Source organism: Thermostichus sp. MS-CIW-40, from assembly GCF_054058315.1.
In genome coordinates this window covers 1-57671 of the sequence record NZ_JBSSAC010000009.1, presented here as the reverse complement: position 1 = coordinate 57671, position 57671 = coordinate 1, and the positions used below count along the sequence as shown (strand labels likewise).

Genomic DNA, 57671 nt, shown 5'->3' with positions numbered 1-57671 from the left:
AGCCATCGGCGCCACCACTGAGAAGGGTCTGCCCATATCGCTGCGCGACGCTTCCGCGACCGGGGCCAAACAGCAAGACGCTCACCATCCAAGTCTGGCCGCCCAGGGTGCGCAACTGTTCTCCGCTGCGCAGATCCCAGAGCTTGATCTGGTGAGCGCGGTAATCGGTGCCGCTGGCGAGCAAGCGGCCATCAGGGCTGAGGGCAAGGGCGGCCAAGCCGGACAAAGTCTGGGGCAAGGTGCGCTCCAAGGATCCCGTGCCCAAGTTCCAGACCAAGATGCCACCGGTACTGCCAGCGAGCAAATAGCGGCCATCTGGGCTCAGAAGCACCTGCTCGATGGGGTAGTCGGCCTTTAGGGTTTCCAGCAAGGCCCCGCTGCCAGGATCCCAAAGGTGAACGGTGGGATCTCCATTGGCGGCCACCAAGATCCAAGGGGGGATCCCTTCAGATTGGTGGGAAGTATTCATACGGGTAGGTCTTGGGCCAAGGGCCACTGCTGTAATGCCAGCCCTCTGAGGGGTCTCCTGGGCGGCAGCAGTGGGAGGCGCCAGGGTGCGGATCAACTGGCCGTTGTCGGCCTGCCAAAGGCGGATGGTGCGGTCGGCGCTGCCACTGGCAATCCAACGACCATCGGGGCTAATGGCGACACTGTTGATCAACCCGGTGTGCCCTTGCAACTGCAGCCGCGCCAGCACATCCCCAGGCGAGAGAGCCGGATCCCCCAGGGTCGCCAGATCCCAGACCCGTACCGTCTTGTCTGCCCCCCCACTCACCAAAAAGGTACCATCTGGGCTGATGGCCAGTGCCTCAACGGATCCCTCGTGGCCTGCCCAGCTCTGGAGCAGTTGGCCAGCCTGGGGATCCCAAAGCCGGATCACGCCGTCGTCTCCCCCGGCAGCAAGGAGATTTCCATCCGGGCTGATGGCCAGAGCAGTGACGGCGACAGGGCCTTCCAGCGTAGCCTTGAGCTGCAAAGACTTGGCCCAGTCTGCCGGGTCGTTATCGCTACGCGACGCTTCCGCGACCGTGACGGCGGTGGGGACGGAGGCATGAGAACCGTTCTCGCGAGTAGGACGGAGTCCCAGGCCGTTGCGCTTTGCCGGGCCAGAGGATCCCGTTCTCGTGAGGGGGACAGAATCCTTGGGCTCCCCCCGCAGGCCAAGGTTCGCCCTCATCTGCCATACCCCTGCCACCGTCAACGCCAGCAAAGCCGCCAAGCTGCCTCCTGCCCAAACCGGTGGGATCCGGGGACGCGCCCGCAGCGATACCGGAGAACGCGGTGGGGTGGTTGGCTCCTGTAAGGGCTCGGCGGCGACAGGGCTGGGCTGGGACAGGAGTTCGGCGGCAGGGGGGCTCTCGGCGGGGGGCAAAGCCTGCAAAGCGGCCAGAGCTGCTGTTGCTGAAGGAAAGCACTGTTGTGGGTTGCAGCTCACCAAACGATCCAGAAAAGCAGCAAAAGGAGCGCTAGTAGAGGCCAGATCGTGCCAGCGCAACTCCCCCGTCAACGGGTCGCGAAACAGCTTCTGGGGCGGGATCCCGCAGAGGGCCTGCAGGGCAATCAGCCCAAGAGCATAGAGGTCGCTGCAATGCCTGGGGCCATAGGGGTTCCCGAAGCCAGAGCCGGAAAAAGCCAGACCCTGTTCCTCACCCCCCCACTTCAACAACACCCATCGGCCATCCGGCTGACGGTAGATCAAGCGAGAGGGCTGCAGGTTGCAGCAGCTCACCCCTTCCCCATTCAGGAAGGCCAAGGTTTGCAGCACATCCTGCAACAAGGCTCGTACCTCAGCCTCTGTCCAGTCGTGCCCCCAATGGCAGTGCATTTGGCGGGACGGAGTCGTTAGCTGGCCCCTCTCGGTTGCGTTACCTAGCAATAGAGCTTGTTCCAGGGTGGGCCCTTCAACCCATTCTTCCACCCAATAAAACTCCCCCTCTTGCTCAAAGCAGGCCAACAGGCGGGGGATACCCTCGTGGGATCCCAGGTGCTCCCGCAGCGCCACTTCTTGTTGAAAGAGATGCCGCAGCGAGGCGGAGTCCTCACCCCGTTCGCGGTGCGGAGCATTTTGGCCGGCCTGCCAGCGTTTGAGCACCACCCGAAGCCGCTCAGGATGATGGCTATCCTGTGCCAAGTAGGTTTGTCCGCTGGATCCCAGTGCTTCCAAGATCTGATAGCGGCCACCCAGGGTCTGCCCTACCATGGGGAGAGTGCGAACCTTTTCCTTCCGACCCATCATGCCATAGCGACGTGAGACTCAGGCTAACCGTTCACCCTTGCGTTCACGGTGCGGAGCGCCTGGGTGGGATAGAGTCCTCGCCGCATCAGTCCTCCACCGCCATGGCTGAGGTGAGCAGAGCAAAAAGCGAAAGGGGATCCCGACAGCCGCTTTCGGTCAACTTTCTCCCTGGAGCAGGCTGAGTTGCTCAGCGACCTGGGGGATGTTGTTGCAAAACCTGCTTCAAATATCGCCCTGTATGGGATCCGGGGTGCTCAGCCACCTGTTCTGGAGTGCCAACGGCGATGATCTGGCCGCCGCGGTCGCCGCCCTCTGGCCCCAAGTCAATAATCCAATCAGCACAGCGGAGAATGTCCAGGTTATGCTCGATCACCAGCACGGTGTTGCCTGTATCCACCAGCCGTTGCAGGACGTTCAAGAGCTTGTGGACATCGTAAAAGGACAAGCCGGTGGAGGGCTCATCCAGCAGATAGAGGGTTTTGCCGGTGGAGCGGCGGGCCAGTTCTGCGGCCAGCTTGACCCGTTGCGCTTCCCCACCGGAGAGGGTAGGAGCTGGCTGGCCCAGCTTGATGTAATCGAGGCCCACATCGGCCAAGGTCTGCAGGATCTTGGCGGCAGGAGGCAGGGCAGCGAAAAACTCCAGCGCCTCCCCCACCGTCATATCCAGGACTTCGGCGATGTTCTTGCCCTTGTACCTGACCTGCAGGGTTTCGCGGCTGTAACGGCTGCCCCCGCAGACTTCGCAGGTGACGTACACATCGGGCAGGAAGTTCATTTCAATCACGTTCACCCCCTGCCCTTTGCAGGCTTCACAGCGCCCCCCCTTGACATTGAAGGAAAAGTGGCCGGATGGGTAGCCTCTGGCCTTGGCATCCAAGGTTTGGGCAAAGGTTTGGCGGATGGGATCAAACAAACCCGTGTAGGTGGCAGGGTTGGAGCGGGGGGTACGGCCAATGGGAGATTGGTCGATGACGATCACCTTGTCGATGTGTTCGATGCCCTCAAGTTCTCCCATCTCCGCGGGTTGGGGCACCTTGTGTCCAAGATGGTGCTGCAGGGCAGGGTAGAGCAATTCGTTGACCAAGGTGGATTTGCCGGAGCCGGAGACGCCTGTAACACAGACCAACTTGCCCAGAGGGATCTCCACATCGATGTGCTTGAGGTTGTTTTTGTGGGCATTGGTGAGCTTGAGGGCAACCGCTTTCCCAGCCCGCCGCTGCGCAGGGGTAGGGATCCGCAGCCGCCCCGAAAGATAAGCTCCGGTGATGGAGCGCTCGCAGGCCATGATGTCCGCCAGGGATCCCTGGGCCACCACTTCCCCCCCGTGGATGCCGGCCCCAGGGCCGATATCGACGATGTGGTCGGCGGCACGGATGGTTTCTTCGTCGTGTTCCACCACGATCAGGGTGTTGCCCAGATCTCGCAGGCGAAACAGGGTTTGCAACAGGCGCTCGTTGTCCCGCTGGTGGAGGCCAATCGAGGGTTCGTCCAACACGTAGAGCACCCCCGTCAAGCCGGAGCCCATCTGGCTGGCCAGCCGGATCCGCTGCGCCTCGCCCCCGGAGAGGGTCATGGCCGGGCGGGCCAGCGTTAGGTAGTCCAGGCCCACATCCACCAGAAACTGCAGCCGGGTTTTGATCTCCCGCAGCACCAGCTCGCCGATCTGCACTTGTCGCGGGGTAAGTTTCAACTGCTCCAGGCGGTGCAGGCAGTCGCGGATGGAGATCTCGGTGAGATCGGTAATGCGGTAGCCGCCGATGCGCACGGCCAGAGCTTCCGGCTTGAGACGGGATCCCCCACAGGCGGAACAGGGACGGTAGGTGAGGTAGGCTTCCAGCTTTTGCCGATAGATTTCGGAAGTGGTTTCCTGGTAGTGCCGCTGCAATTGGGGAATCACCCCCTCATAGCGGCGATAGTACCCCCGGCCTCGGTACTGAGATTCCGCCTCGGCGATGTAGACCTCCTGGTCGGCGCCGTAGAGGATGATCTGCTGTTGTTGGGGGGTGAGATCACACCAGCGGCTGCTGAGGTCGAAGCCAAAAGCCTTGGCGGCTCCCGCCAACAAAGCCAGATAGTAGGGGTTCTCCCGCTCTGCCCAAGGGGCGATGGCCGCGTACAAGGGGAGCTTGGGATCGGGCACGATCCGCTCGGGGTCGAAGATGGGCTCAAAACCCAGCCCGTGGCAGACAGGACAGGCCCCAATCGGCGAGTTGAAGGAAAACAGGCGCGGCGACAGCTCGCCCATCACCGAACCGTGCTCCGGGCAGGCAAATTGCTCAGAAAAAATCAGCTCCGTTGGCTTGCCGTTCAGGTATTGCCCCGCCGACTCGGCCACCTTTTGCAGCAGCTGTTCTCGCTCCTCTTCCCGCGGCAGCAGCTCCACCACCGCAATTCCTCCCGACTGGCGCAGGCAGGTTGCCAGAGAATCGGCCAGTCGCTCCGCTATGTCGGGGCTCTTGACCAGCCGATCCACCACAACCTCAAGGGTGTGGGTTTTGTTTTTGGCTAACTCGATCTCCTCGCTCAGATCCCGCACCTGGCCGTCGATGCGCACGCGCACAAACCCTTGCTGGCGCAAGCTTTGCAACAGGTTGGCATGGGTGCCCTTTTTTCCTTTCACCACCGGCGAGAGCAACTGAAACCGCGTCCGATCCGGCAGAGCCATGATCTGATCCACAATTTGATCCACCGTCTGCGGGGCGATCACCCGGTTGCAATGGGGGCAGTGCGGGATCCCAGCTCGCCCATACAGAAGCCGCAGGTAGTCGTAGATTTCGGTAACGGTGCCAACCGTCGAGCGGGGGTTGTGGCTGGTGGACTTTTGATCGATGGAGATGGCCGGACTCAGCCCTTCGATGCGATCCACATCCGGTTTGTCCAGTTGCCCCAAAAACTGTCGCGCATAGGCACTGAGGGATTCCACATAGCGCCGCTGCCCTTCGGCAAAAATGGTGTCAAAGGCCAAAGAAGATTTGCCCGATCCGGAGACGCCGGTGAACACCACCAGGCGATCCCGCGGGATCCGCAGCTCGACATTCTTGAGGTTGTGCTGCCGCGCCCCCACCACGTGAATTTCGTTTTGGCTGGACATCTCACCACCTTTTCGCGCAGCGTGTCACAGGTATCCCGTCGAGACCGGCGAGTAACAAAATCTTAACGATTCTTAGTTAACGATTCTAATGCTCTTCGCTTTGTCCAAAAGGGGATCCCAGGGAGGGCAAACCGGTAGCAAAAAAGACTTGGCTATGCAGGAAAAGATCGACCCCCAAGGGCCATGACCTGGACACTGCCATCCGTTCAAAAGGTGTTTGTTTACCTGTTGGTGGGGATCGCCTTCACGGCCCTTTGTCTGGGGGATCAGGCTCTGTCGCCACCGGTCATTGCCGTTTGCTTGGCCGCAGGGGCCTGCAGTTGGTTTTGGGAGCCGCCAAGGATTGCTTTTGCCCGCTATGCCCCCCTGTGGATGCCCCTGACGGTGGCGGTGTTGCTTAGCCTGCTGGCTTTGGTTATCTTTGGGATCCTTCCCTTTTCCGATGGGGCCATTGGCTTGGTGCTTTACCTAACGGGGGCCAAGCTGTTTCAGCGGGAACGGGCAGCCGATCACATCCAGTTGGCGGTGCTGTCTCTGCTGCTGATGGCCATTGCCACCCTGTTCAACGAAGACATCAGCTTTGGGCTGCTGTTTTTGCTGTACGTGGGGGTAGGGCTAATCAACCTCACCCTTTACCACCTGCGCCTGCAAGCAGAGCAGCACCCGCAGGCAGCCAGCCAAACCCGTGGCATCAACCTCAACTTTTTGGGCTTTCTCGGATCCCTGGCTTTGCTGGCGGTGATCCTGTCCGTGGCTTTGTTTTTCTTGTTCCCGCGGGTCAGTTTAGGAATTCTGGGTCGCCAGGCCCGCTCGCCGGTGATGACCACTGGCTTTGCCGAGGAAGTCAGCCTGGGAGCATTCGGCACCCTCAAAACCGATAACACCGTTGTCATGCGGGTGGAATTTCCGGCAGGGGTGCCGCCCCGTGTGGAGTCCCTCTACTGGCGCGGGATCAGCTTCGATCGCTACGATGGACGGGCCTGGTCGCGAACGCTAGACCGCTTCATCCCCATTTTCCCCAACGCAGCAGGGGTATTTGATCTCTCTGCCTCCAGCTTGATCCCCACTGCTCCCGACCTGCTGCTTCTCCCCTTGGAGCAGCTTATCTATCTGGAGCCGCTGGTCACCAACACCGTTTTTGGGGTGGCCCCGCTGGTGGAGATGGAATGGCTGGAGCGGGGCGGAGCAGCGACGGTGCAACAAGCTTGGCAACGGCAGAATCGCCGCCTCATCCTGAGCGAGACCGGAGATGTTGGCCATTCTCTGCCTCGGCAGGTGCCCCATCTTTACCGCGCCCGGAGCCGGATCTCAAGGGAGTTAAGCCCGCGCTTGCGCCGGCTAGGCCACGCGGAGCTGTTCAGTGCTCTCGACCCAGTCCAACAGGCAGCCTATCTGCAGTTGCCAGCAGACCTGGATCCGCGCATTCCCGCCTTGGCTGAAGACGTTACCGCTGGGATCCCCGATGTCTTTGGCAAGGTGACGGCTTTGCAGAACTACCTGCTGGAGAACTACGCCTATACCACCGATCTGCCGGATCCCGGCCCTGAACCGCCTTTGGAAGCCTTTCTGTTCACCCATCGGCGGGGCCACTGCGAATATTTCGCCACAGCCCTGACGATACTGGCCCGCAGCATTGGCATCCCGGCCCGGATGGTGAATGGCTTTTTGGGCGGGCGCTGGGTGGCGCAGGAAAATTATCTGGCAGTACGCAATGCCGACGCCCATTCCTGGACGGAGATCCCCTTTGGCCCCTACGGCTGGGTCATCTTTGACGCTACGCCGGCAGAGGCCAATGTTAGTCAGCGGCAGAGCTGGTGGGATCCCCTTCAAGATTTCTACGACAGCTTGCGCTTCCGCTGGTTTAAGTACGTCATCCAGTACGACCTATCCACCCAGCGGCAGATCTGGCGGCAGATCCAGGAGCTGGCCAGCCGCGTAACTGCTCCCCAGGAGCTGGAGGATGCCGGTGCTGGCTTCCGTCGCAGCCTGGTTGCCTTGGGGCAAACGCTGCAGCGGAATGGACTACCGCTACTGGGGGTGGTGGTGATCACCGGCTCTACGGCCTATTGGGGCCGCCGCCGCCGCTATCAGGCCGTGCGCTGGCAGGATGGGGGGTGGATTCTCCTAGCCACTGCCGCCAATGGGGTGGTGATGGGATCCCTGTGGCAGCCTCCGCCCCCCTGGCCCACCTGGATGGTTGGCCTCTTGCTACCGAGTCTGGCCTTTGCTGGGATGCGCTGGATCCCGGCGGCTCTACCCAAGTCGCAGCAGCGCCGCCAGCTTATCTCAAGGCTTTATCTGCAACTGCGGGATCTGGCGACGGCGGTGGGGATCCCAGCCCACCTAGGCCCTGAGGCCTGCCTGGAACACTTGCGCCACTCCGACTTACCACAAGCCCAGGTGGCCATCCAGTTCTTGGAGCGCTACCTGGAGGTGCGCTTCGGTGGGATCCCGCTGGAAGCCGGGGAACTGCAGCGTTGGCAACACCACCTTAGACAGCTTAGGCGGTCCTGGCAGGCCAAGAGTTCGACGCCTGCTCCCAAAAGAACAGCTTGACTGGAAGACGGCTATAAAGCTCTACGAGAAGCCTTGACGTTATGAGGCAGTTAAGAGATAGTTAAATCTAGGTATAGACCTCGCAACCTGCCCCGGCCAAGTAGTAGACCTGAGAGGCGGATTGTCGCTGCAGGTAAGTTCTGCAGGAGCATTTGTGCGCGCTCTTGCTAACTGTTCAAGGCTGTGTTACTTTCCTTAACGTTCAGCTTTGAACGAGCAGGAGCGTGCTAGCTATGCGTAGCTATTCTTTGAGGGCGGCTTTGGCTGCAACTTTGTGTCTGCTGTCCTCGTCAGTTTTTTCCTCTAGTGTGGCTCAAGCGGCGCCTAAGCCAACCGGCAACGGTGCAATCTTCTTTCACCCAGATGGAACCTCAGCTTCCCACTGGGACATCACACGCATTCTCTACTACGGCCCCGATGGCTTTCTGAACTGGGATCGTCTCCCCGTGATTACCACCTATCGCGGGCACCATTTCGACCAGCTTGGGGGAACTTCCAACGGCGGAGCGGTGACCCATGCCACAGGAACTCGTGTCCACGCCAAGAGCTTTGGGTTGGATCCGGACGGCAAAGAGTACCCCTCTGCCAACGGCACCCTGAACACGATCATGGAAGAGGCTGTGGCGGCAGGCTTGGGTACGGCTCTGGTGCAAACGGGATCCATCATTGAGCCGGGGACGGCTGCCTTCGTTGCCAAAGCTGCCAAGCGCAGCGACTATGAGGAGATTGCCCTGCAGGTGGTGGAGTCAGGGGTAGACATCATCCTCGGCGCTGGCGAGGAATGGCTGCTGCCGGAAGGTGTCCAGGGCCGCTTTGGCAAAGGGAAGCGCAAGGATGGCCGCAACCTGATTGAGGAGGCCAAGAAAAAGGGGTACGCCGTTGTCTACACCCGCGACGAGCTGCTCAAGCTGCCGGCAGATGTCTCCAAAGTTTTGGGGGTGTTCAACGTCGAGGACACCTTCTACGACAAGCCTGAAGAAGAGTTGCGGAAAGAAAACTTGCCCAACTACATCGCCAGCGCCCCCACCATTGCCGAGATGACCGAATTTGCCCTGGCGCGGATCTCCCGCAATCCTAAGGGCTTCTTCGCCGTCATCGAAGAAGAGGGCACTGATAACATGTGCAACAACCTCAATGCCTCTGGCTGCCTGGAGGCCATGAAGCGGGCCGACGATGCCATCGGGGTGATTCTCAACTTTATCGAGAAGAATCCCAAGACCTTCATGATTACCACCAGCGACAGCAACGCCGGCGGGATGCAGTTGGTGGATGTCGAATCCGCCGAGGAGCCGTTGCCCCCTACTGACCCCGAAGGCAGTGGTGCCCCCATTGACGGAGTTGACGGCACGGGCACAAAGCCGTTTATTTCTGCTCCTGACAAGAATGGCAAGCGCTTTCCCTTTGCCGTGGCTTGGGCTAGCGGAGATGACGTCGGCAGTGGAGTCATTGCTCGCGCTGCGGGCTTGAACGCCCAAGAGTTAGTGCCGACCACCGGGATCCTGAACACGGACATTTATCGGATTCTCTACTTCGTACTCTTCGGGGAGCGCATCCCCAGCGAGCTGAAGCCCTAGTGTCTGCTGTGGTCACCTGCCTTGGGCGGGTGTTTGCCCCACAAGCTCTGTCCGTCACGGGGGATCCATCCAGTGGATCCCCTTTTTTTATGAGAACCACATAACGGCGAAGGGGCTAGCTCAGCAAAGCAGATAGACGTAGTTCATTTTGCGTTAGAACTGTACTACAGTGGGCTATCATAGAGCCGAGACTGTCCTTTGGGTTTGAGTTTGTTCCACCAACGCGAACTGCGATCTTCAACCATGCCCACTCCCGCTGACTCCTCTCCATCCCCCCTTCTCCAAAGCGACGAGGTTCTCAAGCCTGAGGACTCTGTTCCGCTGAGGGGGACGGTATTGGCGGCCCGTGAGCCTTTTTTGGGGCTGTTGCGGGATCTGGCGCGGGCCTACCAAGCTTTTGAAAATTACGCCGGGGTTCACATTCGGCAAATGGGGCTGACGGCCCCCCAATTCGATGTGTTGGTTACCCTTGGCAATACCCCTGGGATGACCATGAATGTCTTGGCCCAAAAAACGCTGGTGACCAAAGGGACACTGACCGGCATTGTGGATCGCCTGGAACAAAAAGGGCTGGTGCGCCGGGAAGTGCCCCCGGAAAACCGACGCTGCTTTAAGGTCGTGCTGACAGAAGCGGGGGAAAAACTGTTTGAGGAAATTTTCCCGGCCCACGTCGCCTACTTGAAAGAGCGCTTCCAAAAGCTGGATCCCTCGGAGATGGCGCAGATCCAGGCTTGCCTCAAAAAGCTGCACGCTATTTTCCAGCCCTTTCAGATCCCCCCTTGCTGAGGAGGGATCCCCTCTAGCCCGGTTCAAACGGCTGCCCCAGAGCTGCCGGCGGAGTGGCCTTCACCGCCTGCTGGATCCAGCGCCGCAGCCGAGGTGGGATCCCGCGCAAGCCGTACTCCCGCCATTCCCCAGAGGTGAGCATCAGCGCCAAAATCATCAACACGAAGGGAGCCACCGTAAAAACTTGGGTGGGCACGGCGCGGATGGTAGTCTGGGCAACCCCAGCGAAGGACTGCAAAATGCCGAACAGGTAGGCCCCCAGAGCTACCCGCAAGGGGTTCCAGCCACCGAAGATGACGATGGCCAAGGCAATCCAGCCATACCCTGCTGTATGTCGGTGGCTCCAGCCGGCCTTGAAATCCAGAGAAAAAGCAGCCCCCGCCAAGCCCAATAGGGATCCCCCCACAAGGGTGTAAACATAGCGCCAGAAAATGACATTGGTGCCGCGGGCAAAAGCCGCCGCCGGCTGTTCTCCCATAGCCCGCAACATCAGGCCAAGCTGAGTGCGATACAAAAAGAACCAAGTTCCCCCGATGAGCGCGTAGCTGGCGTACAGCAACAGATCCCCTTGGAACAGGAGTGGCCCCAGCAGCGGCACCTCTCTCAGGAAGGGGATGGGCAGGCTGGGCACCGTTGGCCCTGGGATCCGCACGAACGGATTGCCCAAAAAGGAAGACAAATCCGCCCCCAATAGGGTCAAGACGAAACCAATGGCAATTTGGGATCCCTTCAGGGTCAGCGAGCCAAAGGCCACGATCCCAGCAAACAGCGCTCCCACCGCGGCGGCAGCCAAAAAGCCCAATACCAAGCTTCCCGTCAGCTTGGCCACGGCGAACCCAACCATGGCCGCCAGCATGATCGTCCCCTCTGCGGAGAGGTTGATCACCCCTGCCCGCTCGGTAATGGTTTCCCCCACACAGGCGAAGACCACCGGTGTGGCGGTGGCAATGGCAGTGGAGAGAATAGCAACCAGTTGGGCAGCGGTCATTATGAGCCTGTCGAGAACTCGGGTTGGGTTAACGCATTTGCAGTTGCTGCGGGAATGCGCCTGTCGATCTGGTCATCGCCTCACCCCAACACCCAGAGCATGAAAGCCACCCCTAGGGTGACGGCACCAAACAGAGCATAGCTGATCCGGCGCAGCGGCCTCAGTTGCAGGGCATGCAGATCCTTAAGCCAGCCCAGCCCCAAGGATTCGACAAAGCGATCCAGCACCGCCTGCATAGGGTAGGCGTAAACCGATCCTTGCTCCTTAAAGTTCACCAGCACAACCAGCAGTGTAGCGTAGCCCCAGAGGAGGCCCCAGAGCACAGCGCTCAACCCGATTAAAATTGGCTCAAACATCGACTTTCCCTTGCCTTCTATAGGCATGTCCACTGCTTGCGTGAGCGGGAGACGGAGTTCTTTGAGCCTGGGGGACTTGGATCTCATTATTCCGGTTGTTTTCCCGTTGAGGCTGCCCTCCCTCAGACAAGAGCGTAGAAGGGATCCCAGCTTGCTTGCAGAGATCACGCCGGTTCTCTCCTGCCCGTCCAGGCCAGAAGATGACAGACTTAGACTTGGAGTACCCGCTCAAAGTTATCTCGTCAAATCCCCATGAGTTCTCGCTACCTGCTGCCCCCCGCCGAACCCAAATCCGTCGGTACCGCCTACATCCTCTGGGCGTTGGGCATCTTCGGGATCTGTGGCGTCCATCGCTTCTACCTGGGCAAGACTGGAACAGGCATCCTCTGGCTGTTCACCTTTGGCCTGCTGGGCTTTGGCCAGTTAATTGACCTGTTTTTGATCCCAGGCATGGTAGAGAACTACAACTTCAAGCTGGCCGTCCTACAGGGATCCCGACCCTCCCCATCCCCAGCTTCCTCAAAAACCACCTCAGCACCTCCTCAGCCCCTCAAAGGTCAAGCTCTGATGCGGGAGATCCTGCGGCTAGCCCAACAGCGGCAAGGGATCCTCACCCTTGCGGAGATAGCTATCGACTTACCTGCCGACTTTGACGAAATTGAAAAGGCGCTGCAAGAGCTGAGCCGGCGGAGCATGGCTTTCCCCGAAAACAACCCGGTCACTGGAGCGGTAGAATACCACTTCCCTCACCTGCTGCACCGCTCCCCCAACCAACGTTCGCTCTAGATGCCCTCCTGCAGACCTCTACTGGGATCCCAGGATCCCTCGGCGCTTGGCTGCCCGAACCGCCCGGCGAAAGGTCAGCAAGCCCAGGCCGAAGTAGAAAATGCCGCTGGCTAGAGCCATGGCCAAGCGCAGGGGATCCAGCCCTACCTCGCGCACCATTACGTCTCGCAGCAGCCCCGCCCCCGCTGTCATGGGCAGACTTTGCCCTAGCCACCTCAGGGATCCCGGCCATTCTTCCGTGGGAGCAGCCAACAGAAAAAGCAAGCCGAATTGGCTGATGATCAAAAGCTGCTGAATTCGCTTCCAAATCAGAGCGGCGGATCCCAGCAAAAACGAAAAACCGTAGGCCCCCAGCACCACGCTCACCAAAGGCAACACCAGAGCAGGGGGAAACCGCAACCGGCTGCCCGTCAGCAATAAGATGACGCCCAAAATGACGACAACAACAGAAAAGCGCAACACCAAGCTGGCACAAGCCCGCGCCAGAAACAGGGTGGCCGCGGAAAAGGGCGAAAGCAGCACCTGCTCTAGCGTCCCCGTCTGGGCTTCCACCTGCAGGTTGAGGGCGATGTCGTTCACCACAAAAATGACCAGCGTCCAGAGCACATAGCCGATCACCACCGCATCCAACCGTTCGCCAAATTGGGAGGCAGGCCCTGCCACATATTGGGCGCCGGCAAAGAGGGCATAGAAGAAGAACGTGGTGATCAGGATCCCGCCCAGGGCCTCCGCCGGATAGCGAATGTACTGGATCCAGGCCCGCTTCAGTTCAGCCCAAAACAGGTGTATCACCGGCATCATCCTTGCCCCTCTCCCCTTTTCAACAACTCGAGGAAAATATGGGTGAGATCGGCTTCCTCTCGTTTGAGGCCCAGCAAGGGCAAAGGCTTCAAGATCTCCAGCACCTGATAGAGCATCTCTGGCGGGCCGCTGAACCGCACCCGATGGGATCCGAGAATCTCCACCCCTTGGCGGGCCAGTTGTTCAAACCTCCAGGGATCCAGCCCCTGTTCCAGCTCGATCCGATAAGTGCTGACGGCGCCGGCAAAGTGCCGGATCAACTCTCCCGTGGGGGCTTGGGCGATGATCACCCCTTGTCGAATAACGGCTACCTGATCCGAGAGCGCTTCCGCAATATCCAGTTGATGGGTGGTGAGCAAGATGGCTCGACCCGAAGCGGCAATTTGGCGGATGAGGGATTTCACCGCTTGGGCGGCTTCCACGTCCAGCCCTAGGGTGGGCTCATCCAGCAACAACAGGGCCGGCTGGTGCAGGAGGGCAACGGCAATGGCCACCTTCTGCTGCATACCCCGCGAAAGGGTTTGCACGGCAACATCCCGCTTTTCCCACAGGCCAAAGGTCTCCAGGAGCTCTAGCCCCCGTTGCCGGGCGGTTCTGGGGGGTAGCCCCCGCAGCACGCCAAAGTACTCCAAGTTCTGGAGGGGGGTCAGCCGCCAGTAGAGGTTGCGATTGCCTTCCAGCACTGCCCCCACCTGGGCCAGGGCCCCCGGATCGGTATGGGGATCCCGTCCGAGAACGCACACTGTGCCCGCGTCGGGTTGGATCAGGCCGGCAATCATCTTAATGGTGGTGGTCTTGCCGGCCCCGTTGGGCCCCAAAAAAGCCAGGATCTCCCCTGCTGCCAGCGTCAGGGAGACATCCACCACCGCCCGCACCTCCCTGCCTCCTTGCCGGTAGGTTTTTTGGAGGTGGTGAGCTTCTAGAACTTTCATGACGCGAACCCGATGCAAACGCGAAGCCGATGCAAAAAGGAGCGCTGAAGAGAGGAGGGCCGGCCATTCCACTCTCTCACACCAGAGCATGGGCCCGCCTCGAGAGGGATCCGGCAAGATCTAGGGGGTCATTCGGATCCCAGCCTCCATCCGGCTCAGGGCCAGGCTCATCTTGTCCAGCCACTGCAAAAGGCTCTCCAGTTGCTGCGCTGCCGGTACCATCCCCAGACCCCGCACCGTCACCTTGCCCGGTTGGTAGACAAAGCGAGGCTGCAGGTGAGTGGGCAGAGCCTCTTTCAGGCGATTCCAAGCCGGCTCCTCCATGGGGGTTTCCAAAAGGACATGCTCCTTGGCTGGCCTAATGCGGGAAAAGCCCAGCGTGCGAGCCAGGATCTTCAGCTCCATTACCCGCAGCAGCTCCTGAGTGGGCTTGGGCAGGGGGCCAAAGCGGTCTTGCCATTCTTGGGCAATTTGCAACAGCTCGACCCGAGAGCCAGCAGCGGCCAGTTGTCGATAAGCCTGCATCTTTTGATCTTCGTCGGGAATATAGCTTTGCGGGATCATGGCGGTTACATTGAGGTCAATTTGTGTGTCCTCCACCTGTGGGATCTCCTGGCCGCGAATTTCTCGAATGGTTTCTTGCAGCATTTCCAGGTAAAGATCGAAGCCCACCGCATTGACTTGCCCGGATTGTTCCGTTCCCAGCAGGTTGCCAATGCCACGAATTTCCATATCCCGCATTGCCAACTGATAGCCGGATCCCAGTTGGGTAAATTCCTGAATGGCCTGTAGGCGTTTGCAGGCCTCCTCGGTGAGGATCCCGTCTTCTCGGTAAAACAGCCAAGCATGGGCTTGGATCCCAGCCCGGCCCACCCGCCCCCGCAGCTGGTATAGCTGAGCCAATCCAAACTCCTGAGCATTTTCAATCAAAATGGTGTTGACGCGGGGAATATCCAAACCGGATTCGATAATCGTCGTGCAGACCAGGATATCGATTTCCCCATTGTTAAAAGCCAGCATCGTTGCCTCTAGCTCCCCTTCCGGCATCTGCCCGTGGGCAATGGCAATGCGAGCACCGGGCACCCACTCCCGCAATTTGGCACTGGTTTCTTCGATGCCTTCAATGCGGTTGACGACATAGAAGACTTGACCGCCGCGATCCAACTCTTGGCGGATAGCCGTGCGGATGACTTCGGGGTTGTAGGGAGAAAGGTGAGTTTTGATAGGCCGGCGGGAAGGAGGCGGAGTTTGGATCAAGCTCATTTCCCGCAAACCCGACAAGGCCATATACAGAGTGCGGGGAATAGGGGTGGCGGTGAGGGTGAGTACATCCACCTGGGTTTTGAGAAGTTTGATTTTCTCTTTTTGGTTGACGCCAAAGCGCTGCTCTTCGTCAATAACCAAAAGGCCTAAATCCCGAAATTGCACATCCTTGCCCAAAAGCTGGTGGGTGCCCACCACAACATCCAGTTCGCCACTCTTGAGACGGGATAGGATTTCTTTTTTCTCCTCCGAGGTGCGGAAGCGGTTGAGCAAGCCCACTTGAATAGGATAGGGAGCAAAGCGCTCTTTGAGGGTGTGGTAGTGCTGCTGGGTAAGAATGGTGGTTGGCGCCAAAAGAGCCACTTGCTTGCCGGCGGTTACGGCCTTGAAAATGGCACGGATTGCCACCTCTGTTTTGCCAAAGCCCACGTCCCCACACAGCAGCCGATCCATAGGGCGTGGAGATTCCATATCCCGCTTGATCTCCTGGACAGCTCGGAGTTGATCCGGCGTCAGGGGATAGGGGAAAGAATCTTCCAGCTCCTGTTGCCAAGGAGAATCGGGCGGGAAGGCATAGCCCTCCTGTTCGGCGCGTTTGGCATAGAGCTGCAGCAGGTCAAAGGCCACTTTTCGCAGGCTCTTTTTCACCTTCTGTTTGGTCTTTTCCCAGGTGCTGCCGGACATCTTGTGCAGGGCAGGTGGTCCATCCCCGCTGGCGCGGTAGCGGGAGAGGGAGTTGACCTGGTCGGCAGCCACCCGCAACAGGCCATCGCTGTATTGAATAACCAGGTACTCGCGGGTTTCGCCCCCGATGGTGAGGCTTTCTAAGCGCAGAAACTGGCCAATGCCATGGGCCTTGTGAACGACAAAATCCCCTGGCTTGAGCAGGTTGGGATCCACCTGGCGAGAGCTGGCCTGGCGGCGCTTGCGCACATAAGTAGGGGTGGCCAGGCTGTGCTGGCCGAAAAACTCGCGGTCGGTGAGCACCACCCATCCCAGCGTGGGCAGGAGAAACCCCTCCAGATCGGCCAAGCCGGAGTACTTCAGGGCCACCGGGGTGTAAGACTGTAGCTGCCGCTCGATGGCCGGGAAGTCTTTGGGGTTGGGCACATACTGGGCGGGGCAGTCGTGTTCTTGCAGCAGAGCCACGGTGCGGGAGGGCTGAGCAGAGAGGATCCACACCTGCAACTGCTGCTTGCGGTACTCGCGCAGGGCTTTGGCCAGGGATCCAAACTGGTGGGGAGCAGTAGGCACAGGCCGGCTTTTTAGGTCAAGGGCAGCTTCGGCTTCGCCAGCAGGGGCAAAGGTGCGGGCCAACAGGCAGGGGAAGGGATCCCAGTCGGGAGCCTTGAGATCAAAGGGGCGGTGGAAAGGCACCAGAGCTGGCTCGCTGGCCCGGGCCAGCTGCCACTGCTCCTGGGCGTGGCTTAGCCACTGCCGGCTGTGGGCTTGGCACTGCTCCGGCTCGTCGATCAGGATCAAAGCCTCGGGATCCAGATAGCTCAGCAGGTTGGCTGGCGGATCGTAGAGTAGGCCAAGAAAACGGCGCAAGCCTTCCGGAGGAGTCGGCGACTGCTCCAACTGCTGCCGCAGGGTTGGGGAGAGCCAATCCGCCTTTTCCTGCAGCGCTGGCCAGAGGATGGGTCCGTAGCCAGTGGGGGTCAGCCAGACGTGGGGGATCCCATCTTGAGAGCGCTGGCTGACTGGGTCAAACTCCCGCAGCCGCTCCAGCTCGTTGCCAAACCACTCTAGGCGCACCGGCCACTCGCAGGCCACTGGGAAAACGTCGAGAATGTCGCCCCTTTGGCTCCACTGCCCCTCACTTTCCACCAAATTCACCCGCCGGTAGCCCAGACGGGTCAACTGCTGCCCCAGTTGCTGGGGAGACATCTCCAGGCCAGGTTCCAGCTTGAGACAAAAGGCCCGAAACACCTCTGGGGGGGGAAGGTGGGGCTGTAGGGCCCGCTCCGTAGCCACGATGGCAAGCCCGGTTTTGCCCTGGAGACAATCGGCCAGCACCTGAAACTGGCCCCACACCAGCTCCGGTTCCAGGTCAAAAGGTTCGTAGGGGGAAGCCTCTGAAGTGGGGTAAAGCTGCACGCTCTCCCAGCCCATGCCCTCCAATTGCGCTGTCCACCGGCCCGCTTCTTCCAGCGTGGCAGTGACCACCAGCAGGGATCTTCCCTCCTGCTGGGCCAAAGCCGAGGCGATCAACCCCTTGGCAATCCGCCCTGCCCCCTGCAGATTTGCCCGTCGCTGCGATCTCAAGCAGGCGGCCAGCTCTTGAATCAAGCCGGACTGGCCTAGAAAGCGCACCAGCGGAATAAACGACATCTTCCACCCCACCCTGCAAACTGGGATCCCAACAAGCAGGGATCCCAATTCTGGCAGGCTCCGGGGACGATCAGCAGCCGTCTGCTGGCGCTGTAGACGGGAAGTCGCCCCTTGCTGGGAATTGCTCCTCGATCTATTGGGACAACAGTTTTGTTGTTTAAAGACGAAGAAAACCAGAACCCTATGTCAATGGCCTGCCAGTTTTTGGCCGCTAGGTTCACAGAGGGCTTTTTGCTTTGTAGTCCAAATTACAAAAAAAGGTCTATATCTCACAGAATCCTAAAATTAACCTTTAGAGTCGGACGGCTTGTCGATTGTCTTAGCCAAGATTCGATGTTAGAAGGAACCACAAAGCGCGGCTTTCCCGACCTCATCTGATGTCTGCCAGTCAGCAAGATGTTTTTCATGCAAGAGATGTAGCTGTATCAATTGCAGCAGATGTTGTCGGAAAAAGCTGCATGAATCAATCCACCTAAACTTGGTACAAATTATGTTTCTAGACACCGTCGCGCTTTCTCGGCTACAATTTGCCCTCACGGCTATTTTTCACATGTTGTGGCCGGTCTTAACAACAGGAATGGCCATTTATCTTGTTGTGATTGAGGGGCTTTGGCTAAAAACCCGCAACCTAGATTACTATCGTCACGCTCGTTTCTGGTCAAAACTCTATGTGTTGAACTTTGGCATTGGCGTGGCCTCAGGCTTGCCGATGGCTTTTCAGTTTGGCATGAACTGGGCACCCTTTTCCGAAGCGGTGGGAGATTTTTTTGGAACCATCCTGGGCTTTGAGGGCACGATGGCCTTTATGCTGGAGGCCAGCTTTCTGGGGATCATGCTGTTCGGCTGGGATCGCGTGCCGCCGGTGATTCACTGGATCTCGACGATCCTGGTAGCTTTTGGTGCCAACCTATCCACCTTTTGGATCCTGACGGCCAACTCTTGGCTGCAGACACCGGCAGGTGGCGTGTTCGTGGATGGGAAATTCGTGGTGCGGGACTACCTGCAAGCTATTGTCAACCCCTTCATGGTCAACAGCTTTCTGCACATGTTTTTTGCCACCTTGGAAACCTCTTTGTTTGTTATCGGTGGCATCAGTGCCTGGTACATTCTCAAGCGGCGGCACAGCGAGTTCTTCTCCCGCTCCCTCAAAGTGGTCTTGGCAATGACCCTGGTGGTCGCCCCTTTGCAGGTGTTCGTCGGCCATCTGAGCGCGGAGCAAGTCTATCGCTATCAGCCGGCCAAGCTGGCGGCCATGGAGGCCCAGTGGGAGACGATCCCTGCCGGCGAGCGGGCAGACTGGAGCCTGTTGGCTGTGCCCAACGACCGCGAAGAGCGCAACGAGTGGGAGGTGAAGATCCCTGGCGCGCTGGGCTATCTGCTGGAGTTCAAACCCAGGCTGGATCGACCCATTCAAGGGCTCAAAAGCTGGGATCCCCAAAATCGTCCCCACATGGTCGGCCTGATCTACTACTCCTTCAGAACGATGGTGGCCATTGGTCTTTTTCTGGCCGGGCTTGTCGGAGTTACCCTTGTCCAATGGCTGAGGGGCAAGCTCTCAGTGGAGGCCCTTTCTCAGCAGAAATGGCTGATGAGAGCTTGGATCTTCGCAGCACCCCTGGGATACATCGCCGTTGAAACTGGTTGGATCGTCCGCTGTGTGGGTCGGCAGCCCTGGATTGTGTATGGACAACTGCGCACGGTGGAATCGGTTTCACCGCTGCCGGCAGGAGAAGTGTTGTTCTCCTTGATCGGCTTGACCATCTTGTACACCGTGTTTTTCGTGGCCGCCCTTTACTTTGGCAGCCGCATCATCCGCGAAGGGCCAAACCTGGAGTTGCCCGCCCCTGTCCCGGCAACGCAGCCGGTGATCGTGGTCGAGCCTGCCCGCCACGAACCGGATCGCCGTCCTGCAGAAGCTCGGTAGCAGCAGTTTGGTAGCCATCTAACTGGTGACTCCAAGTAGCAACAGGGCAACGTAGCAGGCCCATTCCCCACAGCAGTGAAACCCTTCGCTACGTCAACTCCCAACTTCCCTTCCCTAGAGGGAGAGGGACTGGGGATCGCCATCGGGAACTGTCTCGCACTGGTCAGAAATACTCAAAGCAGAGGGAACAGCGATGGAATCTTTTGAGCCTTTACAGCGGTTTCTGCCCCAGGTTTGGTTTTTTATCCTGGGCCTATTCCTATTTCTCTACGTTCTGCTGGACGGGTTTGATCTGGGAGTTGGTATCCTCTCCCTGACGGCCTCCAGCGAGACGCGGCGCAGCATTCTCATGACCAGCTTGGGCAATGTTTGGGATGCCAACGAGACGTGGCTGGTGTTGATGGGGGGATCCCTATTTGGATCTTTTCCTCTCGCCTACGCCACCATTCTCAATGCTCTCTACATACCCTTGGTGATCATGGTGGTGGGCCTGATCTTGCGGGCCGTTTCCTTCGAGTTTCGGGAAAACGCCGACAACAAGTTGGTGTGGAACCTGGCCTTTGGAGTGGGCAGCTTTTTGGCAGCCTTGGGCCAGGGATTTGCCTTGGGCAGCGTCTTCGAAGGGATCCGCGTGGACGAAGCCGGCCACTTTGCCGGCAGCCCCTGGGATTGGCTGACCTGGCGCACGCTGTTGGTGGCTCTTACTTTGATCCAGGGCTATGTGTTAATCGGCTCAGCCTACCTAATCGTTAAGACCACCGGCGAGCTTCAGGAAACCTACTACAAGACGGCAACCATCGCCACCTGGACAACTTTACTGGGGGCAGTGTTTATCACCATCAGCACTCCTATCATGTCCGAGCAGGCGCGTGCTCAGCTTTTCTCGCCCCCTCTTTTCTACATCTTTGCTGCTATCCCAGTTCTGGGACTTTTGTTGGTGGCGTTGTTGCTGCGCAGCCTGCGCCGGCGGGAAGAAAATAGCGTTTTGGTTTACACTTTTTTGATCTTTGCGCTTTCTTTTATCGGCTTGGGGTTCATGGTCTTCCCCAACATCATCCCCCCCAGCGTCACCATCTACGAAGCGGCAGCCTCCCCCAGCTCCCTGGTGTTTATGCTCACCTTTATTGGCTTTCTGATCCCGGTTATCTTGTCCTACAACATCTACAACTACGTGGTGTTCCGGGGCAAGATCGTGGTGCAGGAAGTGGCGGCGGAAGAGGCCAAAGTTCCAGAGGCAGTTTAAGCTGGCCTGAGGATGCAGCAATAACCCCGCCCGGTGATGGGCGGGGCAATTTTTTAGGTGCAATCGAACGTCTACAGAGAAAGGCTGATACATTTACGCTGAACACTGCTGAGCATTACTGCTCAACGGTGAAGCGATAGCATTCTGTCCGTTTCCGAACAGAAAGGCGGTATCCCGCAAAGCTCTGAGCATAACACCCAGAGCGCCTTGCCAATCTCGTGGTAGCCTATGGTTGCACTTTGGGCATCGAAACACCTTTGCGCCACCCAACTTAGTGTGGATGTGCCCGCACTTGGTACAGGTTTTGCTGGTGTACGCTTCCGATACTTCCACGACGACCACGTTTTTCTTCTTGGCTTGAAATTTCAGGAACTGCTGGAACCGATAGTGCGCCCAGGTGAGCATCGCCCTTGCCGTCTTGCTACCAAACTTCCTCCCTGCCTTGGCAACCATCTTGGCTGACTCGAAAGTGGGGAGGAATATCAATCGGTAGTTATCCGTTAGGAACGCCGCTACCTTGCGATGGCACTCGTCCACCAAGTTCCTGATTCTCTCCCGCAGACGAAACGCCGCTTGCCGCATTCGCCTACGCTTGGGTCTCGGTGCTTTACTCAGCCTAGATTGCAGATCGTCTAGGTGGTAGCACAGCCGAGTGATTCTACCAAAGTCCCCCTTGGCGATATCTACAAAACCTGCTCTCACTCTCTCTTGAGCCATTGCCGGATCTGCTCGGCAGCTACATCGCGACCTCCCAACCCAAAAGCCAAAGCCACAGCCACGGCAATGGCGCCCAGCACCAGGCCAAAGGCCAGCACCACAATATCGGTGGCTACGCCCATCTGCTGCAAGGCCATGGCGCCAACCAGAACCAAAATGGCTACCCGCGCCGCCTGCGCCAGCACTCCTGAGGAGGGGTTGCCGAGACTCTTAACCATGGAATGGGCCAAATTCGCCAGGTAAAGACCGATCCCAAACACCAAAGCGCCGATGAGCACCCGCCCGGAAATGACCAACAGCCCCTCCACGATGTCGGTCAAAGCAGCAAACTGCAGCAGCTCCACGGCTGGCACTGCCCCGAGCAAGACCACGCCCACCCAGACCACCAAGCCAGCAATCTCAGAGGGAGTGCGCCGCTTCACCAAGGTTGAGGGATCCCCTTCGGCGGCGGGAGCTTCAGGAGCAGGGGCCGAGGGCAAACCAAGGCCGGCAGCCAAGCGGTCGAAACCGATTGCCTGCAGCAACTGGGTCACCAAGCCAGCCAAAAACTGCCCCAGCCAGTAGAAGACGGCCAGGATGAGAGCAGATCCTGCAATTCGGGGAATGGCCCGCAACACCTGCTCCAGCATCGCCACCGCTGGATCGGAGATGGCCCGGATTTCCAGGGCCTTGAGGGCGGCAATCACTGCCGGGATCAACACCAAGACGTAGGCCACTGTGCCCACCGTTTGGGCCAGCTGGGGAATGCCAAAGCGTGCCCCCAAGCGGTTAGCTCCCGCTGCCACCAACCCACGCACGATGCGGGCCAAAAACCAGCCCACCACACCGATGATCAGCGCTCCCAAAATCCGCGGCACCATCGACAGCAACTGATCCAGCAGGTTTTGCACCGGCTGCAGCGGCCCCTGCAGGTTCAGGGTATCCAGGATGATCGGCAAAAAGAACAGCAGAATCAGCCAGTAAAGGGCATTGCCCAAAGTTTCATTCAGCAGGAAAGGGGTGACCTCTGTACCTCCCTCTTGGCCGGTTGGGGTTCCTTCTGCACCTGCCTCACCGGCAGTGCTTTCCTGTTGCAGAGGCCGGGCCAACTGCTCATCGAGGTTGAAACGCCGCAGCCCCTGGATGACCGCCAGCCGAGCAACAGTGGCCACCACCCAGCCCACAGCCAGCAGCACCAGCGCCCCACCCACCCGTGGCAGATAAACGAAGATTTCCCCCAAAAACCTGTTGAGCGGATCGGAGACAGCTTGAAGCTGCAGGGCATTCAGTACCGCCACCAACACAAAAGCAAGAATCACCCAGTAGACGGCAGCGGCCACCCAGCGATCCGTTTGGGGCAGCTTCTCGCCGGGCTTTTGGCCCAAAACCCAAGCAGCCAAGCGATTGTCCAGTTGCGTCCTTTTGAGCAGTCCTCTAACGCCGAAGGCTACTGCCATGGCCACTATCCAACCCAGAATTAAGATGGCAATCGCCGCAAGGAGATTGGGCATAAAATCGATAAGCCTAGACCGAAGACTGACGACAAAAGAGATGGCCTCATCTCCAATGGTGTTTCCAGAGGTGTCCATAATGATCCTCACAGCTTGAAAATGCTCAGGATGGACAGATAACAAGTGTAGGTTAACCTGAAGTGTTTTTTCAGGCAAGTTGGCCAAAGGGGGAATATGATATGAAAAATATATATTGAGGCAGAAATGTCGGATCTCGAAATAAAACTTCACATTCTATTAACCCAAGGGCTCCAGCCATCAGTCAAAGCTCCGATGGGCCATCGAACGGCAAGGATCGAATTCAAGTTGTTGATACCGCAGATTATAGCTTTTCCCCACCGAGCAGGAGCTTTGTAGATTAAGTCAGGATCTCTGTTGTGCGATGGATGCGGCTGCATTGGCTAGAGTCAGTGTTGCTGGGAGGAACTGTAGCGGGCAGTTTGCATCCACAGAATGAGAGCATTTTGATGACCTATATAAAGAATCGAACGGGCAATCGACACTCGGTCAATGGGTTGGATCCCCTGTAGCCTTGATATGCTTAGCCTATTGGCTTGCTCACTGTCTGGCCTAAGGTGTATCCCGAAATACGTTTGCAGTTCTTCAATTTACAATTGATAGCCTTCTAAATCGGTTTCTTCCAATACACCAGCGCATCTTCTCCGTTGTAATACCCCTTGCGACGTCCCAGCCGTTGAAACCCTGCCGATTCGTACAGGCGGATTGCCGCTTGATTGGAAGCCTTTACCTCCAGAGTAGCCCAGCGGCAGCCTGCTGCTCTCGCTTGGTTCAGCAGTTCTTCCAGAATCCGCCGGCCCAAGCCCTGTTGCCGGTGCTCGGGATCCACCGCCAAGGAGATGATATGTGCTTCTTCTTCAATACGCCAGAGAATGCCGAAGCCCACCAGCTCTTTTGTCACCTGCGTCGGCGAGGTGGGGCCTGGAGAGGGAAGGGGGAACTCCGTTTGGCCCAAGCCACACGGGGCGCCAACGGCAACGGGTTCCGCCACTACACCAATCACCGTGCTTGTGGGTCGTTCCAGCTCCGCTCGATATCCCTGTTCTCCCCAGTATCCCCCATAGCACCGCCGATCCAGCTCCAGCAGTTGGGGCAGGGCAGTGATGTCCAACAGCTGCAGCCGATAACTCGTACCGCTCATGGTGGCCTAGTCTCGCAATTCGCAGAATTCCGCCAACAACAACTGCCCCAAGGGATCGTCATCGGGAGCCGCGTAGGGCAAGGCTCTGCGGCTGATGCTCAAGATGTTGCCCCCCGATTGGGGATGGTGCTCCGCACCGCTTTCGCGAACAGGCTTGAGTTCGTAGTCGATCCCTTCGGTGAAGCTGGCTTCCTGTAGGTAGTCTTGGGCGGCTTTGAGGATCCCTTCTCGCAGTTGCGCTTTGACCGCAGGGGCCATGAGGTGGCGAACAAACCACTGGGCGCTGGCGGGATCCACCCCGGCGAGGTATCGAAGGGCAGGGGTCAACACAGCAGGGCGCTCTTGAGGGGACAAGCCGTTCACCTGCTGAGCTACCGCGGGCACATCCCGCCGTTGCATGGCCTGGATCAGGGCTTGTGTGGCTGGAGAAAATGAGGGATCCGACACTTGGCTCATGGCTGGGGGTACCAGAGGGATTCGAGGGTGCGAACAATGGTCTCTGCTTGCTGTAGGGAAGAAGCGGTCGGCAGACAGACGGTTACATGGCCCAGTTTCCGCCCTGGGCGGGCAGGGGTTTTGTGGTACCAATGCACCGTGGCATTGGGGAGCTGGGCCAGGCGCTGCCGCTTTTCTGGGTAATCGCCGGTGGAATGCTCATAGCCCAAGAGGTTCACCATCACTGCCCCCCCACACTTGAGGGAGGGATCCCCCAAAGGCAGGCCGAGGATGGCCCGCAGGTGTTGCTCGAATTGTGAGGTGTTGCAGGCTTCTAGGGTGTAGTGGCCGGAATTGTGGACCCGCGGCGAGATTTCGTTGATCCAGATCCCGGCCTTGGGGTGGGGCGGCGGCACCCAGAACAGCTCGATGCCGAACACGCCAACTGCACCCAATTTTTCCATCAGATCGGCTGCCAAGCGCCGGATCTCGGCCTCGGTGGTTGGGGGGATGCGGGCAGGCACCAGGACATGGCGGCAGATTTGCTCGATCTGCACAGTTTCCACCACCGGATAAACCCGGATCTCTCCCTTCAGCCCCCGCGCTACCATCACCGCCAGCTCCCGCTCGAACGGGATCCATTCCTCCAGCAATAGCGGGATCCCCTCAGATTGGCTAAGGGCCTGCTGCAAAGCCGCTCGCTCGTGCAAGATGCGGGTGCCCTGCCCATCGTAGCCCTGCCGCCGTCGCTTGAGCACCACCGGAAAGCCCAGTCCAGCCAGGTCTGCCGAATCCAACACCGCCTCCAGCGGAAAAAAAGTCGGCACCGGCAACCCCAACCGCGCCAGGAACTGCCGTTGGTGCAACTTGTCCAGCAGCGGCTCTAGCGTGCTGAGGCTGGGACGAAAGCGGGATCCCTCCGGATCCAGTTTTTTCAGCTCCGGCAGAGGGATAAACTCGTTTTCAAAAGTAACCACCGGGCAGCGCTCCAACAACTGGGCCGTGGCCTGGCTGTCGGCTACGGATCCCCAAACCACCCCATCGGCCACTGCCACCGCCGGATCGGTGGGAGCAGCAGCCTGCACCACCAGCGGGATCCCCATCTGGCGAGCTGCCAAGGCCAACATCTGCGCCAACTGCCCGCCGCCAATCACCCCCACAGGTTGGGATCTCTGGTCTTTTGAGGATACCTGGGTTTCCACAGCCGTACCGTTATACTGGGTGGTGGGCCGCTGTCCATTGCTTCTGGGATCCAGAACCCCATTATGGGATCCCTTGCCCTCCAGTGCTAGGAGAAAAACGGTGGAACCCTCTCAACCCTCTGAGCTGAGAGCTCTAATCAACCGGGCTTTGGCGGACAAAGTCTTGACTCGCGCCAAGCAACAGCAGATTCTCAGTGCCGTCATGGCCGATCAAGAAATTTCCCCGGAAGAGCACGAGCTGCTGGAGTCGGTTGTGGAGCGCCTGAACAGCGGCGAGATCCGCGCCGTCGATTAAACCCTGTCTTCAGGTTGAGATTGCCCTCAAGACTTTGGAGAACTAGACTCCAGTCTGTCCTCGAACGCCGGGTATTCTGCTTGTATCCTTGGGCTCATCCCGTCGGGTGGATCGCCTAGAATAATCCACAACCCACCTCTTTCTGCTGCCATGAGTTCTCGCTCTTCAGATTGGTTCACGCGGGCTCGCCACATTTTTTACGGCACAGCCACTGCTCTGGTGGAAATCCTGCAAGACCCGGAAAAGCGCACCGAAAACCTCAACCGCCTTTCGATGGACTTGGGACAACTGGCGGCGGAGCTGGAGCAAAAGGGAGAGTTGATCGAGCAGGAGGCAGTTCGTTACGTTGAGAGTCTCAGGGATCCAGCCGCCAACGCCCCCTTGGCAAGTCCTGACTCTGAAGCGCCTGTCGAGAATGCTCCCCCGACACCAGCTTCCTCCCCCAACAAGCCGGCTATCTCCAGAGAAGAGATGGCTGAGTTGATGGAGCTGATCCATCAGATCGAGTCCTTGCGCCTGGATTTGGAGCGGTTGCGCACCTCGTCCTGAGTCCTGTGCGGTTCGATATCCTTACCCTTTTCCCCGAATTTTTTGAAGCGCCGCTGCGCATTGGGCTGGTGGGCAAAGCCCTACAGCAGGGGATCGCTGAAGTCCACTGCACCAATCCACGCGACTTCGCCACCGATAAGCACCGCCGTGTCGATGATGAGCCCTACGGGGGTGGGGTGGGCATGGTGCTCAAGCCAGAGCCTTTCTTCGCTGCTGTCGCCTCCCTGCCCCGGTTGGATCCCTGTGAGATCATTCTGCTGACGCCCCAGGGGCAACCGCTGAACCAGGCGCTGCTGCAGGAGCTGGCCCAGAAGGCGCAGCTGATCCTGCTGTGTGGCCAGTACGAGGGCTTTGACGAACGCATCCGCCAATACCTGGCCACCCGCGAGGTGTCGCTGGGGGATTTTGTCCTGACCGGGGGGGAAATTCCGGCGCTGGCCCTGATCAACGGCGTGGTGCGGCTCTTGCCGGGCACTGTGGGCAAGGTAGACTCGTTAAAGAGGGAAAGCTTCGAGGCGGGGCTGCTAGACTATCCTCAATACACCCGCCCGGCAGAGTTTCAGGGGTACAAGGTGCCGCCGGTACTCCTCTCAGGCGACCATCAAGCCATTGCCCGTTGGCGTCTGCAGCAGCAGCTGGTTCGAACCTGGCAAAGGCGGCCAGACCTGTTGGCCAAGCGCCCCTTGACCGCCGAAGAGCAGCAGTTGTTGGTAGAGGGGCTGGCGGAGCAGCACCCTCGTGTAAACGAAGCGGAGAAATAAAATGCTCGGCAAGCTTCTCAACCGTCTCCTGAATCGATCGCCCGTCTGCTGGCGTGGGATCCCCTCGACCCCAGTGCTGCTTCTGGTGGGAATGGCCTTGAGCTCGGTTCTGAGCGGTTCTGGGGTGGCCCTGGCCCAAAGCGGAAGTGTCAACGAGGCCATTCGCCGCGACAGCAATCCCCCTCTGTTGGATGGCACCAGCATCAACGTCAACGATCTCTTCCGGGCTGCCGACTTCCTCTCCCGCCAGAATGCTGCTTCCCGCTGGGACGGCAAGGCCAGCGTTGATGCTGCTGTGGAGCAATTTAACCAATCCCGCCGCCGCTCCCTCCCGCTTTCTCCCGGTTCCTTGGCACCTGAGCCCACCCCCACTCCCTAAGGTTGGATCCCATTCCCGGTAAATCTGTTAGGATCGCAAAGCCGATCCCGTGCCTGCTGAAATGCGGTACACCGTTTTCGGGATCCATTAGGAGAACACCGCCGTGGTTAAGAGCACCCCCTCCAGCAAAACCGATACGGAGCAGCGTTTGGATCCCGCCAGCCGGGGTCACTCCAAAGACAGTTCCACCGCACCCAAAGGGATCCTGGGTTTTATTCAAGAGACCCGCACAGAATTAAGCAAGATTGTTTGGCCGAGCCGCCGGCAATTGATCGGCGAGTCGGTAGGGGTCTTACTGATTGTGTTGGCTTTTGCTTCCTTCATCTACCTGGTTGATCAAGTGTTTGCTTGGGTAGCCACTCAGCTGTTCTTGTGATGTTCTGTCCTGAGGGGCAAGAGAGTCATGTTCAAGGATGGCTACAGGGAGGATGTGAGGTGATGAGGCCAGAGCAGCAGCGAAAACGTCGTGGGGGCCGTGTGGAGCACTTTGAGCCTGCAGACGCGATCCCGGAACCGGACGAGGGGGAAGGTCAAGAGCGTCGCAACCTGCGCTGGTACGCCGTGCAGGTGGCTTCCGGCTGCGAGAACAAAGTGAAGAGCACCCTGATGCAACGGGCGGCTGCTTTGGATGTGGCGGATCAAATTGTCGAGGTGGTGATCCCGAAGCGGACGGGCTTCAAGCTGGATCGATCCGGCAAGCGCCAGGAGCAAGAGGAGAAGATTTTTCCCGGCTATGTCCTGGTGCGCATGGACATGAACGACGACACTTGGATGGTGGTGAAAACAACCCCCAACGTGATCAACTTTGTCGGCACCGAAGAAAAGCGGGCCTACGGTCGCGGTCGGGGGCATGTTACACCGCGTCCCCTCAGCCAAAGCGAAGTCCAGCGCATCTTCAGCAGCGTCGAGGTGGAGGAAGTGCCCCTCAAAATCGACATGGCCCCTGGGGATCGCATCGAGGTGCTATCCGGCCCCTTCCAGGGTTTCTACGGCGAGGTGGTGGAGGTCAGCCCAGAACGGGGCAAGCTCAAGGCGTTGATCTCGATTTTCGGGCGCGATACCCCGGTAGAATTAGAGTTTGGTCAAGTGCGAAAAGAGGTGTAACTGCGTTTCATGGCTAAGAAGTTGGTGGCCGTGGTCAAGTTGGCCATTCAGGCGGGCAAGGCCACCCCCGCTCCCCCCATTGGCCCAGCCTTGGGTCAACACGGGGTCAACATCATGGCCTTTTGTAAGGAGTACAACGCCAAGACGGCGGATCAGGCCGGGATGGTGGTACCGGTTGAGATCTCTATCTTCGAGGATCGCAGCTTTACCTTCGTCCTCAAGACGCCGCCGGCTTCGGTGTTGATCAAGAAGGCTCTGGGCATTGAGTCTGGCTCCAGCGAGCCCCACAAAACCAAGGTGGGATCCCTGACCCGAGCTCAACTGCGCCAGATCGCCGAGCAGAAGCTGCCGGATTTGAATGCCCACGATGTGGAGGCGGCCATGAAAATTATTGCCGGAACTGCTCGCAGCATGGGGGTGACGGTGGTGGATTGATGGAGGGATCCCTTGCCCGGTCTGAGGTGTTCACGGTCTTGAAAAAGTTGTTCTAGCAAACCACTGTGGGGGAGAGAAGTTCTCGCCAGTACCCCGAGGAGAAACGATGGCTCGAAAGCTTTCCAAACGTATGCAGGCTTTGCGGGAGAAGGTGAAGCCCATTGCCTATGCTCCCGAAGCCGCTTTGGCCCTGATGAAAGAGACGGCCACCGCCAAATTTGAAGAGGCGGCAGAGGTTCACATCCGCCTGGGGATCGACCCCAAGTACGCCGACCAACAACTGCGCACCACTGTAGTCTTGCCCAGGGGCACCGGCCAAGAGATCCGGGTGGCGGTGATTGCCCGTGGCGAGAAAGTGGTGGAGGCCCAAAATGCAGGGGCGGATCGGGTTGGCTATGAAGACCTGATCGAGGAAATCAGCAAGGGCATGATGGATTTTGACCTTCTGATCGCCACCCCCGATGTGATGCCCCAGGTGGCTAAGCTGGGGCGGCTGTTGGGGCCGCGCGGCCTCATGCCTTCTCCCAAGGGGGGAACGGTAACCATGGATCTGGCCCAGGCGATCAAAGAGTTTAAAGCCGGCAAGCTGGAGTACCGGGCGGATCGCACCGGCATTGTGCATTTGATCTTCGGCAAGTGCAAGTTCCCCGTCGAAGCTCTGCTGGAGAACCTAAAGGCAGTGCAGGAGTCCATCGATCGCAACCGTCCCTCTGGAGCCAAGGGCAAGTATTGGCGAACCCTACACGTTTCTGCTACAATGGGGCCCTCGATTGAGGTTGATATCAATGCCCTGCGGGAGCTGAAGTCGGCGACCTAAGCCTGGCTTCGGCGCTGCGATGGGTTGAAAAGGGTTTGAGTGAGTGTAATTTGGAGGAGGATCCCGGCAGAACATCTTTCCCCAGTCGAATAGCAAGCCGAAGACAGCAGGTGCCCGCGGGCTTAATGTCCTGCCGAGGTTTGAGCGAAGTTCAAAGGGATCCCTTCTTGGATCGCTTTTGAGGGTGCGCTTATCTCCATGCGTCTCGGCTACGGCTGGGGCGCATTCTGTTTGGCAGAACCCAGATTCACCACCCGTTAACCCTGGGTGACCATTGACAACAAAGGAGGTGAGCGCATGGGCAAGCAACCTTTAGCGAAGAAAGCGGAGATCGTCGATAAAGTCCGATCCCTGCTGCAGGCCAGCCAAATGGTGCTGGTGATCGACTACAAGGGGCTGACCGTTGCGGAGATGGACCAACTGCGGGCAGAGCTGCGCAAGTCGGATTCGGTTTGCATGGTTGTTAAGAATACCCTGATGCGGCGAGCCATCGCCGACCAAAAAGCTTGGGCAGGGATCATTCCCTTTTTGGCGGGGCCGACGGCCTTTATCTTGATTCGGGGCGATATTTCAGCCGCCCTGAAGGCGTATCAAGATTTTGCCAAGCAAACCAAGAAAACCGAGTTCCGCGGTGCTGGCATTGAAGGGCTATCCCTGACCTTGGAGCAGGCCAAGGCCATCGCCGAGCTACCGCCCAAGGAAGTGCTCATGGCCCAAGTGGCGGGCAGCCTCAAGTCGGTGGCCACCGGCCTGGCGGTCGGGCTCAATGCTGTGCCCACGCAAGTGGCGCGCGGTATCCACGAGATCCCAGCCTCTCTGGGGCGGGCCATCCGGGCCATTGCCGACAAGGAGGCTGCCTAAAGGGCTTCGGTTCATCAGCCCAAACCTATGTCATCCATTCCATTACCCCTTAAGGAGAAACCATCATGCCTTCAGAGCGCGTTGCAAAGATTTTGGAAGAGTTGAAAGCCTTGAGCTTGCTGGAAGCTTCCGAGCTGGTGAAAGCCATCGAGGAAACCTTTGGCGTCAGTGCAGCAGCCCCAGCCGGCGGCATGGTCATGGCAGCTCCTGTGGCAGCGGCGGCGGCAGCTCCGGCGGCAGCCCCTGAGCCGGTGGAAGAGCAAACTGCCTTTGATGTCATCCTCGAGGCTGTGCCAGCCGACAAGAAGATCGCCATCCTCAAGGTGGTGCGCGAGTTGACCGGCTTGGGTCTGAAGGATGCCAAAGATCTGGTCGAGGCGGCTCCCAAACCCGTCAAAGAAGGGGTTGCCAAAGAGGAAGCCAACGACATCAAGAAGAAGCTGGAAGAAGCCGGCGCTACCGTCAAGATCAAGTAGTTCCAGTTACGAGGAGAGCGCCTCTCCCTGCTCTGACGAGGAATCTAATCAAGACTCTCAAACCCAAGGGGGGCTGCTCCGGCCCCTCTTTTGGGTCTGCCCGACCATTGGCGTGGGTTCGGGATCCCTGCTCCGCCGCGCTTCCACCTCTCCGTGAGCTTTCAAAAGGGCAGCCAGCTTGCGACGCATGACAATGCCGGGTTTATCCGTGAACATGTGCTGCTCCGCCTTGATATCAAGGGGAACATCGTAGTCGGTGCTTTCCAGAACCCATTGATCCTCAAGGGTTACCTGTCGATCGAAGGCGATGATACTCTCAGCACTCACCTCTGCTTCTGAATCGTTGCGCAAACAGAATTGCACCACCTGCGAGGTTTGGTCGTCGATGGGGGTAGCCGCTGTGAAAATGATGTGGATGAGGCCGTTGGGGTAGGTGATTTTGAGCTTGCGACCAAAAGGCATAAACCAGGTGCCCTCCAGGATACGCACTGTGCGATCCTCTGACATCCGCAAGTTTTGCTTCTGCAAGTCACTGTTGAACACCGGCAAAACAGAGGTGGCCCGAAGGCCGTACTCCAGCTCTTCAAGGCTGTCCAGATCTGGGGGGTACAGGCTCGGAGATCACCCCAAAGCTCTGCTGATGGACGAAGTGGGGATGGGCATTGTCAAAGGAGTTTTCCATCAGGCGCAGGCCAGCACATTTCCAGACCTCATAGAACTGATGAATTTGGCGAAACCGGGGATCCGCCACCTCTGAGATCTCGGGAATATCGGTCAAGGGATCCGCCAATGCCACCCAAACATAGCCATAGCGCTCTTGGCAGCGAAACCCCTCCACCTTGTAGGTGCGAGGGATGAAGTTGTCTGTAAGTTGGGGTACCTTCACACAGGTGCCAGAGCCGTCAAATTCCCAGCCGTGATAGGGGCAGCGGATGTGGCCATTGCAAACAACCCCTTTGGAAAGTTGGGCCGAGCGATGGCAGCAACGATCCAAGACGGCGCAAGGCTGCCCCAACTCATTGAGCCAAAGCACCAGAGGAGTCTTCAGCAGCGTGAAAGCTTGTGGGCCGGTTTCCAGGGCCGACATCGGGATCACGGGGTACCAAAACCGCCTCAGGACAGGTTGCTGGGTAACAAGCATAAACCCGCTCCACAAGCTCTAGTTCGGAGAATCATGAGCTGGCTTTTCGTGAGCCTAGGTGGCTCAAAGCACCGCCCCCCGTGAAAAAGATAGGCGTTGAAATGGCAGAAGTCCGTATAAGCCAACACAGCTTTGCCCTGGGCGCGTTTGTGCATCGATGGCTACCCCTCTGCCCGGGGATGGGCTATTGATCGAAGGAAGCAGAGAAGCGTCGGTGGGCTTCTGTTGGCATGTGGCTGTGAGGAAAGGTGGAAAGGTGCAAAACGAATTGAACCCCGCTCGAGATCCTTGTAGCGCAGGGATCCCGGCCCAACCTGCCGCAGAGCTCAGCTCTCTCGAACCAGAACCGGCTGCTGAGAGCCGGCCAAACCAACTGACGGATCCAGATCCTCGCCTCAGCCGTTCTCAACAAAAACGAGAGCAGGAACGCCGCTCCTTACCTTGGCGTCTGGGGCTGGCCAATGTGCTCTCGGCAGGGTTGCATTTCATCGCGTTGCATTTCATGGCGATGAGCTGGGTGGGTTGGCGGCCTGGGATCCCAGAGGAGGAGATAATCTCCTTTCAGTGGGTGGAGATGGCGGATGAGCCGCCCCCAGAGCCGCAGTGGATTGCGCCCGTCTCCGCCCGTGAGTCCGGTGTCTCTGAACCTCGGGATCACGTATCGGTGCGGCAGTCGCAAGTGCCCAGCCCAAGTGAAGAGGCCACTTCTGCGGCGGCACAGCCTTTGGTTGCCTCAGCCGCAGGGAGTCCTGTCCCTGAGATCCTTTCTCCGCCGACAAGGGAGCTTGAGGTGCCCCAGCCCGCCCGGAACTCTGCCTCTCCTCAGCAGCAGCCAGAGGCCAGGTTAGAAAATCTATCAGCGGGTTTAGCAGCTCTGGAGCAGGCAGTTGCCGATCACAATTGGGCAGAGGCGCTACATCTGACGGAAGAATGGCTGGATCGCTGGCCTCTGTCCTCTCTGCAGCGCCAGCAACTGCAGGACTATCGTCAGCATCTGCAAAGCCTACTGGCTACCTCCTCGGCAGCAGCAGTGGAGACCAAATCGGCTCAGATCTCTCCTGCTCAATCCCTCAAGCCTCAACCCGAAAGAGCAGCAAGTTCTCCTGAGGTTTTGCCACAACCCTACCTGTCGGCTCCAGCGGATCCGCATCCAACTTTGCCCTCTCCAGAGCCGATCGCAGCCCCGTTGGAAGAGCCTTCTCCCACCTTGCCCCCGACTTTTCCTACCGGATCCCACAGCTCCAGCCTTGGTCGCACCAGTGGGATCGAGTCCTCTCAGGCAGGCCCACCCAGCCTAAATGCCACCGCCGATCCGGATTGGGGAGACTACTTGGCTCAATTTCAAGAAAGGGTTCGCCAACACTGGATGGTACGGCGGGCATCCGGCTCCTACGTAACAGTGGTGCAGGTGCGTCTGGATCGACAGGGATCCCTGCGGGAACTGCGCCTGCAAACCCCCTCAGAAGATCCCCTGTTGGATGCAGCCGTGCTCAGTGCCATCCAGCGCTCAGCTCCCTTTCCGCCTCTGCCCGAAAGCTATGTTGGCGAAGAACTGATGCTGGAAATTAACGTGTTGAGCGGATCCCTGCAGGCTGGCTCAACCCAGAATCCGAGAAACTAGCTCGGATCCTCAGGCAGGGCTACAAGCCCTTCTCGGAGAAGTTCGGACTTCAATCCCAGGTGGGTTCCGAGTGTCGGCAATGGCCTAGGCCATAGATTTGCGGCGGTTGCGCCGGACGGCTACCGCTTTGCGCTTGCGCTTTTCTAGGTTGGTTTCAAAGTGCCGATGGTTGCGCAAGTCCCGCAAAATGCCCGCCTTAGAAACCTGACGCTTGAAGCGACGCAGCGCAGATTCGATCCCTTCGTTTTCGCCAATCGTCACTTGGGTCATAGGAAAGACATCTCCTCCGTCAATCAAATGGGTTTGGTTACAACAGGGATCCCTATCGTGACATACTCCCGACTCCGACTGCTGGCGGTACGGAGCGGGCTTCTCGCTTCATTGGGGAGCTAGTGCAAGAACCCTCCACGAGCAGACACGGGATGCCCCACCGCGTAGCTGTACCAGATTCCGGCAATGCCGTTTTGCACAGCCAGGTTGATTATAGAACAGGGGATGTCCGCCTTTCATTCCGACCCTCGTCCTACGGACAGAGGGCGGGGCTTCAAGGACTCCGTCCCGCTAGCGCGAACGGCGGCCTAGCTAAACGATCGCCACACCACTGCTTGCTGCCACAGTTCGTGTTCACTGCGCCCGGCTGCCAAAGTTGAGCCCCGCAACCACCTCACCTTCCCTCAAATTGACAACGAATGAAGCAGTTGTCCCGGTGGGGGGTGGAGGGGAGGGTGGTGCTGGAGTTGGGCTGGGGGCACTGCCGATTACCGATTGCACAAAACCGGCGAAGCTAGACACCCGCGTATACACCCCATAGAAATTGGGCTGGGCGCAGCCGATGCCAAAACTGGTGATTCCGGCCAGGGCAAAACCCGTGCCACTGGACACAATCAAAGGCCCACCGCTATCAGCCTGACACGTATCGACTCCTCCCTGGGGAAAGCCGGCGCAGAGCATAGTATCCAAAATGGTGCCATTGTAGGATTGGGGCGCGTTGCACACCGCATTGGAGACGATGGGAACGGTGGCCTGCTGCAAATCTTGGGGAAAGCCGCTGGGTTCTTGATCCAGGGCGCGGGGGAAGGTAGCTCCCCAGCCGAGGATGGTGGCGGCAGTGCCGGGGGCTGTCAGGTTGGTTTGGTTGGGCTGCACCAGCGGCAGGGTAGGCAGGGCCACTGGCCGAGAAAGGCGCACCAGGGCAATGTCGTTCCCCCCAAGTTTCCCCACCTGGGGGTTGTAGCCGGGGTTGAGGACAATTTGCGCGGCGCGAATGCGTTGGCCGGCACCGATTTGCAAGACGGTGGTACCCAACAGCAGATCCAGATTTTGGGCACTCACTACCTGGTTGCCTTGTTCGTCGAAAAAACAATGGGCAGCGGTAACTACCCACTCCGGCGCGATCAGGGATCCGCCGCAAAACTGCGCTTGAAAAGGATCCGGCTCAGCCGCCCTCAGCAAAGCCACCATCCAGGGAAAGGCCCCTTCGGGAGCAGGACTGCCGCCCACAATCCGCTCCAGCCCCAAGCCTGAGCGCGGCGTGGTGAACACTCGCCCCGGGGGCAAAAGGGCAGTGACGCGGTAGGTGCCAGGGGGCAAGTTGGAGAAGCGAAAGTTACCGCTGGCATCGCTGACGGTGCTGGGCTCCCCCGGGTCGAGGCGGCCATTGCCGTTTAAGTCCAAAAACGTGGCGATGCCCGGCAGCCCCGGCTCCCCCGGATCCCGCAGCCCATCGCCGTTGAGATCGTCGAAATGGGATCCCTCAATTCGTCCTGTGGGAGGAGCTGAGACTGGGGGAAGCGGGCGACTGGAACCCCCGCCGCCACAGGCGCTTATGCTCAGGGCCAGACACAACCCCAGCGGAATAGACCAAGAGCGAGCCAAGCCCAAGGAGGAATGGGATCGCGAGAGATGAGGCATGGTCAGATTCTCCAAAGCCAGCCGGTTATGCCAGCCAAGGATATCCTACCGGCGAAGCCTAAAGATTGCGCAACCGGGAGAACTTCTCCCCGCGGCCGGCTCTCCCGAGTTGCCCCAAGACCCCAATGCCCACTTTTGCCTCTTGCCGCCCGTGCACCTGGGCAGTAAAACCAGGGTGGGAGGGTGTGTGGCAGATGAATATCGCGGTCTTGGGGTTCAAAGGGGGCGTGGGCAAAACCACCACAGCGGTGCATTTGGCCCTCTACCTTCAGCAAAAACAAGGGGCAGCCCCTTTGGGTGGGTCGGGGATGGCCCTGTTGATCGACGCCGATCCCAATCGCTCGGCCTCTCGCTGGGCAGAACGGGGATCATCCTTTCCTATCAAGGTATTGGCCGGGGATCCCACCACTCCCACGCCCACAGGCTTTCAGCACACGGTGATCGACACCCCTGCCCGTCCCACCCCGGAACAGTTACACGCTCTGGCGCAGCGGTGTGATCTGCTGCTTTTGCCCTGTTCCCCGGATGCCTTGGCTCTAGATGCCTTGATGCTGACCGCCAAGGCCCTAGACCGGTTGGGGGCAAAGCACTACAAGGTCTTGCTGACGCTGGTTCCCCCCTGGCCCAACCGAGATGGAGCGGAGGCCCGCAACTTTCTCAAGCAAGTCGGGATTCCTCTCTGCCACCATTCCATTCGCCGCACGGTGGCTTTTCAACGGGCTGCTCTGGAGGGGGTCTGTGTTCACGAGATCCCAGAGCCGAGAGCCAAACAAGCTTGGTCAGACTACGTTGCTGTGGGGGAGGAAATCTCGTCATGAGCAAGTTTGAGCGCCTTCTCGACCGGCAGCCAGAGGGGATCCCGGCCCGACCCGCCCCGAAAAAGCTGAGCGCCCAAGCCTACAAGATTCCAGAACCCAAGCCGACCCTCGAGCAACCGGAAGCAGGCGCCAAGCCCAACAGCTCTGAGTACGTCAAATTGACGGCCTACATCCCCAAAGAGACTCACCGAGCCGTGAAGCGCATCCTGTTGGAATCGGATCAAGATCTTTCGGAGCTGATCGAGGCGCTGCTCAGCCAGTGGCTGCGTTCTCAGTCGGGAAAGGTTTGAAACCAAAATCTGGGGAAGGGGGGCATCGCGGACCCCACAGCCGCATAGGATCCCGCTGTCGGGGATCGGAGGGAGCACACAGATTCCAGATCAGAACCAGATAAGAATAAGATGAAGGGGCGTGAGGCAGGGATCCCCGAACGCGAGGTGGGGCCGTTCGCAATAGCGGGACGGAGTCCTTGGGCAAGTTGCGCGAGGGGAAGTCTGCGTTGGGAGGACGTCACGCTCTTTCAGGGGTAAAGGGATCCTTTATGCAAGCCATCACCTTGCTCGGCTCCACCGGCTCGATTGGCACCCAAACTCTGGACTTGGTGGCCCAGTATCCAGAGCGTTTTCAGGTTGTTGGCCTGACCAGCTACAGCAACGTCGCCCTCTTGGCCGAGCAGGTACGGCGGTTTCGGCCCCAGATGGTTGCCATTGGCCGGGAAGAACTGCTGCCGGAGCTGCGGTCGCTGCTGACCGGGATCCGACCGCTGCCGGAGTTGGTGGCCGGAACGGAGGGGCTGTGTCAGGTGGCGGCTCACCCGGCGGCCCAGCGGGTGGTGACGGGGATCGTCGGCTGCGCCGGTTTGTTGCCAACCCTGGCGGCCATCCGTGCCGGCAAAGACATTGCCCTGGCCAACAAAGAAACCCTGGTGGCAGGGGGGCCGGTGGTGCTGCCCTTGGTGCGGCAGTACGGGGTGAACCTGATCCCCGTCGACTCTGAGCATTCGGCCATTTTCCAGTGTTTACAGGGGGTGCCCGCGGGATCCCTGCGAAGAATCCTGTTGACTGCCTCGGGTGGCGCCTTTCGGGATTGGCCTGCCGAAAAATTGGATCAGGTCACCCTGGCCGATGCCCTCAAGCATCCCAATTGGGTGATGGGGCGCAAAATCACCATCGACTCGGCCACCCTGATGAACAAGGGCCTGGAGGTGATCGAGGCCCACTGGCTCTTCGGCCTGGACTACGACCACATCGACATCCTCATCCACCCGCAGAGCATTGTCCACTCCCTGATCGAGCTGGCCGATACCTCGGTTCTGGCCCAGTTGGGCTGGCCGGACATGCACCTGCCCATCCTCTACGGCCTCAGTTGGCCGGAACGCCTGGCCACCCCCTGGGATCCCCTCGATTTGGTCAAGCTGGGATCCCTCACCTTTAAGGCTCCGGATCACCGCAAGTACCCCTGCATGGAGTTGGCCTATGCCGCTGGACGGAGGGGGGGAACGCTGCCGGCAGTGTTGAATGCGGCCAACGAAGCGGCGGTGGCCCTGTTCTTGCAGGAGCGCATCCGTTTTTTGGATATTCCCCGTCTCTTGGAGCGGGTTTGTGAGCGGCATCAAGTCATTGCCGATCCCAGCCTGGAGGACATTTTGCAGGCAGATGCCTGGGCACGGCGGGAAACGGCGCAACTGGCCCAGCAAGCCCCGGCTCAGGTTCTGGTCTGATCCCTACCGGGGGGATCCGGCTGAACGCTAGAGTGGAAGAGGATGCAGGGAGCAAGTGAGTGACCGGATCGGGATCCCATCTCCGACAATTGGCCCATTATCTGCGCCCCTATCGACGACAGGTGGGGTTGGGCATTGGATCCCTGCTCCTGGTCAATGGCCTGGGGGTGTTCCTGCCCTGGTACGTCAAGCTGGTCATCGATGACCTCAGCCAGAACCTGCCCACTTTGTCGGCCCGGCGCATTGCCCTTTACGTCTTGACGGTGCTGGTCGTCTCCAGCCTGATGATGGGCATTCGCATTGCCTCGCGGGTGTGGATGTTTGGGGTGGGACGGCAGGTGGAGTTTCACCTCAAGCAAGCCATCTTCGAGCATTTGCTCACCCTGCAGCCTTCCTACTTTGCCCAGCAGACCATTGGGGACATTCTCACCCGCATCACCAGCGATGTGGAAAACATCCGCCGCCTGTTGGGCTTTGCCCTACTCAATTTGGCCAACACGATCTTCGCCTATGCCACCACTCTGCCCGCCATGTTTGGCATCGAGCCCCGTCTGAGCACCTTGGCGCTGTCGGTGTTTCCGGTGATGTTGGTGCTGGTGAAGTTGAGCAGCAACCGCCTGCAGCAGGAGCAGCTCCAGGTGCAGCAGGAGTTGGCAGATCTGAGCGATCTCATCCAAGAAGATCTGAACGGCATCACCGTCATCAAGGTATACGGCCAAGAACAGCACGAGCAGCAGGGGTTTCGCCGCCAGAACCAGCGGCTGCTGCAGGCCAATTTACGCTTAGCCCTCACCCGCAACTTGCTCTTCCCCTCTTTGGTGGCGCTGGTCAGCCTCAGTTTGTTGCTACTGCTGGCGGTGGGGGGGCCGCAGATTGCGGCAGGGACGCTGACCATCGGGGATTTTTCGGCCCTCACCCTCTATGTGGAACGGTTGGTATTTCCCACCGCCCTGCTGGGCTTCACCATCACGGCCTACCAGCGGGGGCAGGTCAGCTTGGAGCGGATCGATGCTCTGTTGGGGGTAGAACCCACCATCCGAGACGCCCCAGGCGCTTTGCCGTTGCCTCTGGAAAAGGTGCAGGGTCGCCTCGAGGCCAGAGGTCTCGCGTTTGCCTTCGCCGGCCCTGCGGCAGCTCCGGCTCTAGAGGATTTGCACTTTTGCATAGAACCGGGCCAGATGGTGGCGGTGGTGGGGCCGATTGGGGCGGGCAAGTCCACTCTGGCCAATGCCCTTCCTCGGCTGCTGGAGATCCAGCCGGGGCAACTGTTTTTGGATGGGCAGGATATCACCCAGATTCAACTGGGATCCCTGCGCCGGGCCATCGCCTATGTGCCCCAGGAGAGCTTCCTGTTCAGCGCCACGGTCCGGGATAACATTCGCTACGGCAAGCCGGATGCCGAAGATTGGGAGGTGGAATGGGCTGCCAAAGCCGCCCACATCCACGCCGAGATCCTCAACTTCCCCAACGGCTACGACACTCTGGTGGGAGAGCGGGGCATCACCCTCTCCGGTGGCCAGCGACAGCGGGTGGCCCTGGCTCGGGCTTTGCTGGTGGATGCTCCCATCTTGATCCTGGATGACTCTCTCTCCAGTGTGGATAACCAGACGGCCCAAGCCATCCTCCGCCATCTGCGTCGGCTCACGGCCCAGAAAACGGTGATCTTCATCACCCATCGCCTCACGGCTGCGGTGGAGGCCGATCAGATTTGGGTGATGGACAAGGGCCGCCTCGTGCAGAAGGGATCCCATGCCGAATTGCTGGCGGACGAGAAGGGCCTCTACGCTTCTCTGTGGGCCAAGCAAAAGCTGGAGGAAGCCCTGGCCTAATTTGACGGCGGCAATCCCTGGCCGCTACCCTAACCGGCAAAGCTGTGGGGAGTGGCAACGATGGAAACTGCTGGGATCACTTTGTCCAAATTGCTCCACCAAGCTGGGATCCAGCCTCAATTGGCCCAGGGATCCTTGGAGGGGGTGCAAGTCTGGGGCCTCTGTGCCGACTCCCGCCAGGTGCAGGCCGGGGATCTCTTTCTGGGGATGCCGGGATCCCGCGTGGATGGAGGTAGCTTCGTGGCCCAAGCCCTGGCGGCAGGGGCAGTGGCGGCCCTCATTTCCCAAGAGGCGTGGGAGAGCGTCAGCGGAGAGGCTGGATGGGGAAGTCAGCCCGTCCTGGTTTTGCCTCGCGCCAGCCTGAACAGGGCCGTGGCCCAGGTGGCGGCGGCTTTCTATGGTTTTCCCGCCCGTCAACTGACCTTGGTGGGGGTAACGGGCACCAACGGCAAAACCACCACCACCCATCTCATTGAACATTTGGTGCAGGCTGCCGGTCGCTCCACCGCTTTGCTGGGCACTCTGTACAACCGCTGGCCTGGCTATAGCGAAGTGGCCTCCCACACCACCCTTTTTCCGCCTGAACTGCAGCGCAGCCTCAGGGAAGCCCAGAGAGCCGGGGCGGAGGTGGCGGTGATGGAGGTGAGCTCCCATGCTCTCGCTCAAGATCGGGTGTGGGGATGTTCCTTTGCCGCTGCCGTCTGGACCAACCTCACCCAGGATCACCTGGACTTTCACCAGACGCTGGAGAACTACTGGCAGGCCAAGGCCACCCTCTTCCGACAGGAGTATCTCCAAGGGCGGGCGGTGATCAACGCCGACGATGCTGGGGGACGGCGGCTCTTGCAAGCCATTCGGCCCGATCTGCAGCCCTGGGCCTACTCGCTGCAGCCTCTGGAAGGGATCCCCGGCCTCTGGCCCAGCAACGTTCAATTGCACCCCAACGGCTTACAGGCGACCCTGCACACCCCTGCGGGCACGTTTGCCGTGGAGGCCCCCCTGGTGGGATCCTTCAACCTGGCCAACCTGCTGGCGGCGGTGGGGGTAGCCCTGCACTTGGGGATCCCTGTCGAGATCATCCAGTCGGCCCTGCCCCACTTTCCGGGCGTACCGGGGCGGATGGAGCGGGTGACCCTGCCGGGGCAGGATATCGCGGTAGTTGTGGACTACGCCCACACCCCCGACGGCCTGGAAAACCTGCTCAAGGCCCTGCGATCCCAGGTGCAAGGGCAACTTATCTGCGTCTTTGGCTGTGGCGGGGATCGGGATCGGGGCAAACGACCGCAGATGGGCCGCATTGCCGCCACCTGGGCCGATCAGGTGATCGTTACCTCCGACAACCCCCGCACCGAAGATCCCCAGCAGATCCTACGGGATATTTTGGCCGGGATCCCTGGATCCCCCAGGGCGGTGGAGGTGGATCGGCGGCAGGCCATTCGCCTGGCCATCCTCGCAGCCCAGCCAGGGGATACGGTGGTCATTGCCGGCAAAGGCCATGAGGACTACCAGATCCTGGGCACCGAGAAGATTCACTTCGACGACCGAGAAGAAGCCCGCGCCGCCCTGGCCCTGAGGGAAAAAAGCCGGGGGTGAGGCTAACGGGAGCGGTGCTGCAGCATCAGCTCCACGAACTCGCGGAAGAGGTGATCGGCGTCGTGGGGGCCGGGGCTGGCTTCCGGGTGATACTGCACGGAAAACAGGGGCAGGTGACGGTGGCGGATCCCGGCTACGGTGTGGTCATTCAAGTTGAGGTAGCTGATCGTGACCTCATCGGCAGGGATCGAGTCGGCATCCACCGCAAACCCGTGGTTTTGGCTGGTGATCTCCACTTGCTTCTCCAACCCGCAAGGGTGGTTGAGGCCGCGGTGGCCAAACTTGAGCTTGTAGGTGGATCCCCCTAGGGCCAAACTGAGAATCTGATGGCCCAGGCAGATCCCAAATAGGGGCTTCCCGGTTTGCAGCAGCGCTTGCGTGGTGCGGATGGCAGTCGTCTCAGCGGCGGGATCCCCTGGCCCATTGGAGAGGAAGATCCCATCGGGGTTGTAACTCAAAATCTGCTCCGGGCTGGCATTGGCCGGCAACACCATCACCCGACAGCCATAGCGGGTAAGGCGGCGCAGAATGTTGCGCTTAACGCCGAAATCCAAGGCCACCACCCGCAGGGGCGGCTCCGGCACTGGGATCCCTTGGCTGCGGCCATAGTCCCAATCGGCAGGCGTAGGCTCCAGCCACTCGTAGGGTTGGGGAGTAGTAACTTCCGCCACCAGGCTCAACCCCTGCATGGAAGGAGCCTGGCGCACCCGCTCCAACAAAACCTGGGGATCCAAAGTCTCCGTGGAAAGGGCCCCGTTCATCACCCCCTGAGAGCGCAGCCGCCGTGCCAAAGCCCGCGTATCTACCCCAGCAATGGCCGGGATCCCATATCGTTGCAGGTATTCGGGGAGGGTGGATGTAGCCCGCCAGGAGCTGACCATGCGAGACACATTGCGGGCAATCACCCCCGCGACTTGGGGCCGAGCCGATTCTTCGTCCAGCTCATTGACTCCGGTGTTTCCCAGCTCCGGACAGGTGAAGGTAACCATCTGCCCCCGGTAGCTGGGATCGGTGATCACCTCCTGGTAGCCGGTCATGCCCGTGTTAAACACCACCTCGCCCACCGCCGTGCCCGGCGCCCCAAAAGACCAACCGGCAAAGGAAGTGCCATCCGCCAGCACCAGCAAAGCAGGCTGACGAGCCTGCCAAGGAAAGGTTTTTTCCTGAAGGATTGGGGAAGAAGGGGCCATGCGCTACCCAAAAACATCGGCCTGACCATCCTACCCCCTTTCAAGGAGGTTGCAAGGCTGGCTAGTCTTCCGCATATGCTCCGCCCGCACAAGCCGGGTCGTTGTCCTTGCGGATAGTGCCTATCAAGGTGCTCACCACCACGCAGCGGTTTTCTCCCTGAGAGTAGGTGCTGCTGACTACAAAGCGACCCAGTTGACGGGCGCGGCCATCGGATTCAAAAACCGCCCTTCCGTCATTGAAGGTGTTGGCTACAGTTACAAAATTGTTCAGGCGTAGCCGCTGACAGGGGGTAGGTTCATCGCAGAGGCCCTCCTCATCCTGGATAACCAGAGTCGGCACGTTTGGCTCTGAATTGTCCACCCCCACCACCCAAGCTCGGCCCAGGAGAGAAGCCCTGGCGTTGGTGCGGGCAGTGCGCAAGGCTCGCTCCACCCTGTTCTGCGCATCCTCAAGCTGGATCCGCGCCCAGATGTTGATCCCAGAAGGAACCGCCAGCACGGCCAGGATGCCGATGATGACCACCACCGCTAGGACTTCTGTCAGCGTAAAGCCCCGGGATCGAAAAGGCTGAGCTCGGCCAATTGCTTTTTTCTCCAAGGCCAACATGGTGGACATTCCCCCTAGGAGAGCTGACGGTTGATAACACCGCGGGCAAGAACCCGTGTTTGCATTGGCAGCAAGTAGCGCGACACCTCTGAGATATCGACGCTGGTGGCATTTCGGATGTAGCGACGGAAAAGGCCAGGGTTGGCCCGCTCCATGGCCGTGGCGGTGATGTTGATGATCACATCCTGCGGTCGGTCAGCACCGGGGCTTTGCCGCACGCAAACGTAGAAGCCCACGTCGTTTTGGTTATTTCCCAACCCCGAGAAGGTGACGCCGTTGGGTCTGCCGCCGCCAAAGGCATAGCCCTGCGGGCAGAGGGGCGCAACCTGCGGACTTCCCTCCCGGCTGCTGAAGATGTTGGAGACCAAAGTTGTCAGGCGGGGGCCATCTGCCCTGCCGGCAATGGGGATTTGGCGCGCTCGAGCTTGCTCGGAAGGCCAAGCAAGGAAACCATCTCGGAACGGATCGGGATCCTCAACAAAGAACGGGCTGCGACCGGCGCAGTTGTTTTGACCCTGAATGTTGAAGGGTCGCAATTCAAAACGGTCGATCCGCGCGTTGCCTTCCCAGGGAGTGCGCCCCGTTGGGTTGCCGGCGTTGTTGTAGTTGCGGCGTAGGTAGTACACCACCAGGGTGTAGATGCCGCGGCGGCTGACAAGAGTGTCCCAATCCGCATTTCTACCGTTCTGATCGCGCGGAAACCCGGGAGGTGGCTGGTCTGGTAGGGTAGCATTGCCTCTTCGAATATCTTGCAAGTTGGGGTTGCCCGCGTAGCATCCCTGCGGGATCGGCTCCAACTTCCAAAAGGCAACAACCGGGATAGCGTCATCGGGTCGGCGGATCCAGCCCGGCGCGTAGAGCCGTTGAATGACATCCGGGATCCCATCTCCGGGGGGCTGTTGAGGGTCACTGGGCCGTTCGGTGTCGTTATAGATGTAGAGAGCCTCCGCCAGATCTTGCTGGATATATTCCATGGCCTGCGTCAGCTCCGCCTGCACCTGGGTGCGGCCCGTCTCTTCCCGATCCAGCCGCATCGTCTCAACGACGATCATCCCCGTGGCCAAGAGAAAGATGGAGGCAATCAGCAGCGAGACCAACAGCTCAATGAGGGTAAACCCTCTGCTCTTACTGGGTCTGCGGCGAAAAATCTTGAAAAACATAGGGAAACACCCCCATCTTCTCAACAGGTTTTGCGGGAAGGAACTTAGGCTCTACCTCACGGTGCAACAGGATTAACAGGCAGGGGGAAAGCCCGGCACCTCTCGATGGGATTCTCGCCTCTGGCAATGGCTATCTGCCGGCAAACATCTCCCAAGTTGGCGGCGGGGTTAATTTCTACAAATGAGGTGGCCATGGGAAAGAGCCAGACATCGGCATTGGCCAAGTTCTGGCTGGCCGAAGCCAACTCCGTTCCCAATCCAGGCAGCGCTTGGCGAGTGGTCGGGTCGAAAGAAAAGCGATGGTAAACCCTCACCCCCATGCGAAAGCTGCAGGGAACCCCCTGAATGACCCTGTTTTCGCGCCGGTCAATGCAAGGTGCCCCCGCGTCGCGAAAGGTTTGGATGACGTATTCTTCGGAGTTACGCCCCGGCACTTGAACTTGGGCCAAGCGAATGGAATAGTTGGCCCCATCTGTGTTCATATTGGTGGGAGGTGGGGTATTTGCCAGCGGGTTGGCTCCCACCCTGGGCAGACGGGCCAGTTGAGCCGGATTCTGAAAAGCGCGCGGGTTGGCGGACAGCTCGATATCCACCAGAGTGCGGATGCGATCCACCTCCTCCTGGGCCAGGCGGTTGGCCAACTCTACCCTCTCGCTCATAGCCCGCCGGTAGGCAATCACGGCGAGAGTAGGGGCCAGGGCGGTCATGGCCAAGGCCACGATGATCACCGAAGCCAGCACCTCGATGAGGGTGAAGCCCTCTGCTTGTTGTTGCCGCCAAAGCCGTCCTTTGCTCATCGATCCCTCCCTTAGCCCACTCTGCTCCTACCTCGAATCTACCCCTGGCTTGGGGAGTCGATATCAGTTGAACTCATTACAGCCTCCAATCCGAGCAGCCGCCTGCAGGGGCACATCTGGCTGAGCTTGCAGCCCGCAGCGCAGCCGCCGCACGTACGGATCTTGTGGATCCAACTCCCGCAAGAACTCAGTGCGGGCATTGGAGGGGAATTGGAAGCGAGCCGACACCGCGCTGGGACGACGGGCAATTTGCAGGCCCACATCGTAGCCGAAGCGGCGGTTGGGTGGGTAGTAGTAGTCGTAGCCCCGCACAAAGGTTGGATCGGCTACCAGATCGGGTGGCTCAAAGCTGTGCTGCAGGAAGGGGCCGGTAGCATAGGTGCTGTAGTTGAGCTGGATCATCGAGCCGCTGAAGAAGAGGTTGGTATTTCTCCACAGCTCGTTGAGGCGCAGGAAGTTGTGCATGCCCCCGCCCGTCTGATCCAGCCGAGACGGGATCACACCGCTGATGGCAATGGCATTTACCCGCGTTTCCCTGGCCGGCTGGAGCTGCCGGTTTTGGGTGCCGTTGTCGTTGCGGCGGCGCTGGTTCAAGTCGGCTGCGGCTGGGGCCAGCTCCTGGAAGCGCGGGATCGGAATGGGCCGACGGGTCACCTCGTCCAGGATCACCCCCAGCACGGGGTTGCTGCCGGCAAAGCCAGTGGGAGTCTTGTTCAGGTCCAGGGTGAACGGCTCCACATCCACCCAGACCAGGCCATCGCCATCGCCGCCGTTACGGTCGATCTGAACCTGGATGGTGTTGCCGTTGGGCTTGACGTAGAAGCAGAGGCCATTGCGAATATCTTCACTGCCCTTGTGGTTAATGTAGTATCCGTCCGCATACTTGGACGCGGGAGTGTAGGCTTGGGTCGCGGCGCTTTTGTTGACGCGGGCGTAAGGGTTGAGCGCCATCTGGGGTTGGATCTCTAGCTCTGGCCGATCCGGCAAGTCTAACCCAAACAGTGGATCCCGCTCCAAAACATTTGAAGGCTCCTCCGGATCCCAAATGCCATTCTTGTTGAGATCCTCGAAGGTAGGATCGGCACCTTTAGGAGAGGTACGCAGAGTGCTGGGTCGGCTGTCACCGGTGTAGGCGGTGTACTTGAAGCGGTCGTTGAAGTTGGGGCGAAACACCCCCGGTACCCAGAAGCCACCGTCGGTGGGAGTGACCTTTTCTTCTGAGTCACAGCGAACAGTTCCATTGGGATTGAGCAATCGCCGCCGCAGTTGCCGCGCCCAGTCGTCGGTGCCTAGGCTAAGAGTTCCGGAAATCGGAGAAGCACCACTCTCGGCAGGGCGAATGCCGGGTTCTTTGCTGGGGTTGGCGATCTGGCTGGAGAGCAAATTGCCTCTCAGTCCGGCGCGGGCAGCATAGGCGGGCTCACCAAACATCCAATTGAAGGCCGCCTGCAGAGCCTCGGCAGGGTTGGGCCACTTGGGCGGCTTGGGCACCCCTGCTTTCACTTCCAGCACCGGGGAAAGCTCCGGCTGCAGAGCAATGGTTACGCCCTCGGCAGGAGCCGCAGCCACCGTATTCACGCTGATGGTCTCCGGCTCCGGATCGGCCTCGACTGCCTGAATGGGGCGCAGCTCCACCGTGTTGGGCTTGGCTGCCATCCACTCGCCCAAGGGGCTCTTGCCGGGAGCCTCAGGGGCAAAGCTCTGTGACCCACAGGGCTTGCCGGTACAGGTAATCGTCTGGCTCTCGGTTTTGTTGGCCGGACAGGTGGGGCTGTTATTGGGGCCTTTGGTGCCAGTACGGGTTTGGTTGAGCGGCTGGCTAGTGCCGCAGGCAATGGTAAGACTGCTACAGTCAGGAGTCCAAGGCCCAAAGGTGTAGTCATTGCAAATGGCCGGGCAGGTGACCGTTTGGGTTTCTATAGTAGTGGTGGTTCCGCAGCTCGACGTGCAGGTCTTGGTGCGGGTTTGGGTCACTTGCAGGCCGCCGTTGGCCACCGTACACTGAGGAGTCCAGTCTGTGTAGGTGCAGGTAGCCCCCGGAGGCTGGCAGGTAAAGGCTCGGGTTTCGGTTTCGGTGAAGGGGCTTTGGCTGCGACAGAGCGGCGTTACCGTGCGGCTGCGGCTCTGCGTAATGGTAGCCCGGCTGCACTGCTGCTGCGGGGTACACTGAGGCGTCCAATCTGACCAAGGCCCGTAGTTGTACTGAGGGTAGCAGGTGATCGTCCGAGTTTCCCGCGGTGGCGGAGTGCCAGGGCAACCGTCAGGCAATCTGGCAGTTCTGGTTTGGGTAATAGTGGTTTGCTGACAGATGTTGGGGTCACATGCAGGAGTCCAGCCTGTCCAGATGGGATCGCAGTTGAGGGGGGTTGCGCAGGAGCGCTGATAGGGATCTTTCCTCTCATCGAGCCTCCTACCCTCGATTGGATCCGGCTGGCAAGGTTTGTTCACCCCCTGCAGCGGCTTCAGGTAGCGCAGGTCGTAGTTTTCTAGATCGCTGCCATCGCGAGTGGCAAAGCGCAGGAAGGCATCGCCGGTATTTTCGTAGGTCTGGATCTCCACCAAGTAGGGCGAGGGCTGGGATGGATCCGCGCACTCCAGCTCTAATCGCAGGGTGACCAGGTTACCGTTGCCGCCGCTATCCTGCCTATCCTGCCAGGCTTCGGCACCCGCAGCATTGGGCCCTAGGCTGAGCGAAGTTCCGTTCCAGGCTCCATGGTTGACAAAAGTGGCATTGGAGCCGTCCCGCCGTCGAATGATCAGCCGCGCGCCATCGTTGCTGAAGAGACGGTAGCTCTGTAGGCCAGGCCAACGGGGATACAGCTGCCCTACCCAGCGCACCACGAAGAAGTCGTTGCCGTTGTTGTTGCCATTTGGCCCGCCCCCACTTCTACGCCGCCAGCAGGAGCGCTGGAAGTTGAAGTGACTTGGAAAGTTGAGGTCATCCGCGTCGATGGGCCGGTTCGGCAGGCTGTTGTTGCCATCGGGCTCCCCACAACTGGGCATCCAGAACCAATCGCCGCGATCCCGCCGATCGGGGCTGCCAGGCGGTAGTGACAAACGGCAGCGGGGCTGCAGAGCGTCAACCAATGTGCCGTTGCAGCTGAGATTGTCGTACAGCCGCCGTTTGAAGGGGGAGCGCGAGTCTATGCTGTTATCGCTGCCAAAAAAGTACTGGAAGCCTCCCCAAGAGGGGAAACCGCTACCGCTGCGGGCAAAGGGGGCTAGGTTGGTCGGGTTATCGATAGCATTGCGCACGCAGGCCCAGCGTTGGTTGTCGGTGCCACTTGGATTACAGGTAGGCGCATTGGTGGTATAGCCATTGTTGTACTGACCAATGGCGTCAGGTACTCCTTGCGCCGGGAACACCGGATCCGGCCAGCGCACTGCCCGCAGGTAGGGCAGGTTGGCATCTTGAGCGTCTGAAGGCAGGGGGCCTACTACCTGGTCAATACGGTTGGTGGCAAACCCTGTGTTGCGGTTGTACCGGTTCTGCGGGTTGCTCAGCCAGCCGTTGTAGTACTCGGCCAATAGGCCACCGCCTCCTTCAGGCTCGGGGCAAGGCCCAAGTGGAGCCACCAGCAGCCAGCGGGAGGTATCCAGCACCGGGTTGCCCAAAGCCGAGATGCGCACCCCAAAGTTGGCATAGCCCGTATCGGGTGCCCGCAAGAGCCGCACTTCGGGCACGCCCAGCCCTGCGGTTCGGTCAGCTTGACCGGAGCTGGCATCGGTACTGTTGCGGCGGGCAAAGATGGTGTCGCGGGCAAACACATCCGGCCAACCCGGTTGGTTGGTATTGTCACCCAGGTTCTGGGCCCCGTTCGTGTTGTCAAAGCGCAGAACCCCAGCACCATCTCTGTTGGGATCCGGAGCCGGCCAGTTGTTGCCTCGGATCACCAGCGCTTGGTTGAGGAAGGAGGTGTTGGCTCCTAAGTTACTTCCGCTGCAGCCGTAGTGTTCGTTGCGGCGAGGAGCCGAGGCTCGTTGTGGGCTACCCTGGTAGTTACGATCGGCTACAAAACTAGTGCCACCGCCGTTGAGCGTAGCATCCTGCACAAAGCCGTCGTCGATGCTGCCATCGCAGAAATCGGCAGAGAGGATGTTCACCGAGTCGCCCAACACGTCGCTAGGCCGCCAGAGATCCTGGGCTGCCCGCGCAAAGCGCCGGTCTTCATCCCTCCGGAGCCGCCCGTAGAAGTTGCTGTAGAGGCCAGTTTGCGGGTCAAACTCAAGGAGGGTGGTGAACTCCTCTAGCCGTCTCCCGTCCCCTGTCTGATGCAGGTTGAAGTCCCCTTGGATGTAGACGGGGTTATCAGAAACAAAGGAGAGACCAAAGACAGCTTCATCGAGGTTAAACCCGCCGCGGGCCAGCCTTGCTCCATTGCGCAGCCGGAAGCCATAGGGCCGCCGATCCGGATCCGCGTAGTAGTCCACCGGCTTGGGACTAAGTCCGGCATCGGAAACAGGGGGATCCCAGACCGTTTGGCCATTGGCCGTGCCTCGATTCGGCTGACCGGCGTTCATAACGCCAGCGCTGCCCAGCGTGCCACGGGCGTTTGCCGCTCGCCAAGCTTGTTGATAGGCAGCAAAGGTGCCCAAGGGTGGGCGGGCAATGGCATCTTCCCGCACGGCATCTTCCCGGAAGGCGTAGAAAATCCCCCCTTCTCGGTTCTCGCCAATGCCGGCAGGCAGCCAGGTATCCCCGTTGATCAGCCCCCTGTTCTGACCTTGGACATTGTTGGTCAGTAGCGCCAGGTCAATGTTCAGCGCCCGCACCGCCATCGCCTCGCGGCCATCGTAGAAGACAGAATCCTTGAAGGGCACGCGATGGCACTGGTTGCCAATCCGAATTAGCTCAAATTGGTTGCTGTTGGGGCCGGCAGCGGTGCAATTGGCCGGTGCATGGGGCAAAGCCCAGTTGCCAATTCCGGAGCGGGGCTGCAGAGCAACCGCGTTTAAGTCGGTTACAGCCTCATAGGTAACCGTCGGAAGGAAAGAGTAAGCGCTGCGCCGCTCGCTCTCCAGAGAATCCGACTCGGTGACACGGGTTGTCGGGAAGATGTAGCGCAGTGGCAGGTAGAACCGGTTGGCTGCCTCTCGGTTCCCGGCACGGCTGGCTTGAATGTCGTTCCAGAGGCTGCCGAGAACTGGGGACGAGCTCCCAGATCCAGAGCTGGTGCCACCAGAACCACCGCCCCCGATGCTGCTACTGCCGCCACCTTGCTGACGGGCAGCCTCCTCGATGCGCAGAATGTTGTCGGCCAGCATGCCCAACATGCAGCCTGCCGTTTGCAGCGTGGTCTGGTCGGCTAGGCTCAGTTGGCTAACGGGGGTACCTCGGTTAACGGTATCGATCACCCGCCGCAGCTCTGAGAAGTTGCCAAAGGCAGTGATAAACGGATCCGGGTGAATGCGGCCCGCTTCTTGCCTGGGTGGATAGGCCCCGTCAGGATCGCCGGCAAAATTGGCCAGGTTGGTGAGCGCTGTCCACAAAGGAGTGCCAGGCCGCAGTTGCCCCCGCATCGGCTCGGGGTCATACTCCCAAACGTTGGTGCCCTCTCCAGTAAAGAAGTTGATGCCCAGTTGGGTGCGCTGGTCGCCGGTAGGGAACGTGGAAGCCCGCTGCAAGCTCCAAGGAGTGCCGGGGTGGGCCACCGTGGCCAGGCAAGCAATGGGGAAGCGCCCATCTCGGTGGCTGTAGTGGTAAACGGCAGTGGCCTGCACCGCCGCTGGGTTATCTCTCAGGGTCAGCCGTTGCCGCGCCTCGTTGCTGATGAAAATGGCCTGCAACTTGGTGGGATCGTTGGGATCCCCAGACGGCACCAGAGGCAAAGGCAAAGAATCGGTGCGGGTCAGCTCCAGCCGCTGCCCGACAATTACCCGCAAGCCCTCCACGCGGGCCCGCCGCTCCCAGTAGCCATCCAAGCCCACCTCGGAAAGGGCGCCTGGGGGTGGGTTGTCCTCGGTCAAAGACTCATTCTGGTTGTTCCTGGCATCAGCAGGAATCGGGCTACCGGCACCGACACCAAACCTCTGAGCAAAGGTGTCCACATCGCAGCCCCTCTGCGGGTCAGGAGTTACAGGCGGACGGTCATAGCTGGCCTTGGGGCCAAAGCGGTTGTCGGCCCGATAGACATCGTCTACATAGGGAGGGCAGACCTGGTCGGCACCAGCCTGAAAACCGCCCGCCTTAATCCGTCCGGGGTTGGGATCGCGCTTAGCGTTGAGGGGAGAAGCCGCCCATCCCGATGCATCTTGGGCATAGGATCCCCGGGTGCGAATGCGACCGAAAAGGTGGAGCTCCAACGGATCCAAAGCCACATTTTCTGGCTCTACCTGGTTTTGCACCGAGTCAAAATTTAAGTTGTTCAACCGAGCCAGCACCTCTGGCGCTGCGTCTTGCCGGCCAGAGTGAACATCGAAAATCAGGGTATCGCTCACCTGCTGGCCGGCATAGCCAATAGCCCCAGCCACCAGCTCTCCAAAGGCAGTGATTTCGGAGTTGTCGGGGGGCATGTAGAAGCAGGATTGCTCCGAGCTGATGGTGAAAGCCCGGAACAAGTTGTTGGGGGCATAGCGGAAGAAAAGGCTGCCGCCGGCGTAGATGGCGCCGTTCCAGTTGTAGCCGGGGGTGAAGAAAAACTCTAGGTCGCCGCGGCTGAAGGCCCCCCACTTGTTCAGCAGATCCCGCTTCCGATCCTGCTGGAATTGCAAAGCCGAAATGGCGCGGGTGGTGGAGTCGGCCCCCTCAAGCGGCAAGGTAACGGCAAAGACCTGAAAGGGCTTGTACAGCGCCGTGCCCACCTGGAACCAGTCCCCCACGTTGGGGTTAATCGTCTGCTGAGCGGGGTTATCGGTACAAGGGCCCAGAGCGGAGCCCTGTAGGGGGCCACTGCGGATCATCAGGCGCCGCGCCCGCTCCGTATCCGTTAGCTGGCTATCCTCAAAGCCGGCGCCAGCAGCCCGACGGGTGTTAAGGATGGTATAGGCGGTTACGGAGTCGTTGACGCCGTTGTTGTCGGTGTCCGCCAAAAACCACCAGGCTGGCGCCCGCACTTGCTGAATGTTGCTTCCGATCACAAACTGAGTTTCATCGGGGAGGATGTAGGGATTATTCTCATCCCTAGGGATTAGTTCTTCCTCCCCGTCATTAATCAAGGCTGCGACAAGCTGCGCATCGGTGGGGGTACCGGCGGGAAGGCGAGGATCCCGTACCAGATATTCGATCTTGGCCCTGGCCCGGTCGATGGCGGCATTCAGTTGCCGGCTGACGGTTTGCCCTGCCCGTTCCACCTGGGTTTGGATGCTGCGCTGGGTCGAGCGGGTCAGCAGACCCACCGTCACCAAGCTCAAGACCAGCACGATCAAGATAGCGACCGGCAGGACGAAACCGCGCTCTCGCATCTGGCGCCGCTTCACCTCTACCTTCAAGGAGCTGAGCAGGCGCAAGACAAGTTTGAGCAGCAGCGGGGAAGGAGCAGACATGGCCGTATCTCAGATAACGCAGGTGAGAAGGGGCACTTGGGCAGATGCCAAGATAGCAACAGTATGCAAGGGATCCGGAGTTTCGGACATCCCCACCGCTGGGGGGAGCTGCCAGCCCCCTCTCTGCAAGATTCTTAAGAATCCTCAATATCCTTTCACAAAATCCCCAGTTGTTGCGCCTTGAGCAGGGCGGTGACACGGTCGCTAGCATCCAGCTTGCGGTAGGCGGTGCTGGCGTATTCTTTGACGGTTTCGATGCTCAGGCCCAAACGGCGGGCAATCTGTTTGTTGGCCAAGCCCTCTTTCATCAGTTGCAGCACACACAGCTCGCGGGGGGTGAGCTTGGGCAGCTCCTGTCGGGCAGGCAGCCAGTCTCGTTCGGGGTTGGACAAAATCTGACGGATGACGCGGGCCAATTCCGCCGGGTCGGTTTCTTTGGAAAGGTAGCCTTTGGCCCCAGCACGGCGAGCTGCCTCGATCAGGGCAGGCTCCTGAAAGGTGGTCATCAACACCACCACCACCGGCAGGCCCAGCTCGGTGATTTGCTGGCAGGCGGCGATCCCATCCCCATCCGGCATGCGCACATCCAAAATGGCCACATCGACGGTACAACTGCGACAACAGTTGACGGCCTGGGATCCCGTCTCGGCTTCGGCCACCACCTCAAATCCTTGGGCTTGCAGGGCAAACTTCAGCCCCAACCGAAAGAGGGGATGATCGTCGGCAATGAGAACGCGGACAGGGGAAGTCATGGCAGGGGATCCCAGCCGAGGGGGATGCTGATTTTAATTTGCCCAAGGAGGGATCCCAAATAAAGCGCCCTCACCCCCAGCCCCTCTCCCTTGGGGAGAGGGGGGTTATGGCTTCACCAAGACCATGCCGCGGGCCTGGGGGTCAAAGGTGGGATCCAGCCGGGTTTGGGCATTGTACAGGGCGCCGGTCAGATCCGCCCCCTCCAGAAAAGCGCCTCGCAGGTCGGCCCCCCGCAGATCGGCATTGTGTAACTTGGCCCCTGTGAGGTCGGCGCCGGTGAGGATGGCTCGACGCAAGTCGGCCCCGCTTAAGTTGGCCACCTGCAGATTGGCCCCCGTCAGATCTGTCTGCTGCAGGTTGGCCTGCGCCAGATCGGCTTCCCACAAGAAAGCCCCTGCCTGAGCTGAGCCACTCAGATTGGCCCCTCTCAAATCGGCCAGATTGAGGATCGCTTGGGAGAGGTCGGCAGCTTGGAGATTGGCCTGTCTGAGGATCGCTTCTTTCAGGTTGGCCCCACTGAGGTCAGCTCCCGGCAGTTCTGCCCCCGTTAGGTTGCAGGCGGGGCAATCTTTGCTGGGAAAAACAATTTGGGAGCGGCCCAGTTGGGCATCCAACTCCAGTTGGGCAAAGGCCGAAGCCGTCGGGATCCCCAGCGCCAACAGCGCTCCCGACCAGAGGCGACTTCCCCTCATCAAGGGCTTTACAGGTTGGAGCCGTGCCCATCCCATGGTTTTCACCGGGATCCCCTCCTACTGCTGATGGTAGCCGCTCTGGCCCATTTCTCCAGGGATCCCCCATATCTTGAGGAGCGCCACTAGCTCTGTTGCGGCTGGCAGCGGGGGCAAAAGTGGGCCGAACGCCCTGCCAGCTTGATCCGCCGAATCGGATGGCCACAGACGCGACAGGGATCCCCTTCCCGACCGTACACCCACGCTTGCCCTTGATAGTTGCCGTTGAGCCCACGCAGATCCCGGTAATCCCGCAAGGTGGTGCCCCGCTGCTCCAGCCCGGCCCGTAACACCTCGATCAAAGCTTCTCGCAGGCGTGCCTTGGCCACATCCGAAAGCTGAACTGCTGGCGTCAAAGGGTGAATGCCGCTCAGAAACAGGGCTTCGTCGGCGTAAATGTTGCCCACCCCGGCTACCAGCGATTGATCCAGCAGCGCGGTTTTAATAAGACGGCGGCTCTTCTGCAGGGCAGCCTGGAAATAGGCCTCAGAAAAAGCTGGCGAAAAGGGCTCCGGCCCCAAAGTCTGCAGGGTGGGGATCACCGCCTCCAGCTCAACACCGGCGGGCACCAGCCACATCTGGCCAAAGGTGCGCTGATCCACAAAGCGCAAGTCCCACCCTTCCTCGAAGGCCAAACGAACACGAGTGTGAGCTGATAAAGGGGTGGATCCCTGCACCCAGAGCAACTGCCCGGTCATGCGCAGATGCACGCCCAGAACAGCTCTCGAATCCAGGGATCCCAGGAGATACTTTCCTCGCCGCTGCCACTGGGTAAAACGGGTGCCAATCAAGCTCCGCCCAAACGTCTCCCTTGCAGGGTAGGCAATGGTGCGGGCCAGGAGCACCTCCACCGCAAGTATGCGTGGCCCCAGGGTGAGGCGTTGCAAATCTTGCCGAACTGTTTCAACTTCCGGCAGTTCAGGCACAGAACGACTTGCTCAAGAACACAGTCCCCGGCATCAGAACTTTGGCTTAGCTGGCCGGAGCGGCTTTGGCCTTGGGAGCTTCCAACACTTCCAGCTCATCTTCGCGGAAGTTGTTGGTGTTGATGTTGTAGTAGTTGATCTTGTCGAAACGAACGATCACCGGGTAGAGAATGCCGCTGGTATCCACCGCCGCAACCGTTCCCACATCCCGGTACCAGTAGGATTCTTTCCGCAGCACACGGACTTTGGCACCACGCTGAATTGCCATGAGGGTTATCTCCATTGACCTGAACTCAGATTACCCTAGTCCGTGAGAAGGCTGCGATTTCCGAATTTTTGTAACAGGGATCCGCCCGTGTCTTCCTGGGTTTTCGGGGCCGACAGCAGATGAACCGCCGCACCTGTGGAGCCTGGCTATTGGGTTCTGCTTTGACCTGGGGCTTGCAGGGGAAATCTGCAGGGCTGCCCCATCCGCGCGATTTTGCCGCCGTCCTCAACCTGAACACCGGTCGTTTAACAAGGGTTTGGCAGCCGGAGCAGGCTTCCAGAATCAGGGCCAGCCCTGGCTCAACCGTCAAATGCGCCGTTGCCGCCGCTGCTCTGCAGACTGGGATCAGCTCTGGGGAGCGCTTGATCCACTGTCCGGGTTGGTGGGATCCGCCGCCGCAACTGGGGTTGGGCCGGCTACCCTGCTGGGATCCCCGCGGCCATGGGGCTTTGAACTTGCGCCAGGCCCTGGCCCACTCTTGCAACGTGCATTTTTACCAGTTGGGCTGGGAGCTGGGGGCCGATACCCTGGTGGAGTGGCTGCGGCGCTTCGGCCTAGGGAGTGTGCAGAATACAACTCCGGCTCCGCTCTTGGCGACCGGTCTGGCTGGGCCGGTGGATCCCTGGGAGCTGTTGGTTTATGGGGGCGTGATTGCCCGCCGAGGTGTACCCCTTTCTGGCGAGGTCTCTCTGCCCGCTTTCTCTTTACCGGCTTGGATTTGGGAGGCTCTCCATGCTGGCATGAGCCTGGCGGCAACAGCGGGCACCTGTCGCGGCATTGCCCCAGAAGGGATCCCAGTGGCAGCCAAGTCTGGCACCATCCTCAATCCTCAACGACGAGGACGACCAATTCTCTGGGCAGAAGATTTTCAAGCCTGGTTGCTGGCCTTTTGGCCCCTGCCGGATCCCAACTGGACGCTGGTGCTGCACCTGCATCAGGGCAAAGCCTATGAGGCGGCCATTCCCCTGGCGCGGCAGATCATCGCCGCCATCGGCAGCGGGTGACCACCTTGCTTGCGATCATGAAGAAATGCAAACTATACTGAAGGTCAAGTGCCGTTCTCGTTTTCGTTCTTTACGGATCCCACTCCCTGTCGTTCCCATTTACCCTGGAGGTTCTCATGTCTAATCCCAATTTGTCTGAGCCCAAGTTTGGCTTTAACGAGTATGCCGAGCGCCTCAACGGTCGGGCTGCCATGATTGGCTTTGTGTTGGCCATTGTCATCGAAGCGGTGACGGGCCAAGGCGTTGCTTCCTGGCTGGGCCTGATCTAAGAGACCTCAACTTACCGCCTTTTGGCTTTTCCTTGGGTCTGCTGGCTTGCAGGCCCTTTATTGTATTGAGCAGGGTATTGAGCAGGAAGCGTGACTGCACCAGTTGTAGCCGTTCTGAATGGCAACAAGGCTTGAGCGGGCACCAACTACTCCAAGCAATTCCGACAGCGCCGAATCTTTCCCTTTCTCCCTCTGAGGGAGGAGCTGGTGTAAACTACCCGACACCCGCGCTATGCGCAGGGTGCGGGCTTTATCCCAATCCCTAGCGGCCCCAGAGGACAGCTAAGTTTCGGAATTTCAGGCG

General features: G+C 59.6%; 48 protein-coding genes, 1 pseudogene and 1 other annotated feature (1 of these 50 running past the window's edge). Of the genes and pseudogenes, 24 read left to right on the top strand and 25 right to left on the bottom strand.

Going from position 1 to position 57671, the window contains the following annotated elements:
- Together ACVWXF_RS04710 and uvrA are read right to left on the bottom strand one after the other, a co-directional pair.
- Positions 1 to 2200: the 5' portion of a WD40 repeat domain-containing serine/threonine-protein kinase gene (locus tag ACVWXF_RS04710; RefSeq protein ID WP_457473777.1), read on the bottom strand. It extends 41 nt beyond the left edge of the window; only the first 2200 of its 2241 coding nucleotides appear in the window; it begins with the start codon at positions 2198 to 2200; its stop codon lies off the left edge, out of view.
- Between the two features lie 223 nt (positions 2201 to 2423).
- Positions 2424 to 5327: an excinuclease ABC subunit UvrA gene (gene uvrA, locus ACVWXF_RS04705; protein WP_457473776.1), complete on the bottom strand. Its 2904-nt coding sequence runs from the start codon at positions 5325 to 5327 to the stop codon at positions 2424 to 2426.
- A 183-nt stretch (positions 5328 to 5510) separates the two neighbouring features.
- On the opposite strand from uvrA, the gene ACVWXF_RS04700 reads away from it, so the two are divergent.
- The 3 genes from ACVWXF_RS04700 to ACVWXF_RS04690 all read left to right on the top strand — a co-directional run bounded on the left by ACVWXF_RS04700 (position 5511) and on the right by ACVWXF_RS04690 (position 10243).
- Complete coding sequence (locus ACVWXF_RS04700) at positions 5511 to 7883, top strand: transglutaminase TgpA family protein (RefSeq protein ID WP_457473775.1); 2373 nt, start codon at positions 5511 to 5513, stop codon at positions 7881 to 7883.
- A 224-nt stretch (positions 7884 to 8107) separates the two neighbouring features.
- Positions 8108 to 9457, top strand: coding sequence for an alkaline phosphatase (locus tag ACVWXF_RS04695; protein WP_457473774.1), 1350 nt, complete (start codon positions 8108 to 8110; stop codon positions 9455 to 9457).
- Positions 9458 to 9793: 336 nt separating this feature from the next.
- Positions 9794 to 10243, top strand: coding sequence for a MarR family winged helix-turn-helix transcriptional regulator (locus ACVWXF_RS04690; protein WP_457473789.1), 450 nt, complete (start codon positions 9794 to 9796; stop codon positions 10241 to 10243).
- A gap of 13 nt (positions 10244 to 10256) precedes the next feature.
- On the opposite strand, the gene ACVWXF_RS04685 is transcribed toward ACVWXF_RS04690, so the two are convergent.
- Complete coding sequence (locus ACVWXF_RS04685; protein ID WP_457473773.1) at positions 10257 to 11231, bottom strand: ABC transporter permease; 975 nt, start codon at positions 11229 to 11231, stop codon at positions 10257 to 10259.
- Positions 11232 to 11311: 80 nt separating this feature from the next.
- Positions 11312 to 11587, bottom strand: a complete 276-nt coding sequence (locus tag ACVWXF_RS04680; protein ID WP_041436392.1) for a hypothetical protein — start codon at positions 11585 to 11587, stop codon at positions 11312 to 11314.
- A gap of 252 nt (positions 11588 to 11839) precedes the next feature.
- Between ACVWXF_RS04680 and ACVWXF_RS04675 the strand changes: the two genes are divergently transcribed.
- Positions 11840 to 12373 (top strand): TM2 domain-containing protein, encoded by a 534-nt coding sequence (locus ACVWXF_RS04675; protein WP_457410817.1) that lies wholly within the window; start codon positions 11840 to 11842, stop codon positions 12371 to 12373.
- Positions 12374 to 12391: 18 nt separating this feature from the next.
- Here the strand turns inward: ACVWXF_RS04675 and ACVWXF_RS04670 are convergent, their stop codons facing one another.
- The 3 genes from ACVWXF_RS04670 to mfd all read right to left on the bottom strand — a co-directional run bounded on the left by ACVWXF_RS04670 (position 12392) and on the right by mfd (position 17703).
- On the bottom strand, positions 12392 to 13174 hold the full coding sequence (locus ACVWXF_RS04670; protein ID WP_457473772.1) for an ABC transporter permease: 783 nt from the start codon (positions 13172 to 13174) through the stop codon (positions 12392 to 12394).
- Complete coding sequence (locus tag ACVWXF_RS04665) at positions 13171 to 14106, bottom strand: ABC transporter ATP-binding protein (protein ID WP_457473771.1); 936 nt, start codon at positions 14104 to 14106, stop codon at positions 13171 to 13173. Before ACVWXF_RS04665 ends, ACVWXF_RS04670 begins: the two co-directional genes overlap by 4 nt.
- A gap of 120 nt (positions 14107 to 14226) precedes the next feature.
- A complete protein-coding gene (mfd, locus tag ACVWXF_RS04660) occupies positions 14227 to 17703 on the bottom strand; it encodes a transcription-repair coupling factor (protein ID WP_457473770.1) in 3477 nt (1158 codons plus the stop codon).
- 490 nt (positions 17704 to 18193) lie between these two features.
- On the opposite strand from mfd, the gene ACVWXF_RS04655 reads away from it, so the two are divergent.
- Entirely contained in the window at positions 18194 to 19627 is a 1434-nt protein-coding gene (locus ACVWXF_RS04655; protein ID WP_457473769.1) for a cytochrome ubiquinol oxidase subunit I, read from the top strand.
- A 193-nt stretch (positions 19628 to 19820) separates the two neighbouring features.
- On the top strand, positions 19821 to 20870 hold the full coding sequence (gene cydB, locus ACVWXF_RS04650) for a cytochrome d ubiquinol oxidase subunit II (RefSeq protein ID WP_011432837.1): 1050 nt from the start codon (positions 19821 to 19823) through the stop codon (positions 20868 to 20870).
- Between the two features lie 93 nt (positions 20871 to 20963).
- Here the strand turns inward: cydB and ACVWXF_RS04645 are convergent.
- The 5 genes and pseudogenes from ACVWXF_RS04645 to ACVWXF_RS04625 all read right to left on the bottom strand — a co-directional run.
- A pseudogene (locus ACVWXF_RS04645) lies at positions 20964 to 21566 on the bottom strand (zinc ribbon domain-containing protein); the annotation flags it as partial.
- Between the two features lie 2 nt (positions 21567 to 21568).
- Positions 21569 to 23155: a mechanosensitive ion channel gene (locus tag ACVWXF_RS04640; protein ID WP_457473768.1), complete on the bottom strand. Its 1587-nt coding sequence runs from the start codon at positions 23153 to 23155 to the stop codon at positions 21569 to 21571.
- Between the two features lie 547 nt (positions 23156 to 23702).
- Positions 23703 to 24236 carry a ribosomal protein S18-alanine N-acetyltransferase gene (gene rimI, locus ACVWXF_RS04635; RefSeq protein WP_414387837.1) on the bottom strand — a complete coding sequence of 178 codons (534 nt, stop codon included), beginning with the start codon at positions 24234 to 24236 and terminating at the stop codon, positions 23703 to 23705.
- A 6-nt stretch (positions 24237 to 24242) separates the two neighbouring features.
- On the bottom strand, positions 24243 to 24692 hold the full coding sequence (locus tag ACVWXF_RS04630; protein WP_457473767.1) for a hypothetical protein: 450 nt from the start codon (positions 24690 to 24692) through the stop codon (positions 24243 to 24245).
- Positions 24689 to 25831 (bottom strand): 5-(carboxyamino)imidazole ribonucleotide synthase, encoded by a 1143-nt coding sequence (locus ACVWXF_RS04625; protein WP_457473766.1) that lies wholly within the window; start codon positions 25829 to 25831, stop codon positions 24689 to 24691. Before ACVWXF_RS04625 ends, ACVWXF_RS04630 begins: the two co-directional genes overlap by 4 nt.
- A gap of 142 nt (positions 25832 to 25973) precedes the next feature.
- Between ACVWXF_RS04625 and ACVWXF_RS04620 the strand changes: the two genes are divergently transcribed.
- The 10 genes from ACVWXF_RS04620 (at position 25974) to rplL (ending at position 31550) form a co-directional block, all read left to right on the top strand.
- Positions 25974 to 26168: a hypothetical protein gene (locus tag ACVWXF_RS04620; protein WP_457473765.1), complete on the top strand. Its 195-nt coding sequence runs from the start codon at positions 25974 to 25976 to the stop codon at positions 26166 to 26168.
- Positions 26169 to 26318: 150 nt separating this feature from the next.
- Entirely contained in the window at positions 26319 to 26717 is a 399-nt protein-coding gene (locus ACVWXF_RS04615) for a hypothetical protein (protein WP_457473764.1), read from the top strand.
- 5 nt (positions 26718 to 26722) lie between these two features.
- Positions 26723 to 27478 carry a tRNA (guanosine(37)-N1)-methyltransferase TrmD gene (gene trmD, locus ACVWXF_RS04610; RefSeq protein ID WP_457473763.1) on the top strand — a complete coding sequence of 252 codons (756 nt, stop codon included), beginning with the start codon at positions 26723 to 26725 and terminating at the stop codon, positions 27476 to 27478.
- A 1-nt stretch (position 27479) separates the two neighbouring features.
- Positions 27480 to 27857 (top strand): hypothetical protein, encoded by a 378-nt coding sequence (locus ACVWXF_RS04605; RefSeq protein WP_457473762.1) that lies wholly within the window; start codon positions 27480 to 27482, stop codon positions 27855 to 27857.
- A gap of 103 nt (positions 27858 to 27960) precedes the next feature.
- Positions 27961 to 28233: a preprotein translocase subunit SecE gene (secE, locus tag ACVWXF_RS04600; protein ID WP_414329112.1), complete on the top strand. Its 273-nt coding sequence runs from the start codon at positions 27961 to 27963 to the stop codon at positions 28231 to 28233.
- Between the two features lie 62 nt (positions 28234 to 28295).
- Positions 28296 to 28961, top strand: coding sequence for a transcription termination/antitermination protein NusG (gene nusG, locus ACVWXF_RS04595; protein ID WP_011432848.1), 666 nt, complete (start codon positions 28296 to 28298; stop codon positions 28959 to 28961).
- Between the two features lie 9 nt (positions 28962 to 28970).
- The gene (gene rplK, locus ACVWXF_RS04590) at positions 28971 to 29396 is read left to right on the top strand and encodes a 50S ribosomal protein L11 (RefSeq protein ID WP_011432849.1); all 426 of its coding nucleotides are present in this window, start codon (positions 28971 to 28973) and stop codon (positions 29394 to 29396) included.
- Positions 29397 to 29502: 106 nt separating this feature from the next.
- Positions 29503 to 30213 (top strand): 50S ribosomal protein L1, encoded by a 711-nt coding sequence (gene rplA, locus ACVWXF_RS04585; RefSeq protein ID WP_457443001.1) that lies wholly within the window; start codon positions 29503 to 29505, stop codon positions 30211 to 30213.
- Between the two features lie 79 nt (positions 30214 to 30292).
- Positions 30293 to 30452 (top strand) — a sequence feature (ribosomal protein L10 leader region).
- 58 nt (positions 30453 to 30510) lie between these two features.
- A complete protein-coding gene (gene rplJ / locus ACVWXF_RS04580; protein WP_011432851.1) occupies positions 30511 to 31074 on the top strand; it encodes a 50S ribosomal protein L10 in 564 nt (187 codons plus the stop codon).
- A gap of 65 nt (positions 31075 to 31139) precedes the next feature.
- Positions 31140 to 31550, top strand: coding sequence for a 50S ribosomal protein L7/L12 (gene rplL / locus ACVWXF_RS04575; protein WP_011432852.1), 411 nt, complete (start codon positions 31140 to 31142; stop codon positions 31548 to 31550).
- Positions 31551 to 31607: 57 nt separating this feature from the next.
- Here rplL and ACVWXF_RS04570 read toward each other — a convergent pair whose 3' ends face one another.
- Both ACVWXF_RS04570 and ACVWXF_RS04565 read right to left on the bottom strand, forming a co-directional pair.
- Complete coding sequence (locus tag ACVWXF_RS04570; RefSeq protein WP_457473761.1) at positions 31608 to 32057, bottom strand: hypothetical protein; 450 nt, start codon at positions 32055 to 32057, stop codon at positions 31608 to 31610.
- A 76-nt stretch (positions 32058 to 32133) separates the two neighbouring features.
- A complete protein-coding gene (locus ACVWXF_RS04565; protein WP_457473760.1) occupies positions 32134 to 32691 on the bottom strand; it encodes a Rieske 2Fe-2S domain-containing protein in 558 nt (185 codons plus the stop codon).
- A gap of 256 nt (positions 32692 to 32947) precedes the next feature.
- Here ACVWXF_RS04565 and ACVWXF_RS04560 point away from each other — a divergent pair, with 256 nt between their 5' ends.
- Positions 32948 to 34312 (top strand): TonB family protein, encoded by a 1365-nt coding sequence (locus ACVWXF_RS04560; RefSeq protein ID WP_457473759.1) that lies wholly within the window; start codon positions 32948 to 32950, stop codon positions 34310 to 34312.
- A gap of 84 nt (positions 34313 to 34396) precedes the next feature.
- Here the strand turns inward: ACVWXF_RS04560 and rpsU are convergent, their stop codons facing one another.
- Together rpsU and ACVWXF_RS04550 are read right to left on the bottom strand one after the other, a co-directional pair.
- Positions 34397 to 34582: a 30S ribosomal protein S21 gene (gene rpsU, locus ACVWXF_RS04555; RefSeq protein WP_011432857.1), complete on the bottom strand. Its 186-nt coding sequence runs from the start codon at positions 34580 to 34582 to the stop codon at positions 34397 to 34399.
- A 354-nt stretch (positions 34583 to 34936) separates the two neighbouring features.
- Positions 34937 to 36223, bottom strand: a complete 1287-nt coding sequence (locus ACVWXF_RS04550; RefSeq protein WP_457473758.1) for a trypsin-like serine protease — start codon at positions 36221 to 36223, stop codon at positions 34937 to 34939.
- A gap of 194 nt (positions 36224 to 36417) precedes the next feature.
- On the opposite strand from ACVWXF_RS04550, the gene ACVWXF_RS04545 reads away from it, so the two are divergent.
- The 5 genes from ACVWXF_RS04545 (at position 36418) to ACVWXF_RS04525 (ending at position 42183) form a co-directional block, all read left to right on the top strand.
- Complete coding sequence (locus tag ACVWXF_RS04545; protein ID WP_414355822.1) at positions 36418 to 37041, top strand: ParA family protein; 624 nt, start codon at positions 36418 to 36420, stop codon at positions 37039 to 37041.
- Positions 37038 to 37331 carry a hypothetical protein gene (locus ACVWXF_RS04540; RefSeq protein ID WP_011432860.1) on the top strand — a complete coding sequence of 98 codons (294 nt, stop codon included), beginning with the start codon at positions 37038 to 37040 and terminating at the stop codon, positions 37329 to 37331. Before ACVWXF_RS04545 ends, ACVWXF_RS04540 begins: the two co-directional genes overlap by 4 nt.
- Before the next feature lie 251 nt (positions 37332 to 37582).
- Entirely contained in the window at positions 37583 to 38761 is a 1179-nt protein-coding gene (locus tag ACVWXF_RS04535) for a 1-deoxy-D-xylulose-5-phosphate reductoisomerase (RefSeq protein WP_414329119.1), read from the top strand.
- 59 nt (positions 38762 to 38820) lie between these two features.
- On the top strand, positions 38821 to 40590 hold the full coding sequence (locus ACVWXF_RS04530; protein ID WP_457473757.1) for an ABC transporter ATP-binding protein: 1770 nt from the start codon (positions 38821 to 38823) through the stop codon (positions 40588 to 40590).
- A gap of 60 nt (positions 40591 to 40650) precedes the next feature.
- Positions 40651 to 42183: a UDP-N-acetylmuramoyl-L-alanyl-D-glutamate--2,6-diaminopimelate ligase gene (locus ACVWXF_RS04525; protein ID WP_457473756.1), complete on the top strand. Its 1533-nt coding sequence runs from the start codon at positions 40651 to 40653 to the stop codon at positions 42181 to 42183.
- 2 nt (positions 42184 to 42185) lie between these two features.
- Here the strand turns inward: ACVWXF_RS04525 and carA are convergent, their stop codons facing one another.
- The 9 genes from carA to ACVWXF_RS04480 all read right to left on the bottom strand — a co-directional run bounded on the left by carA (position 42186) and on the right by ACVWXF_RS04480 (position 56094).
- Positions 42186 to 43373, bottom strand: coding sequence for a glutamine-hydrolyzing carbamoyl-phosphate synthase small subunit (gene carA / locus ACVWXF_RS04520; RefSeq protein WP_457473755.1), 1188 nt, complete (start codon positions 43371 to 43373; stop codon positions 42186 to 42188).
- A gap of 61 nt (positions 43374 to 43434) precedes the next feature.
- Entirely contained in the window at positions 43435 to 43989 is a 555-nt protein-coding gene (locus tag ACVWXF_RS04515; protein ID WP_457473754.1) for a pilus assembly FimT family protein, read from the bottom strand.
- Positions 43990 to 43994: 5 nt separating this feature from the next.
- Positions 43995 to 45140, bottom strand: a complete 1146-nt coding sequence (locus ACVWXF_RS04510) for a PulJ/GspJ family protein (protein ID WP_457473753.1) — start codon at positions 45138 to 45140, stop codon at positions 43995 to 43997.
- A 56-nt stretch (positions 45141 to 45196) separates the two neighbouring features.
- Positions 45197 to 45937, bottom strand: coding sequence for a prepilin-type N-terminal cleavage/methylation domain-containing protein (locus ACVWXF_RS04505; protein WP_457473752.1), 741 nt, complete (start codon positions 45935 to 45937; stop codon positions 45197 to 45199).
- Positions 45938 to 46000: 63 nt separating this feature from the next.
- Entirely contained in the window at positions 46001 to 53419 is a 7419-nt protein-coding gene (hpsA, locus tag ACVWXF_RS04500; protein WP_457473751.1) for a hormogonium polysaccharide biosynthesis protein HpsA, read from the bottom strand.
- A gap of 155 nt (positions 53420 to 53574) precedes the next feature.
- On the bottom strand, positions 53575 to 54171 hold the full coding sequence (locus ACVWXF_RS04495) for a response regulator (protein ID WP_457473750.1): 597 nt from the start codon (positions 54169 to 54171) through the stop codon (positions 53575 to 53577).
- A 105-nt stretch (positions 54172 to 54276) separates the two neighbouring features.
- A complete protein-coding gene (locus ACVWXF_RS04490; RefSeq protein ID WP_457392128.1) occupies positions 54277 to 54900 on the bottom strand; it encodes a pentapeptide repeat-containing protein in 624 nt (207 codons plus the stop codon).
- 86 nt (positions 54901 to 54986) lie between these two features.
- On the bottom strand, positions 54987 to 55826 hold the full coding sequence (locus tag ACVWXF_RS04485) for a DNA-formamidopyrimidine glycosylase (RefSeq protein WP_457473749.1): 840 nt from the start codon (positions 55824 to 55826) through the stop codon (positions 54987 to 54989).
- 46 nt (positions 55827 to 55872) lie between these two features.
- Entirely contained in the window at positions 55873 to 56094 is a 222-nt protein-coding gene (locus ACVWXF_RS04480; protein ID WP_457473748.1) for a photosystem I reaction center subunit IV, read from the bottom strand.
- Positions 56095 to 56213: 119 nt separating this feature from the next.
- Here ACVWXF_RS04480 and ACVWXF_RS04475 point away from each other — a divergent pair, with 119 nt between their 5' ends.
- Positions 56214 to 57098 (top strand): penicillin-binding transpeptidase domain-containing protein, encoded by an 885-nt coding sequence (locus tag ACVWXF_RS04475; RefSeq protein WP_414350373.1) that lies wholly within the window; start codon positions 56214 to 56216, stop codon positions 57096 to 57098.
- Positions 57099 to 57214: 116 nt separating this feature from the next.
- Positions 57215 to 57367, top strand: a complete 153-nt coding sequence (locus tag ACVWXF_RS04470; protein ID WP_011429120.1) for a chlorophyll a/b-binding protein — start codon at positions 57215 to 57217, stop codon at positions 57365 to 57367.
- Positions 57368 to 57671: the final 304 nt, after the last annotated feature.

Bases quoted from the DNA above. Each gene is read 5' to 3' on its own strand.
- uvrA (WP_457473776.1), bottom strand. From the start codon at position 5,327: ATGTCCAGCCAAAACGAAATTCACGTGGTGGGGGCGCGGCAGCACAAC.
- ACVWXF_RS04700 (WP_457473775.1), top strand. From the start codon at position 5,511: ATGACCTGGACACTGCCATCCGTTCAAAAGGTGTTTGTTTACCTGTTG.
- ACVWXF_RS04685 (WP_457473773.1), bottom strand. From the start codon at position 11,231: ATGACCGCTGCCCAACTGGTTGCTATTCTCTCCACTGCCATTGCCACC.
- ACVWXF_RS04680 (WP_041436392.1), bottom strand. From the start codon at position 11,587: ATGTTTGAGCCAATTTTAATCGGGTTGAGCGCTGTGCTCTGGGGCCTC.
- ACVWXF_RS04675 (WP_457410817.1), top strand. From the start codon at position 11,840: ATGAGTTCTCGCTACCTGCTGCCCCCCGCCGAACCCAAATCCGTCGGT.
- ACVWXF_RS04670 (WP_457473772.1), bottom strand. From the start codon at position 13,174: ATGATGCCGGTGATACACCTGTTTTGGGCTGAACTGAAGCGGGCCTGG.
- ACVWXF_RS04665 (WP_457473771.1), bottom strand. From the start codon at position 14,106: ATGAAAGTTCTAGAAGCTCACCACCTCCAAAAAACCTACCGGCAAGGA.
- mfd (WP_457473770.1), bottom strand. From the start codon at position 17,703: ATGTCGTTTATTCCGCTGGTGCGCTTTCTAGGCCAGTCCGGCTTGATT.
- ACVWXF_RS04655 (WP_457473769.1), top strand. From the start codon at position 18,194: ATGTTTCTAGACACCGTCGCGCTTTCTCGGCTACAATTTGCCCTCACG.
- cydB (WP_011432837.1), top strand. From the start codon at position 19,821: ATGGAATCTTTTGAGCCTTTACAGCGGTTTCTGCCCCAGGTTTGGTTT.
- ACVWXF_RS04640 (WP_457473768.1), bottom strand. From the start codon at position 23,155: ATGGACACCTCTGGAAACACCATTGGAGATGAGGCCATCTCTTTTGTC.
- rimI (WP_414387837.1), bottom strand. From the start codon at position 24,236: ATGAGCGGTACGAGTTATCGGCTGCAGCTGTTGGACATCACTGCCCTG.
- ACVWXF_RS04630 (WP_457473767.1), bottom strand. From the start codon at position 24,692: ATGAGCCAAGTGTCGGATCCCTCATTTTCTCCAGCCACACAAGCCCTG.
- ACVWXF_RS04615 (WP_457473764.1), top strand. From the start codon at position 26,319: ATGAGTTCTCGCTCTTCAGATTGGTTCACGCGGGCTCGCCACATTTTT.
- ACVWXF_RS04605 (WP_457473762.1), top strand. From the start codon at position 27,480: ATGCTCGGCAAGCTTCTCAACCGTCTCCTGAATCGATCGCCCGTCTGC.
- nusG (WP_011432848.1), top strand. From the start codon at position 28,296: ATGAGGCCAGAGCAGCAGCGAAAACGTCGTGGGGGCCGTGTGGAGCAC.
- rplK (WP_011432849.1), top strand. From the start codon at position 28,971: ATGGCTAAGAAGTTGGTGGCCGTGGTCAAGTTGGCCATTCAGGCGGGC.
- rplA (WP_457443001.1), top strand. From the start codon at position 29,503: ATGGCTCGAAAGCTTTCCAAACGTATGCAGGCTTTGCGGGAGAAGGTG.
- rplJ (WP_011432851.1), top strand. From the start codon at position 30,511: ATGGGCAAGCAACCTTTAGCGAAGAAAGCGGAGATCGTCGATAAAGTC.
- rplL (WP_011432852.1), top strand. From the start codon at position 31,140: ATGCCTTCAGAGCGCGTTGCAAAGATTTTGGAAGAGTTGAAAGCCTTG.
- ACVWXF_RS04570 (WP_457473761.1), bottom strand. From the start codon at position 32,057: ATGTCAGAGGATCGCACAGTGCGTATCCTGGAGGGCACCTGGTTTATG.
- ACVWXF_RS04565 (WP_457473760.1), bottom strand. From the start codon at position 32,691: ATGCTTGTTACCCAGCAACCTGTCCTGAGGCGGTTTTGGTACCCCGTG.
- rpsU (WP_011432857.1), bottom strand. From the start codon at position 34,582: ATGACCCAAGTGACGATTGGCGAAAACGAAGGGATCGAATCTGCGCTG.
- ACVWXF_RS04550 (WP_457473758.1), bottom strand. From the start codon at position 36,223: ATGCCTCATCTCTCGCGATCCCATTCCTCCTTGGGCTTGGCTCGCTCT.
- ACVWXF_RS04545 (WP_414355822.1), top strand. From the start codon at position 36,418: ATGAATATCGCGGTCTTGGGGTTCAAAGGGGGCGTGGGCAAAACCACC.
- ACVWXF_RS04540 (WP_011432860.1), top strand. From the start codon at position 37,038: ATGAGCAAGTTTGAGCGCCTTCTCGACCGGCAGCCAGAGGGGATCCCG.
- ACVWXF_RS04535 (WP_414329119.1), top strand. From the start codon at position 37,583: ATGCAAGCCATCACCTTGCTCGGCTCCACCGGCTCGATTGGCACCCAA.
- ACVWXF_RS04525 (WP_457473756.1), top strand. From the start codon at position 40,651: ATGGAAACTGCTGGGATCACTTTGTCCAAATTGCTCCACCAAGCTGGG.
- carA (WP_457473755.1), bottom strand. From the start codon at position 43,373: ATGGCCCCTTCTTCCCCAATCCTTCAGGAAAAAACCTTTCCTTGGCAG.
- ACVWXF_RS04515 (WP_457473754.1), bottom strand. From the start codon at position 43,989: ATGTCCACCATGTTGGCCTTGGAGAAAAAAGCAATTGGCCGAGCTCAG.
- ACVWXF_RS04510 (WP_457473753.1), bottom strand. From the start codon at position 45,140: ATGTTTTTCAAGATTTTTCGCCGCAGACCCAGTAAGAGCAGAGGGTTT.
- ACVWXF_RS04505 (WP_457473752.1), bottom strand. From the start codon at position 45,937: ATGAGCAAAGGACGGCTTTGGCGGCAACAACAAGCAGAGGGCTTCACC.
- hpsA (WP_457473751.1), bottom strand. From the start codon at position 53,419: ATGTCTGCTCCTTCCCCGCTGCTGCTCAAACTTGTCTTGCGCCTGCTC.
- ACVWXF_RS04495 (WP_457473750.1), bottom strand. From the start codon at position 54,171: ATGACTTCCCCTGTCCGCGTTCTCATTGCCGACGATCATCCCCTCTTT.
- ACVWXF_RS04490 (WP_457392128.1), bottom strand. From the start codon at position 54,900: ATGGGATGGGCACGGCTCCAACCTGTAAAGCCCTTGATGAGGGGAAGT.
- ACVWXF_RS04480 (WP_457473748.1), bottom strand. From the start codon at position 56,094: ATGGCAATTCAGCGTGGTGCCAAAGTCCGTGTGCTGCGGAAAGAATCC.
- ACVWXF_RS04475 (WP_414350373.1), top strand. From the start codon at position 56,214: ATGAACCGCCGCACCTGTGGAGCCTGGCTATTGGGTTCTGCTTTGACC.
- ACVWXF_RS04470 (WP_011429120.1), top strand. From the start codon at position 57,215: ATGTCTAATCCCAATTTGTCTGAGCCCAAGTTTGGCTTTAACGAGTAT.